Origin of the sequence: Streptomyces iconiensis, from assembly GCF_028657195.3 — a bacterium.
GTDB lineage: Bacteria > Actinomycetota > Actinomycetes > Streptomycetales > Streptomycetaceae > Streptomyces > Streptomyces iconiensis.
The window spans coordinates 113,201-169,562 of sequence record NZ_JANCPR020000018.1; the positions used below are offsets into that span (position 1 = coordinate 113,201).

The 56,362-nt window shown below is 70.1% G+C and carries 51 protein-coding genes and 3 pseudogenes (2 of these 54 cut by a window edge); 22 read left to right on the top strand and 32 right to left on the bottom strand.

The features are described 5' to 3' along the window. On the bottom strand, window positions 1-1,984 hold the 5' portion of the coding sequence (gene afsR / locus NMN56_RS19445; protein ID WP_274046192.1) for an SARP-family global regulator AfsR. Its footprint begins 962 nt before the window's first position; only the first 1,984 of its 2,946 coding nucleotides appear in the window; the start codon lies at window positions 1,982-1,984; the stop codon falls past the left edge of the window. Window positions 1,985-2,175: 191 nt separating this feature from the next. Here afsR and NMN56_RS19450 point away from each other — a divergent pair, with 191 nt between their 5' ends. Continuing rightward, a complete protein-coding gene (locus NMN56_RS19450; protein WP_274046135.1) occupies window positions 2,176-3,408 on the top strand; it encodes an amidohydrolase family protein in 1,233 nt (410 codons plus the stop codon). Between the two features lie 141 nt (window positions 3,409-3,549). Here the strand turns inward: NMN56_RS19450 and NMN56_RS19455 are convergent, their stop codons facing one another. The 6 genes from NMN56_RS19455 to NMN56_RS19480 all read right to left on the bottom strand — a co-directional run bounded on the left by NMN56_RS19455 (window position 3,550) and on the right by NMN56_RS19480 (window position 9,171). Then, window positions 3,550-4,836 (bottom strand): cytochrome P450 family protein, encoded by a 1,287-nt coding sequence (locus NMN56_RS19455; RefSeq protein WP_274046136.1) that lies wholly within the window; start codon window positions 4,834-4,836, stop codon window positions 3,550-3,552. Further along, window positions 4,770-6,077, bottom strand: a complete 1,308-nt coding sequence (locus NMN56_RS19460) for a cytochrome P450 family protein (RefSeq protein WP_274046137.1) — start codon at window positions 6,075-6,077, stop codon at window positions 4,770-4,772. The genes NMN56_RS19455 and NMN56_RS19460 overlap by 67 nt, the downstream gene beginning before the upstream one ends. A 122-nt stretch (window positions 6,078-6,199) precedes the next feature. Continuing rightward, window positions 6,200-6,772 carry a GTP-binding protein gene (locus NMN56_RS19465; protein WP_274046193.1) on the bottom strand — a complete coding sequence of 191 codons (573 nt, stop codon included), beginning with the start codon at window positions 6,770-6,772 and terminating at the stop codon, window positions 6,200-6,202. Between the two features lie 22 nt (window positions 6,773-6,794). Beyond that, window positions 6,795-7,160: a DUF742 domain-containing protein gene (locus NMN56_RS19470; RefSeq protein WP_274046138.1), complete on the bottom strand. Its 366-nt coding sequence runs from the start codon at window positions 7,158-7,160 to the stop codon at window positions 6,795-6,797. Continuing rightward, window positions 7,157-7,582: a roadblock/LC7 domain-containing protein gene (locus NMN56_RS19475; protein WP_274046139.1), complete on the bottom strand. Its 426-nt coding sequence runs from the start codon at window positions 7,580-7,582 to the stop codon at window positions 7,157-7,159. The genes NMN56_RS19470 and NMN56_RS19475 overlap by 4 nt, the downstream gene beginning before the upstream one ends. Continuing rightward, window positions 7,579-9,171 carry an ATP-binding protein gene (locus tag NMN56_RS19480; RefSeq protein ID WP_274046140.1) on the bottom strand — a complete coding sequence of 531 codons (1,593 nt, stop codon included), beginning with the start codon at window positions 9,169-9,171 and terminating at the stop codon, window positions 7,579-7,581. Before NMN56_RS19480 ends, NMN56_RS19475 begins: the two co-directional genes overlap by 4 nt. A 498-nt stretch (window positions 9,172-9,669) precedes the next feature. Between NMN56_RS19480 and NMN56_RS19485 the strand changes: the two genes are divergently transcribed. From NMN56_RS19485 to NMN56_RS19500, 4 genes are all read left to right on the top strand, one after another. Next, entirely contained in the window at window positions 9,670-10,584 is a 915-nt protein-coding gene (locus NMN56_RS19485) for a TIGR03619 family F420-dependent LLM class oxidoreductase (protein WP_274046194.1), read from the top strand. Between the two features lie 43 nt (window positions 10,585-10,627). Beyond that, window positions 10,628-11,416: an SDR family NAD(P)-dependent oxidoreductase gene (locus NMN56_RS19490; protein WP_274046141.1), complete on the top strand. Its 789-nt coding sequence runs from the start codon at window positions 10,628-10,630 to the stop codon at window positions 11,414-11,416. Between the two features lie 114 nt (window positions 11,417-11,530). Then, window positions 11,531-12,658 carry an LLM class flavin-dependent oxidoreductase gene (locus NMN56_RS19495; protein WP_274046142.1) on the top strand — a complete coding sequence of 376 codons (1,128 nt, stop codon included), beginning with the start codon at window positions 11,531-11,533 and terminating at the stop codon, window positions 12,656-12,658. Further along, entirely contained in the window at window positions 12,651-14,390 is a 1,740-nt protein-coding gene (locus tag NMN56_RS19500) for an N-acyl-D-amino-acid deacylase family protein (RefSeq protein ID WP_274046143.1), read from the top strand. Before NMN56_RS19495 ends, NMN56_RS19500 begins: the two co-directional genes overlap by 8 nt. A gap of 175 nt (window positions 14,391-14,565) precedes the next feature. Here NMN56_RS19500 and NMN56_RS19505 read toward each other — a convergent pair whose 3' ends face one another. Then, window positions 14,566-15,591: an aldo/keto reductase gene (locus tag NMN56_RS19505; RefSeq protein ID WP_274046144.1), complete on the bottom strand. Its 1,026-nt coding sequence runs from the start codon at window positions 15,589-15,591 to the stop codon at window positions 14,566-14,568. Between the two features lie 260 nt (window positions 15,592-15,851). Between NMN56_RS19505 and NMN56_RS19510 the strand changes: the two genes are divergently transcribed. Continuing rightward, complete coding sequence (locus NMN56_RS19510; RefSeq protein ID WP_274046145.1) at window positions 15,852-16,775, top strand: helix-turn-helix transcriptional regulator; 924 nt, start codon at window positions 15,852-15,854, stop codon at window positions 16,773-16,775. Between the two features lie 225 nt (window positions 16,776-17,000). Here the strand turns inward: NMN56_RS19510 and NMN56_RS19515 are convergent, their stop codons facing one another. Further along, window positions 17,001-18,425: a CehA/McbA family metallohydrolase gene (locus tag NMN56_RS19515; protein WP_347178622.1), complete on the bottom strand. Its 1,425-nt coding sequence runs from the start codon at window positions 18,423-18,425 to the stop codon at window positions 17,001-17,003. 272 nt (window positions 18,426-18,697) lie between these two features. On the opposite strand from NMN56_RS19515, the gene NMN56_RS19520 reads away from it, so the two are divergent. From NMN56_RS19520 to NMN56_RS19535, 4 genes are all read left to right on the top strand, one after another. After that, window positions 18,698-19,525 (top strand): TIGR03619 family F420-dependent LLM class oxidoreductase, encoded by an 828-nt coding sequence (locus tag NMN56_RS19520; RefSeq protein WP_274046147.1) that lies wholly within the window; start codon window positions 18,698-18,700, stop codon window positions 19,523-19,525. Between the two features lie 121 nt (window positions 19,526-19,646). After that, window positions 19,647-20,003 carry a hypothetical protein gene (locus NMN56_RS19525; protein WP_274046148.1) on the top strand — a complete coding sequence of 119 codons (357 nt, stop codon included), beginning with the start codon at window positions 19,647-19,649 and terminating at the stop codon, window positions 20,001-20,003. Continuing rightward, window positions 20,000-20,281 (top strand): hypothetical protein, encoded by a 282-nt coding sequence (locus NMN56_RS19530; RefSeq protein WP_274046149.1) that lies wholly within the window; start codon window positions 20,000-20,002, stop codon window positions 20,279-20,281. The genes NMN56_RS19525 and NMN56_RS19530 overlap by 4 nt, the downstream gene beginning before the upstream one ends. Window positions 20,282-20,452: 171 nt before the next feature. Next, window positions 20,453-23,053: a bifunctional FO biosynthesis protein CofGH gene (locus tag NMN56_RS19535; RefSeq protein ID WP_274046150.1), complete on the top strand. Its 2,601-nt coding sequence runs from the start codon at window positions 20,453-20,455 to the stop codon at window positions 23,051-23,053. Between the two features lie 159 nt (window positions 23,054-23,212). Here NMN56_RS19535 and NMN56_RS19540 read toward each other — a convergent pair whose 3' ends face one another. The 4 genes from NMN56_RS19540 to NMN56_RS19555 all read right to left on the bottom strand — a co-directional run bounded on the left by NMN56_RS19540 (window position 23,213) and on the right by NMN56_RS19555 (window position 24,955). Beyond that, window positions 23,213-23,362, bottom strand: a complete 150-nt coding sequence (locus tag NMN56_RS19540) for a hypothetical protein (protein WP_274046151.1) — start codon at window positions 23,360-23,362, stop codon at window positions 23,213-23,215. Between the two features lie 330 nt (window positions 23,363-23,692). Further along, complete coding sequence (locus NMN56_RS19545) at window positions 23,693-23,896, bottom strand: DUF397 domain-containing protein (RefSeq protein WP_274046152.1); 204 nt, start codon at window positions 23,894-23,896, stop codon at window positions 23,693-23,695. Between the two features lie 37 nt (window positions 23,897-23,933). Beyond that, window positions 23,934-24,131, bottom strand: a complete 198-nt coding sequence (locus NMN56_RS19550; RefSeq protein ID WP_274046153.1) for a DUF397 domain-containing protein — start codon at window positions 24,129-24,131, stop codon at window positions 23,934-23,936. Continuing rightward, window positions 24,128-24,955: a DUF5753 domain-containing protein gene (locus NMN56_RS19555; RefSeq protein ID WP_274046154.1), complete on the bottom strand. Its 828-nt coding sequence runs from the start codon at window positions 24,953-24,955 to the stop codon at window positions 24,128-24,130. Before NMN56_RS19555 ends, NMN56_RS19550 begins: the two co-directional genes overlap by 4 nt. Before the next feature lie 194 nt (window positions 24,956-25,149). Between NMN56_RS19555 and NMN56_RS19560 the strand changes: the two genes are divergently transcribed. Continuing rightward, window positions 25,150-25,377 (top strand): hypothetical protein, encoded by a 228-nt coding sequence (locus NMN56_RS19560; RefSeq protein ID WP_274046155.1) that lies wholly within the window; start codon window positions 25,150-25,152, stop codon window positions 25,375-25,377. A gap of 342 nt (window positions 25,378-25,719) precedes the next feature. Continuing rightward, entirely contained in the window at window positions 25,720-26,868 is a 1,149-nt protein-coding gene (locus NMN56_RS19565) for an ADP-ribosylglycohydrolase family protein (protein WP_274046156.1), read from the top strand. A 78-nt stretch (window positions 26,869-26,946) separates the two neighbouring features. Here NMN56_RS19565 and NMN56_RS19570 read toward each other — a convergent pair whose 3' ends face one another. Continuing rightward, on the bottom strand, window positions 26,947-27,741 hold the full coding sequence (locus NMN56_RS19570; protein WP_274046157.1) for an SDR family oxidoreductase: 795 nt from the start codon (window positions 27,739-27,741) through the stop codon (window positions 26,947-26,949). Window positions 27,742-27,821: 80 nt separating this feature from the next. Between NMN56_RS19570 and NMN56_RS19575 the strand changes: the two genes are divergently transcribed. Beyond that, entirely contained in the window at window positions 27,822-28,664 is an 843-nt protein-coding gene (locus NMN56_RS19575; protein ID WP_274046196.1) for a hypothetical protein, read from the top strand. Window positions 28,665-28,779: 115 nt separating this feature from the next. On the opposite strand, the gene NMN56_RS19580 is transcribed toward NMN56_RS19575, so the two are convergent. The 3 genes from NMN56_RS19580 to NMN56_RS19590 form a co-directional block, all read right to left on the bottom strand. Then, window positions 28,780-28,986 carry a DUF397 domain-containing protein gene (locus tag NMN56_RS19580; protein WP_274046158.1) on the bottom strand — a complete coding sequence of 69 codons (207 nt, stop codon included), beginning with the start codon at window positions 28,984-28,986 and terminating at the stop codon, window positions 28,780-28,782. Window positions 28,987-29,135: 149 nt separating this feature from the next. Beyond that, the gene (locus tag NMN56_RS19585; RefSeq protein WP_274046159.1) at window positions 29,136-29,996 is read right to left on the bottom strand and encodes a helix-turn-helix domain-containing protein; all 861 of its coding nucleotides are present in this window, start codon (window positions 29,994-29,996) and stop codon (window positions 29,136-29,138) included. 385 nt (window positions 29,997-30,381) lie between these two features. After that, on the bottom strand, window positions 30,382-31,161 hold the full coding sequence (locus NMN56_RS19590; RefSeq protein WP_274046160.1) for a GOLPH3/VPS74 family protein: 780 nt from the start codon (window positions 31,159-31,161) through the stop codon (window positions 30,382-30,384). A gap of 193 nt (window positions 31,162-31,354) precedes the next feature. Between NMN56_RS19590 and NMN56_RS19595 the strand changes: the two genes are divergently transcribed. Beyond that, window positions 31,355-34,273: a serine hydrolase gene (locus tag NMN56_RS19595; RefSeq protein ID WP_274046197.1), complete on the top strand. Its 2,919-nt coding sequence runs from the start codon at window positions 31,355-31,357 to the stop codon at window positions 34,271-34,273. Between the two features lie 157 nt (window positions 34,274-34,430). After that, window positions 34,431-36,344 (top strand): DUF2339 domain-containing protein, encoded by a 1,914-nt coding sequence (locus NMN56_RS19600; protein WP_274046161.1) that lies wholly within the window; start codon window positions 34,431-34,433, stop codon window positions 36,342-36,344. Window positions 36,345-36,360: 16 nt separating this feature from the next. Here NMN56_RS19600 and NMN56_RS19605 read toward each other — a convergent pair whose 3' ends face one another. Both NMN56_RS19605 and NMN56_RS19610 read right to left on the bottom strand, forming a co-directional pair. Further along, a complete protein-coding gene (locus NMN56_RS19605; RefSeq protein ID WP_274046162.1) occupies window positions 36,361-36,756 on the bottom strand; it encodes a VOC family protein in 396 nt (131 codons plus the stop codon). Window positions 36,757-36,945: 189 nt separating this feature from the next. Continuing rightward, window positions 36,946-37,572, bottom strand: coding sequence for a TetR/AcrR family transcriptional regulator (locus tag NMN56_RS19610; protein ID WP_274046163.1), 627 nt, complete (start codon window positions 37,570-37,572; stop codon window positions 36,946-36,948). A 116-nt stretch (window positions 37,573-37,688) separates the two neighbouring features. Here NMN56_RS19610 and NMN56_RS19615 point away from each other — a divergent pair, with 116 nt between their 5' ends. Next, entirely contained in the window at window positions 37,689-38,534 is an 846-nt protein-coding gene (locus NMN56_RS19615; RefSeq protein WP_274046164.1) for an NAD(P)H-binding protein, read from the top strand. Between the two features lie 225 nt (window positions 38,535-38,759). Here the strand turns inward: NMN56_RS19615 and NMN56_RS19620 are convergent, their stop codons facing one another. The 3 genes from NMN56_RS19620 to NMN56_RS19630 all read right to left on the bottom strand — a co-directional run bounded on the left by NMN56_RS19620 (window position 38,760) and on the right by NMN56_RS19630 (window position 41,592). After that, the gene (locus NMN56_RS19620) at window positions 38,760-40,025 is read right to left on the bottom strand and encodes an FAD-dependent monooxygenase (RefSeq protein ID WP_274046165.1); all 1,266 of its coding nucleotides are present in this window, start codon (window positions 40,023-40,025) and stop codon (window positions 38,760-38,762) included. A gap of 132 nt (window positions 40,026-40,157) precedes the next feature. After that, complete coding sequence (locus NMN56_RS19625; RefSeq protein ID WP_274046166.1) at window positions 40,158-40,760, bottom strand: TetR/AcrR family transcriptional regulator; 603 nt, start codon at window positions 40,758-40,760, stop codon at window positions 40,158-40,160. Between the two features lie 283 nt (window positions 40,761-41,043). Continuing rightward, window positions 41,044-41,592 (bottom strand): flavoprotein, encoded by a 549-nt coding sequence (locus tag NMN56_RS19630; protein WP_274046167.1) that lies wholly within the window; start codon window positions 41,590-41,592, stop codon window positions 41,044-41,046. Between the two features lie 220 nt (window positions 41,593-41,812). Here NMN56_RS19630 and NMN56_RS19635 point away from each other — a divergent pair, with 220 nt between their 5' ends. Together NMN56_RS19635 and NMN56_RS19640 are read left to right on the top strand one after the other, a co-directional pair. Continuing rightward, window positions 41,813-43,018 carry a helix-turn-helix domain-containing protein gene (locus NMN56_RS19635; protein ID WP_274046168.1) on the top strand — a complete coding sequence of 402 codons (1,206 nt, stop codon included), beginning with the start codon at window positions 41,813-41,815 and terminating at the stop codon, window positions 43,016-43,018. A gap of 169 nt (window positions 43,019-43,187) precedes the next feature. After that, the gene (locus NMN56_RS19640) at window positions 43,188-43,595 is read left to right on the top strand and encodes a hypothetical protein (RefSeq protein ID WP_274046169.1); all 408 of its coding nucleotides are present in this window, start codon (window positions 43,188-43,190) and stop codon (window positions 43,593-43,595) included. Window positions 43,596-43,635: 40 nt separating this feature from the next. Here the strand turns inward: NMN56_RS19640 and NMN56_RS19645 are convergent, their stop codons facing one another. Then, complete coding sequence (locus NMN56_RS19645) at window positions 43,636-45,090, bottom strand: FAD-dependent oxidoreductase (RefSeq protein ID WP_280842892.1); 1,455 nt, start codon at window positions 45,088-45,090, stop codon at window positions 43,636-43,638. 70 nt (window positions 45,091-45,160) lie between these two features. Here NMN56_RS19645 and NMN56_RS19650 point away from each other — a divergent pair, with 70 nt between their 5' ends. Together NMN56_RS19650 and NMN56_RS19655 are read left to right on the top strand one after the other, a co-directional pair. Further along, entirely contained in the window at window positions 45,161-45,757 is a 597-nt protein-coding gene (locus NMN56_RS19650) for a TetR/AcrR family transcriptional regulator (protein WP_274046171.1), read from the top strand. Window positions 45,758-45,993: 236 nt separating this feature from the next. Next, a pseudogene (locus tag NMN56_RS19655) lies at window positions 45,994-46,468 on the top strand (NUDIX hydrolase). Window positions 46,469-46,734: 266 nt separating this feature from the next. Here NMN56_RS19655 and NMN56_RS19660 read toward each other — a convergent pair. Further along, window positions 46,735-46,949: pseudogene (locus tag NMN56_RS19660) on the bottom strand (MBL fold metallo-hydrolase); the annotation flags it as partial. Between the two features lie 16 nt (window positions 46,950-46,965). Then, window positions 46,966-47,373: a RidA family protein gene (locus NMN56_RS19665; protein WP_274046172.1), complete on the bottom strand. Its 408-nt coding sequence runs from the start codon at window positions 47,371-47,373 to the stop codon at window positions 46,966-46,968. A gap of 102 nt (window positions 47,374-47,475) precedes the next feature. On the opposite strand from NMN56_RS19665, the gene NMN56_RS19670 reads away from it, so the two are divergent. Continuing rightward, entirely contained in the window at window positions 47,476-47,856 is a 381-nt protein-coding gene (locus NMN56_RS19670) for a winged helix-turn-helix transcriptional regulator (protein ID WP_274046173.1), read from the top strand. Between the two features lie 191 nt (window positions 47,857-48,047). Here NMN56_RS19670 and NMN56_RS19675 read toward each other — a convergent pair whose 3' ends face one another. After that, window positions 48,048-49,043, bottom strand: a complete 996-nt coding sequence (locus tag NMN56_RS19675; protein WP_274046198.1) for a methyltransferase — start codon at window positions 49,041-49,043, stop codon at window positions 48,048-48,050. A 104-nt stretch (window positions 49,044-49,147) separates the two neighbouring features. Further along, window positions 49,148-49,951, bottom strand: coding sequence for a helix-turn-helix domain-containing protein (locus NMN56_RS19680; RefSeq protein WP_274046174.1), 804 nt, complete (start codon window positions 49,949-49,951; stop codon window positions 49,148-49,150). 304 nt (window positions 49,952-50,255) lie between these two features. Here NMN56_RS19680 and NMN56_RS19685 point away from each other — a divergent pair, with 304 nt between their 5' ends. Next, a complete protein-coding gene (locus tag NMN56_RS19685; protein WP_274046175.1) occupies window positions 50,256-51,140 on the top strand; it encodes a glycosyltransferase family 2 protein in 885 nt (294 codons plus the stop codon). Between the two features lie 121 nt (window positions 51,141-51,261). On the opposite strand, the gene NMN56_RS19690 is transcribed toward NMN56_RS19685, so the two are convergent. From NMN56_RS19690 to NMN56_RS19705, 5 genes and pseudogenes are all read right to left on the bottom strand, one after another. Then, complete coding sequence (locus tag NMN56_RS19690; RefSeq protein ID WP_274046176.1) at window positions 51,262-52,173, bottom strand: calcium-binding protein; 912 nt, start codon at window positions 52,171-52,173, stop codon at window positions 51,262-51,264. A gap of 503 nt (window positions 52,174-52,676) precedes the next feature. Beyond that, on the bottom strand, window positions 52,677-53,075 hold the full coding sequence (locus NMN56_RS19695; RefSeq protein ID WP_274046177.1) for a hypothetical protein: 399 nt from the start codon (window positions 53,073-53,075) through the stop codon (window positions 52,677-52,679). A gap of 78 nt (window positions 53,076-53,153) precedes the next feature. Beyond that, window positions 53,154-53,414 (bottom strand): annotated as a pseudogene (locus NMN56_RS43255) (tetratricopeptide repeat protein); the annotation flags it as partial. A 408-nt stretch (window positions 53,415-53,822) separates the two neighbouring features. Then, entirely contained in the window at window positions 53,823-54,641 is an 819-nt protein-coding gene (locus tag NMN56_RS19700) for a transporter substrate-binding domain-containing protein (protein WP_274046178.1), read from the bottom strand. 559 nt (window positions 54,642-55,200) lie between these two features. Beyond that, window positions 55,201-56,362, bottom strand: partial view of a caspase, EACC1-associated type gene (locus NMN56_RS19705; protein WP_280842893.1) — the 3' portion only. Its footprint extends 293 nt past the window's final position; 1,162 of the gene's 1,455 nt are visible here — the last part of the coding sequence; the start codon falls outside the window, past its right edge — the gene reads right to left on this strand; its stop codon occupies window positions 55,201-55,203.

A 56,362-nucleotide genomic window follows, 5' to 3' on the forward strand; every position in this document is an offset into this window, starting at 1 on the left:
CCGCGTGGCTCTCGAACGTCAGCCCCGGGTGGTCGGTCGGCGTCAGGTGCTCCACCAGGCGCTCTCCCGGCTGGTCCATGGAGTGCACCGTTGCGGCCGTTGCCAGGTAGAAGTCGAGGAGGCGCGAGAGTGCCGCGTCGCGTTCGCTGGGCGGTTGTTCGTCGCGTTCGGCGCAGGCGCGTGCGAAGAGGCGTACGAGGTCGTGGAGGCGGTAGCGGCCGGGTGCGGCCGATTCCAGCAGGGAGGTGTCGACGAGGGATTCGAGCAGGTCCTCGGCGTCCTCGGCGCTCAGGTCGAGCATCGCTGCCGCGGCCCGCAGGGAGATGTCGGGGCCCTCGACCAGGCCCAGCAGGCGGAAGGCGCGGGCCTGTTGGGCGTCGAGCTGGCCGTAGCCGAGTTCGAAGGTGGCGGCGACGGCCTGGTCGCCGGCCTGCAGTTCGTCCAGCCTGCGGCGCTCGTCACCGAGCTTGCGGGCCAGTACGGAGACCGTCCAGGTGCGCCGGGCCGCCAGCCGCGCCGCCGCGATACGGATGGCGAGGGGCAGGAAGCCGCAGGCGGCGACGACGTCCATGGCGGCTTCGCGTTCGGCGGCGACGCGCTCTTCGCCGACGATGCGGGTGAAGAGGGTCATGGCCTCTTCGGGGCTCATCACGTCCAGGTCGACCAGGTGGGCGCCGGCCAGGTCGATCATGCGGGTGCGGCTGGTGACCAGGGCTGCGCAGCCGGCGGTGCCGGGCAGCAGGGGGCGTACCTGGGCGGCGTCGCGTGCGTTGTCGAGCAGGGCCAGCACGCGGCGGCCGGCCAGGAGGGAGCGGAAGAGCGCTGAGCGTTCTTCGACGCCGTCCGGAATGGCTGAATCAGGTGTTCCCAGGGCGCGCAGGAAGGACCCGAGTACGGATTCCGGGTCGGCCGGTGAGGATCCGGCGCCCTGCAGGTCGACGTAGAGCTGTCCGTCGGGGAAGCGGTCGGCCGCCGCGTGTGCCACGTGGATGGCCAGTGTCGTCTTGCCCACTCCGCCGATGCCCGCGACGGCGGAGACGGCCATGACGGTGCCGTCGGCCTGCGCGAGCTGGTCGCCCAGTTCGGCGACGAAGGAGGCCCGGCCGGTGAAGTCGGCCACGGTGGCCGGAAGTTGTGCCGGGCGGGTGACCGTCTGGACGGCCGCAGCCGAGGGCTCGTCGGCCTGGTAGGTCAGTTCGTCGTCCGCTTCCAGGATGCGCTGCTGGAGTTCGGACAGCTCCTGGCGGGGATCGACGCCCAGTTCCTCGGCGAGCAGGCGCCGGGTGTCGGCGTAGACGGCCAGCGCCTCGGCCTGCCGCCCGCTGCGGTACAGCGCGAGCATCAGCAGCTCGCGCAACCGCTCCCGCAGAGGGTGCGCAGCGGTGAGTGCCGTCAGTTCGCTGACCGCCTCCGCGTGGCAGCCGACCTGCAGGTCCAGGTCCAGGCGGTGTTCGAGGAGGCCGAGCCGCCACTCCTCCAGGCGCGTGCGCTGCGTCTCCGCGTACGGTCCCGGCACATGGGCCAGCGGCTCGCCCTCCCATTGGGCCAGCGCCGCTGTGTACTGCTCGCGCGCTGCGGCGCGGTCGCCGCCGGAGGCCGCCTTTTCGGCGTGCATGGCCAAATCGTGTGCGGTGTCCAGGTCGAGAAGGGCCTCGGGGCCCGTCCGCATCGCGTAGCCGCCGGACTCGCTCACAAGGAGTTCAGCGTGGCTGCCCAGTGCCTTGCGTATGCGGGAGGCGTAGGTACGCAGCGCCGCCTTCGCCTGCTCCGGTGGCTCCTCGCCCCAGATCGCGTCGATCAGTTCCTCGGCTGTCGCGGTGTGTCCGCTGCGTAGCAGCAGCGCTGCGAGCAGCGCTTTCTGCTGAGGTGAGCCCATGGGAAGCGGCTGTTGGCCGCGCCATGCGCGCACGGGACCGAGCACCGCGAAGCGAAGCTGGTGATCCCGGTGCTCCGTTTCGCGTTCGGTGAGGTCCTCGGCGCCCATTGGTGCCCCCTGCATTCTGCGCTCCACTGCCGCAGGGTCAGTCTGCCTTGTCCGTGGCATGTACGTCAGCTCGGGTACCGGCCTCTCTACCATCCCTTCGAAATTCCTCGCCCGTTGAGGGCGCTCCGGGGTGTTGAACGGCGTGCACGGTGCCCGCCAGATAGCTGACGGATCGTCAGATCGGCGCTACCGTGGAGCACATGGAGACCTTCCCGAAGATCATCTCGGTGGACGACCACACGGTCGAACCTCCCCACGTCTGGCGGGACAGGATCCCGTCGAAGTACCAGGACACCGCACCCCGTATCGTTCGCGCGCCACTGAAGGAAATGACCTTCGTCGGCGGCAAGTTCGCGCCGAAGATGGGCGAACCGGGCGATGACGGACCCATAGCCGACTGGTGGGTGTACGAGGACCTGCACCGCCCCCTCACCCGGCTCGACACCGCCGTCGGCTACTCCAGGGACGAGGTGAAGCTGGAGGCCATCACCTACGAGCAGATGCGCCCCGGCTCCTACAGCGTCCCCGAGCGGCTCGCTGACATGGACGTCAACCACGTCCAGTCCGCGCTCTGCTTCCCCACCTTCCCCCGCTTCTGCGGCCAGACCTTCACCGAGGCCAAGGACCGCGAGCTGGGCCTTCTCGGAGTGCGCGCCTACAACGACTGGATGGTGGAGGAGTGGTGCGGCCCCGAGGCGCACGGCCGCCTCATCCCGCTCACCCTCGTGCCCCTGTGGGACGCCGAACTGGCGGCCCAGGAGGTACGGCGCAACGCCGCACGCGGCGTACGGGCCGTCTGCTTCTCCGAGATACCCCCGCACCTGGGGCTGCCGTCCATCCACGGCGACGAGTGGGACCCCTTCCTGCGTGCCTGCGACGAGACCGGCACCGTCATCGCCATGCACATCGGCTCCTCCAGCAGGATGCCGTCCACCTCGGCCGACGCGCCGCCCGCCGTCGGCTCCACCATCACCTTCGCCAACTGCTGTTTCTCGATGGTCGACTGGCTGATGAGCGGCAAGTTCGACCGCTTCCCCAACCTGAAGATCATGTACGCCGAGGGCCAGATCGGCTGGATCCCCTACATCCTGGAGCGTGCCGACGTCGTCTGGGAGGAGAACAGGGGCTGGGGCGGCGTCGCCGACAAGGTGCTCCAGCCGCCCTCGCAGCTCTTCGCCGACCACGTGTACGGCTGCTTCTTCGACGACGCGTTCGGGCTGAAGAACGTCGACGCCATCGGCGTACCCAACGTCCTCTACGAGACCGACTACCCGCACTCCGACTCCACCTGGCCCAAGTCCAAGGAGGTCGGCGAGGCGCAGATGGGTCACCTGCCGGCCGACCTCGTCGAACGCATCGTGCGCGGCAACGCCATCGACCTGCTCGGGCTCACACCGGAAGGGCTGTGGGCGGGGGCGGCCTGAACGGACCGCGGGGCCACTCTCGCACGGAACATCCCGCACATATCCCGCACGGACGCCGGGGGGCGGGGACCGGTGAGGTCCCCGCCCCCCGGCGTCCGCCGTCGGGCCCGAACGCCGTCGGGCCCGAACGCCCGTGCCCGCTCAGCCGTGCAACAGGACCGGCACCCTGGCGTGCCCGAACGCGATGCACGAGGGCACCTGTGCGATCTCGGATTCGGGCACCGCGAGGCGCAGGTTCGGGAAGCGCGCGAAGAGCGCGGGCAGCGCCGTACGTGCCTCCATGCGCGCGAGCGGAGCGCCCATGCAGAAGTGCACGCCGTGTCCGAAGGACAGGTGCTCGCCGTGCTCGCGCAGGAGGTCGAAGCTGTCAGCCGTCGGGCCGTACTTCTCCGGGTCGCGGTTGGCCGCCGCGATCGTGGTGAGGATGGCGTCGCCCTGCCGGATCATGGTGCCGTCCGCCAGTCCGATGTCGTCAACGGCGAAGCGCAGCGGCAGGTTGGAGATGCTGGGCGCCCAGCGCAGCGTCTCCTCGATCACGTCGTCCCAGGTCGCCGTCCCCTCCCTGACCAGCTTCATCTGGTCGGGGTGTGTGAGCAGCGCGTGGACCGCGTTGCCGATCAGGTTGACGGTGGTCTCGTGCCCTGCGCCGATCATCAGCAGCAGGGTGTCCAGCAGTTCCTTCTCGTTGAGGGTGCCGCCCTCGTCGTCACGGGCGGAGACCAGCACGCTGGTCAGGTCCTCGCCGGGCTCGCGCCGCTTGGACTCGGCCAGGGCCCCGAAGGCGGCCTGCATGTCCACCGCCGTACGCGCCGCCTCCTCGGGCGTGAGGGTGGTGTCCATGATCAGGTCCATCAGCCGCTTCATCTCCGGCCGCTGGTCGTCGGGGACGCCGAACAGCTCGCAGATGACCAGCATCGGCAGCGGGTGCGAGAACGAGGAACGCAGGTCGAGCGGTGCGCCGCCGGCCGTGCCCGTGCCGGTGTCTGTGCCGGTGTCTGTGCCCGCCTCTGTGCCCGCGTCTGTGTCTGTGACGGACCGTTCCATCGCGTCGAGCAGCTCCGTCGTGATCCGTTCGACGCGCGGCAGCATCGCCGCGGTGCGACGCGCTGTGAAGGCGGGGGCCACCAGCTTCCGGAGCCGCTTGTGGTCGTCCCCGTAGGAGCTGAGCATGTTGGTGACGCCGACCCAGGTGCGTATCCAGCTCTCCTGGAACTCGCCGCGCTGCCAGGCGGGCCAGTGCCGCCGGGGGTCCTTGGAGACGCGGGGGTCGCGCAGCAGGCCCTTGAGCACCTCGAACTCGCTGATGTGCCAGGTGCGGATTCCGGCAGGCAGTTCGACGAGGGTCGCGCTGCCGCGCTCTCTCAGCTCCCGTGCCTCGCCGTGGATGTCGCGGCCGAGCGGGTCGAGGGCGACCGGCGGCTGTTCCATGGGATCTCTCCTGTTCGTCCGTGGGTGATCGGAGTGAACCGGGCGGGAAGCCTCTCCAGCGCGCGCTGGAACGGACCGTGCCGGTACGTCAGTTCGTTCGGCGACACCATGGGTTCGAGGTCGGACAGCCAGGCGGTGAGCCGTTCGATCGCGGTGGTCGCGATGAGCATCGCGGGCTGCTGAACGGGGCAGGCGTGCGGTCCGGCGGCCCAGGCGAGGTGCGCGCCCTTGCCGGAGCTGGTGACGCCCGCGCGCTCGCCGGGCCGGGTACGGCCCCCCTGGGTGCTGGCCGCGGCGTACGAGACGAGCACGAGCTGGCCCGCGCGCAGCCACACCCCGTGGAAGTAGACGTCCCGCTTGGGGTAGTGCGCGGAGTAGTTGGCCATCGGCGGGTCGTTCTGCAGCACGTCGTGCAGCGCGTCGCGGGGTGTCAGGGCGCCGCCCGAGAGGGTGCTGTAGTACCGGTCGTCGGCGAGCATGCGGTTGAGCGCGTTGCCGATGAGGTTGGCCATCGGCTCGTACCCGGCGGCCATCGTCACCACGATCTGGTGGATGACCTCCTCCTCGGTCAGCCCCTCGGGGTGATCCATGAACCAGGAGGTCAGGTCGGGGCCGCGCCGCTGCTTCTTGGTCTCCGTCAGCTCCCCGATGTAGCGCGTATAGGCCGCGTCGGCCGCCTCCGCCTCCTCCGGGGTCTTGCTGTCGAACATGCCCGCGATGCCCGCGATGAGCAGGTCGCCCTTGGCGTCGGACAGCCCGAAGACCCGGTTGAAGAGCAGCAGGGGCAGCAGCCGCGCGTACTGGCCCACCAGATCGACCTGTCCGTCCTGGCCGAAGCGCGCGATGAGGGTGTCGGCGACCTCCTTCACATGGCGGCGCAGCTCGTGCGGTTCGAGCCGCGCGAAGCTGTCGGTGATCACGCGGCGGTAGCGGTCGTGGACCTCCCCGTCGGTGAACAGCGCGTTGGGCCTGCCCCGCAGCATCGGCATCACGGCCGAGTCCTCCGGCACGCTGTCCATCCAGACGGTGGCGTCCTTGGACCATGTGACCGGGTCGTGGAGCAGGTCGAGCGCCGCGCGGTAGTCGGTCACCAGCATGGCGCCCACTCCGGGCGAGATCTCGACGGGCGCGAGGTCGCCGTACTCGCGCAGCCTCTCGTAGACCGCGTACGGGTCGGCGGCGAACTCCGCGCCGTACAGCGGGACGACGTCGTGGCCCGGCTCGACCAGCGGCGGGGGCATGGGGCCGGTCCCGGATCCGGGAACGGGCCCGGGACCGAAATCGGGGCCAGGGCCGGGGCAGGTTCCGGCGCCCGCCGGACCTGCCGGAGGTGTGGGCCCGTGTCCTGGGGCGGCGGGGGCGCTCACGCTGACTCCTGGGGCATGCGGTCGAGGACGTGGCCGACGAGGGCGATGAGCGCGTCGGCCGCCTGGTCGCGGTTGCGCGCGTCGCACAGCACGAGCGGTGTCTCCGGGTGGAGGTCGAGATGGTCGCGGAGGGTGTCGGGGTGGTGTGCGGGCGAGTCGGGGAACGAGTTGACCGCCACGGCGTACCGCAGCCCGGCCTCCTCGATCATGTCCATCACCTCGAACGAGTCGGCGAGGCGGCGGGTGTCGGCGAGCACCAGCGCGCCCAGCGCGCCCCGCGCGATGTCCTGCCACAGGGGGCGGAAGCGCCGCTGGCCCGGTGTGCCGAACATGTAGAGGACCAGATCGCCGGGGAGAGTGAGCCGCCCGAAGTCGATGGCGACGGTGGTCGTGGACTTGTCCCGGACACCGGCCAGATCGTCAACGAGCGCCCCGCTGCGGGTCATCACCTCCTCGGTGTGCAGGGGAGCGGTCTCCGACAGGGAGCGGATGAAGGTGGTCTTGCCCACCCCGAACGGCCCCGCGACCAGCAGTTTCACCAAAGTCTGGGCGTTCTCGCCCAGATACATGGAGCTGGCACCGGCGTCCGGACTAGGAGGACTTGAGAGTGCGGAGTCCATCGAGAACTTTCTCCAGAATCTGCCGCTCGGGCAGTTCGGCGTCGGGAATGGGTGCGCGGACCTGCAGATGGCCCGCGTCGACCAGTTCGGCCACCAGGACCTTGACCACGCTCACCGGGAGCCGCAGGTGTGCCGCGGCCTCGGCGAGCGAGAGCGCCCCCGGACGCAGCAGTTCCAGCAGGCGCGCTTCCTGCGGGCTGACGCCGCTGACCGGCCCCCGTGTCGCGCCGTGCAGCACGGAGAGCCGGTCGAGCGTGTTGCGGCTGGGCCTGGCACGTCCGGACGTCGCCAGATAGGCGGGGACCAGACGCCTGGTGTCGCGGGGTGCGGGTGTCATGTGGCCGCGTTGTCCCGGGGCGGGCTGCTCATGGCCTTCGCACCGAGCGAGGCCACCTGGACCTGCATGTGGTGGGTGACGATGCCCATGTTCACGTCCGGGCCCGCGAAGACGGCGAGGGTGGTGTTCTCGCCGGCGGGGATCGCGAACACCCAGCCGTGGTTGGACTCGATCACGGTCTGCCGCAGCCTGGTCTCGTACGACCCCGCGAACGCACACGTGGTGGTGCGCGCGGCGCCCTGGAGTGCGGACAGCATGGCGGCGACACCGTCCGCCGCGTCCCGTTCCAGACCTGGCGACCGCCCCTCGATGAGGCCGTCACCGGAGATGACGGCCGCGTGGATGACGTGCGGCAGGTCCAGCAACGGGGCGAGCACCCATGAGGTGTCCTCGCGGACGGATCGGTGAGCGGGGGTTGTCATGCGCGCGTATTCCCTTCAGCGGAACGGGGGTCGGCGGGGCTGGGGGGGCCCGAGGGATCTGTGGCGCCCGACTCGGAGGGCGCTTCGGCCTCGGCCGCCGCGCGCCCCGAGGCGGTGCCCTGCTGGAACGCGGCCCAGCGCTGTGCGCTCTCCTCGGGGGAAGCGGAGGCGCCCTCGGCCGCGGTCGCGTGCGGGCCTACGGCGTCGTACGGGGCCGCCGCGTCGTACGGGCCCGTCGCGTCGTACGGCTGCTGCGGGTGCCCGGCGGCAGCGGGGTCGCGCTCGGGCGCGTTCTGGGAGCGGCGCCTGCGGCGGCGCGGCAGTTCCGTGTCGTCCGCTTCCGCACCCGCGTCGGACGGCTCCGCGAAGGGATCGCCCGCGCGTGCGTCCGCCGTGCCGGGGAGGTCCTGGCGCGCGCGCAGGTCCTGGGACACGGGCGGGTGCTGGGTGGAGGCCCGGCCGGGCAGCGGGGGACGATGAGAACCCGAGGCAGCGGGCAGGGGCGCCATCGCGGACATCGGCTGTTCGGCCTCGTCGAGCAGGGTGAGCAGCGGGTCGCCGGGGATGTGCACGATGGCGCGGACACCGCCGTACGGCGAGGCTTCCACGTACGTGGTGAACCCGTACTGCCGTACGAGCTGGCCCACGACGGCGAAGCCGGTGCGCGGGGGGTCGCCCAGTTCGGTGAGGAGCAGGGTGTCGGCGCCGGCCATCAGCCGTGCCGCCTGCTGGAGTTCCTCGGTGTGCATGCCGACGCCCGCGTCGTCGATGATGACCGAAGCGCCCTTGTTGCCCTGCTGGAGGGTCACGGCGACGGGCAGTTCCGGGTGGGAGTAGTGCAGCGCGTTGGCGATCAGCTCGGTCAGCACGACGGCGACGGGCTCGACCGCGCGGGCCACGACGCCGACGGGGTCGCGGAGCTGGTTGGTGACCTGGACCCGTTCATAGCCGGTGAGGCGGGACATGGCGCCGACGACGATGTCGGCCAGGTGCGAGTTCTCGCGGGTCAGTCCGGGCCAGGCGCCGCACACGACGGCGGTGGACTGCACGCGGCGCAGGGCCTGTTCGTTGAGGAAGTCGGCGGCCAGCAGGTCCTCGGCGATGAAGGGGTCGTCGTGTTTCTCCTGCATCGTCTGGAGCAGGCTCTGGAGCTGGTAGAGCAGGGCCTGGATGGTGGTGCTGGCGCCGCGCATGGCGGCCTGCGCCGCCGCGTCCACGCGGACACGTTCCTTCACGACCGCGTCGTCCACCTGGGCCAGCACGGAGTTGAACGCCTCTTCGAGCGCCGAGCCCGCGATGGCGGGGTCCAGCGGGCCGCGAACGGGCACGTGGGAGTGGGCCAGTGAGGCCGCCAGATCGGGTACGCGTGCTCCGGCCAGGTGGCGGACCTCGGCCTCCGTGGCCTGGACGCGGGTCGTCAGCGCGGCGTGGTGGTGTGCCGCCGTGCGCAGTTCCGCCTCCAGGGCCGTCGTGCGCTGCCGCGACCGTTTCGTCTTCTGGTGCGAACGGGCGAGCGCGAGGCCAAGCACCAGGGCGGCGGCCGTCCCCACGGACAGGAGCACGGTCAGCACGACCGGTATCTCGGTCATCGATGTCCTCGAACAATTGGGTTGTCGGGCAGGGGGTTTTGCTGAGGGGCAGGTGGCCCGGCTACTTGTTCCCAGCGGTCCGATCCATGTTCCCCCAGTGTCGGGCTTCGCACATCCAGATCCGGAACACGAGTTCCTACTTTCTGTTCGCAACGACCTTTTCCATGACCATTCCGTGGCGCGGGCGTGGGGGTCCGGTGATGACGGGGCGCCATTCCCTCACAAGCGGCCCCGCGCGGTGCGCGACCCCGGTTCCGGGCGATCCCGGACTCCCGCCGCGCGCGGTCCACGACTCCCGCCGCGCGCGATCCCCGGCCCCTGTACGCGCGATGCGCGCCGCCCGTGCCGCGCCCCTTGTCTGATGGGCCGTCAGATAGCAGCATGGCGGCCCGTAGCGGGCGGGCCGCGCGGTTCACAGGGCGCGCACAGGCCCGCTCGCCGGAGTCGAGGAGGGCACACCCCGTGGGGAACTTCCCGTCGGACCGGCTCGCGTACGGCATGCAGCTTCCGGTCCAGTCGCAGAGCGCCATCTACGCGGAGCCGTGGGAGGCCGAAGCGGGCGCAGAGGAGCTGCTCGCCGTCGCCCGCGCGGCCGACGAGGGAGGCTTCGCCTACCTCGCCTGCTGCGAACACGTCGCCATACCGAGGCGGTTGGCCAAGGCGATGAGCACCGTCTGGTACGACCCGGTGGCCACGCTCGGCTTCCTCGCCGCCGCGACCTCGCGCGTGCGGTTGCTCAGCCATGTCGCCGTCGTCGGACTGCGGCATCCGCTGGCCAGCGCCAAGCAGTACGCCACCCTCGACCACCTGTCCGGGGGCCGCCTGATCCTCGGTGTGGGCGCGGGGCACGTACGCGAGGAGTTCGAGGTGCTCGGCGCGGACTTCGAGGGGCGCGGCGCTGTCCTGGACGAGACCGTGGAGGCGCTGAAGGCCGCGCTGGGGGAGGAGGAGTACCCGGTGTTCGAGGGTGAGCGCTTCTCGTTCTCCGGTCTCGGCCAGCGGCCCCGGCCCGCGCAGTCACCGCGACCGCCCCTGTGGGTGGGGGGCTCGTCGGCCCCCGCTGTGCGCCGTGCGGCGCTCAGGGGTGACGGCTGGCTTCCGCAGGGCGACCCGCGTGACGGGCTGCCCGCGCAGATCGAGCGGATCGGGCGGCTGCGCGAGGAGGCGGGTCTGGCCGGGGAACCGTTCACGGTGGGCGCCATCACCGAACCCCTGTACGTCGGCGAACCCGCCTGGGACGTGGGCCACCGCACGCTCACCGGGACTCCGGAGGCCCTCGCGAAGTCGCTGCGGGCCTACGCGGGGATGGGCGTCCACCAGATCCAGATCCGCTTCAGGTCCCGCTCGGTCACCGAACTCCTGGACCAGATCGCGGCGTTCGCCAGGGACGTGGCGCCGCGGCTGAACCCCTGACCGGAGCGTGTCGTACCGGAACCGCCGAAGGAGAGGGACGGGCATGGGCAAGCTCGACGGACGGGTCGTACTCGTGAGCGGCGCCGCACGGGGACAAGGCGCGGAGGAGGCACGCCTCTTCGTTGCTGAGGGTGCGCACGTGGTGCTGGGAGATGTGCTCGACGAGCAGGGCGCGGCCGTGGCGAAGGAACTGGGCGACGCCGCGGCGTACGTCCATCTCGACGTACGCGAGGAGAGCGGCTGGGCCCGGGCCGTCGAGGCGGCGAAGAGCCGGTTCGGCAAGCTGGACGGGCTGGTCAACAACGCCGGGATACTGCGGTTCAACGAGCTGGTGACCACACCGGTGGAGGAGTTCCGCGAGGTGGTCGCGGTCAATCAGACCGGCTGCTTCCTGGGCATGAAGGCCGCGGCGCCGGAGATCGAGACGGCCGGCGGCGGCACGATCGTCAACACGGCCTCGTACGCGGCGCTGACGGGCATGGCGTTCCTGACCGCGTACGCCGCGACCAAGGCGGCGATCGTGGGGATGACGCGCGTCGCGTCGATGGAGCTGGCGGGGAAGGGGATACGGGTCAACGCGATGTGCCCCGGCGCGATCGACACCCCCATGACGAACCCAGCGAAGGCGGCGGAGAACGGGCTGAGCGTGGACGACGGTTCGGCCGAGGCGCTGGACGCGTTCTACGCGAAGCTCGTACCGCAGGGGCGGGTCGGCAGGGCCGACGAGGTCGCGAAGCTGGCGCTGTTCCTGAGCTGCGAGGACTCCTCGTATGTGACGGGCCAGCCGTTCGTGGTCGACGGCGGCTGGCTGGCGGGGGTCTCGGTTCTCTGAAGGACGCGTCAAAGGGTGACGGGGCGTCAGGTATTGACGGTCCCCGGCGCCGGTGCCAGAGTCGTCGTATCAGATCTGACGGTGCGTCAGAAACGTGTGAAGGAGTGAACCGCCTTGGAATTCGGGCTCTTTGTTCAGGGATACGTGCCCGCCGCGCGGGCCAAGGCCGAACCGCAGGCCGAGCACAACGCACTGCTTGAGGAGACCGAGTACGTCATCCAGGCGGACAAGTCGGGCTTCAAATACGCCTGGGCCTCCGAGCACCACTTCCTGGAGGAGTACAGCCACCTCTCGGCGAACGATGTCTTCCTCGGCTACCTCGCGCACGCGACCGAGCGCATCCACCTGGGCTCCGGGATCTTCAACCCGCTGCCGCAGGTCAACCACCCTGTAAAGGTCGCGGAGAAGGTCGCCATGCTCGACCATCTCTCCGGCGGGCGGTTCGAGTTCGGCTCGGGGCGGGGGGCAGGGTCCCACGAGATCCTGGGGTTCCTGCCGGGCATCACCGACATGAACCACACGAAGGAGATCTGGGAGGAGACCATCGGGGAGTTCCCCAAGATGTGGCTCCAGGAGGAGTACGAGGGCTTCCAGGGCAAGCACTGGTCGCTCCCGCCCCGCAAGATCCTGCCGAAGCCGTACCGCGGCTCGCACCCGGGCATGTGGTACGCGGCGGGCTCGCCCTCCTCGTACGCGATGGCGGCGAAGAAGGGCCTCGGGGTGCTCGGCTTCAGCGTGCAGAAGATCTCCGACATGGAGTGGGTCCTTGAGTCCTACAAGGGCGCCGTCAAGGACGCCGAACCCATCGGCGCCTTCGTCAACGACAACGTCATGGTCACCTCCACCGCGATCTGCGCCGAGACCTCGGAGAAGGCCCGGCAGATCGCCGTCAACGGCGGCCTCAACTACCTCCAGTCGCTCCTCTTCCGCTACCACGACACCTTCCCGCGCCCCGAGGGCATCCCCGAGTGGCCGGAGCTGATCCCGGAGTACACCGAGGAGATCGTGGACCTGCTCATCTCCGAGGAGCTGATGATCTGCGGCAACCCCGACGAGGTGCTCCAGCAGTGCAAGCGCTGGGAGCAGGCAGGCGCCGACCAGCTCTCCTTCGGCCTGCCCATCGGCATCCCGTACGAGGACACGCTGAACACGATCAAGCTGATCGGTGAGCACGTCATTCCGCAGATCGACACCGACCCCGTACACCGCACCACGCGCTTCCGGGAGGCCGCACGTGCTTGACCACGCGATACGGGGCGCGACCGTCGTGGACGGCACGGGCGCGCCCTCGTTCCGCGCTGACATCGGTATCAGGAACGGACGGATCGCCGTCATCGCCGAACCGGGACAGCTGCGCGAGGAGGCCCGTACCAGCCAGGACGCCACGGGCCTCGTGCTCGCACCCGGCTTCGTCGACCCGCACACGCACTACGACGCACAGCTGTTCTGGGACCCGTACGCGACGCCGTCGATGAACCACGGCGTCACCACCGTCGCCGGCGGCAACTGCGGCTTCACGCTGGCGCCGCTCAACCCCGAAAGGCCGCAGGACGCCGACTACACGCGGCGGATGATGTCGCGCGTCGAGGGCATGTCCCTGATCGCGCTGGAGGAGGGCGCGCCCTGGAACTGGTCCTCGTTCGGCGAGTACCTCGACGCGCTGGAGGGCCGTACGGCCGTCAACGCGGGCTTCATGGTGGGCCACTGCGCGCTGCGCCGGCACGTCATGGGGCCCGACGCGATCGGCGGGCAGCCCACCGAGCAGCAGATGGCGGCCATGCTGCGGCTCTTCCACGACGCCATGGAGGCCGGCGCCTGGGGCCTGTCCACCACACAGTCCTCCACCCACTCCGACGGCGACGGGAAACCCGTCGCTTCCCGGCACGCCAAGCCGGAGGAGCTGCTCGCGCTCTCCCGCGCCGTCGCCGAACACGAGGGCACCCAGATCGAGGCGATCGTCGCCGGCTGCCTCGACCAGTTCTCCGACGACGAGATCGACCTGTTCGCACGGATGTCGGCCGAGGCGGGCAGGCCCCTCAACTGGAACGTGCTCACCATCGACGCCTCCGTACCCGAAAGGGTGCCGCGCCAGCTCGTCGCCAGCGAGCGCGCACGCGAGGCGGGCGGGCGCGTCGTCGCGCTCACCATGCCGATCCTGACGCCCATGAACATGTCGCTGGGCACCTTCTGCGCCCTCAACCTCATCCCCGGCTGGGGCGACATCCTCGGCCTGCCCATCCCCGAGCGCATCGAGAAGCTGCGCGACGCCGATGTGCGGGCCGAGATGCTGCGCCACGCGGACAGCAAGGAGGCGGGCGTCTTCCGGCGCCTGGCGAAGTTCGACCGGTACGTCATCGGGGACACCTACTCCCCGGAGAACGAGGGCCTCACGGGCAGGGTCGTACGTGACATCGCCGCCGAGCGCGGTCAGGACGCCTTCCAGTGCATCGTCGAGATCTGCTCCAACGACACGATGCGCACGGTCCTGTGGCCCATGCCGACGGACAACGACCCTGACTCCTGGGAGCTGCGCCGCAGCACCTGGGAGCACGAGGACGTGATGCTCGGCGGCTCCGACGCCGGGGCGCACCTGGACCGGATGTGCGGTGCTCCGTACACCACCAGGTTCCTGGGCGACTGCCTGCGCGGCAGGAAGCTGGTGGGCCTGGAGCAGGCGGTCAAGATGCTCACCGATGACCCCGCGCGCCTGTTCGGACTGCGCGAGCGGGGGCGCGTGGCCGAGGGCTGGCACGCCGACCTCGTGCTCTTCGACCCCGAACGCATCGACGCGGGACAGGCCACCCTCGTCCACGACCTGCCGGGCGAGAGCCCGCGCCTGGACTCCGAGGCCGTCGGGGTCGTCGGCGTCTGGGTCAACGGTGTCGAGACCATCCGCGACGACAAGGTGACGGGCGCCGTCCCTGGCACGGTCCTGCGCTCGGGCCGCGACACCGAGACGGTCAGCACCCGCTGACCTGGCCGGCACCCGCTGGCCTGGGAAGCACCCGCCGAACCCCCGGGGGCGTGGGGGAGGGGCACACCTTTCCCCCACGCACGCCCCTTCCCCACGCCCTTGGCGGCCCGCACGCCGGTCCGTACCGGCACCGGCCCCGGCGTCAGCACCACCGGCGTCAGCACCAGTACCGGCGTCAGCGCCTGCGCAGGGACGGGTCGGTCAGGGCAGGGGCCGTGTAGTAGAAGTCGTCGCGGTTCAGGTCCTTACCCGGCGGCACGATCTCGTCGATCCGGTCGAGCACATCGGCGCTCAGCTTCACCTCGGCGCCCGAAAGCAGCCCCTCCAGCTGCTCCATCGTGCGGGGGCCCAGTAGCACCGAGGTCACAGCGGGGTGCGCCCGTACGAACGCCGTCGCGAGGTGGCGCAGCGGCATCCCCGCCTCCTCCGCGAGCTGGCTCAGCTTCTCGACGGCCACCAGCTTGCGCGCGTTGCCGGGCAGCGCCGGGTCGAACTTGTGGCGCTCGATCGCCGTACGTCCGCCGCTCAGATCGATGTCGGCCGCCGAGCGGATACGGCCCGACAGCCACCCGGCTGACAGCGGCCCCCACACCAGCACGCCCAGCCCGTAGCGCTGCGCCGTGGGCAGCAGGGACGCCTCGACGCCGCGCGCCAGGATCGAGTACGGCGGCTGCTCCGTACGGGGGCGTACGTGTCCGCGCCGCTCCGCCGTCCACTGCGCCTCGACCTGGAGTTCGGCCGGGAACGTGGAGGTGCCGATCGCCCGCACCTTGCCCGCGCGGACGAAGTCCGAGAGCGCGGAGAGCGTCTCGTCGATGTCCGTGTGCGCATCCGGCCTGTGCAACTGGTAGAGATCCACGTGATCGGTGTCCAGCCGTCGCAGGCTGTCGTCGAGCGCGCGGGTGAGCCAGCGGCGGCTGTTGCCCCGCATGTTCCGGTCCTCGCCCATGGGCATGTGCCCCTTGGTCGCGAGGACCACGTCGTCGCGGCGGCCCTTGAGCGCCCGCCCGACGATCTCCTCGTTGAGCCCGGCGCCCGCGTACACGTCGGCGGTGTCCACGAGGTTGATGCCCGCGTCCAGCGCGCGGTGGATGATACGGACGCAGTCGTCGTGGTCGGTGTTGGTCTGGCCGAGCATCATCGCGCCGAGCGCGTGCTCGCTCACCGAGATGCCCGTGCCTCCGAGGAACCTGTACTCCATGCTGCCTTTTCCTCTGCTTCCTGTTCTTCCGGTACGTCTGCCCGTGCGCTGCGACTGCTTGTGCCGACCGGCTGTCCGCTGCCTGTGCCGATCGGCTGCTTGTACCCCCGCTCCTGCCGTGCCGGGTGCTTGCTGGAGCACTCTGTGCTCCGGTCGGCGCCGGCACCAGATCAGGTCCAACCTGGGTCCGGCAGTACCACCCAGTGCCCGCCCGTACCCGCGGCCTCCCGTTCCGGCCCGCCGGTACGGATACTGGGTGGATGACGACGGGCAGCCGGGAGGCGACAACGAGCAGCCGGAGCGCCGCGGAGGAGAGCGCGCACAGTGCCGTGAAGGAGAGCATGGGGATCGGCTCCTTCCTCAGGACCCGCAGGGCGGACCTGGCCCCGGAGACGCTCGGGCTCGCGCCCACGCTCAACCGCAGGCGCGTCCCTGGCCTGCGCCGGGAGGAGGTGGCCCAGCTCGCGGGGATCAGCGTCGACTACTACATACGGATCGAGCAGGGCAGAGCCGTGGGCATCTCCGAACCCGTGCTCGACGCTCTCGCGCGCGCCCTGCGCCTGACCGACGACGAGCGCACCTACCTCGGCAACCTCGCCGATCCCAGCTTCCCCGCCGGAACGCTGTCGCCCCCCGTCGTACGGCCGCAGATGCAGTGGGTGCTCGACGCGATGGACCCTGTGACGCCCGCCTACATCGTCGGGCCCGGGCTGGACTACCTCGCCTGGAACAGGGTGGGAGCCCGCTTCGCCTACGACCTGGACGCGCTCGCGCCGGAGCGGCGCAACGCGGCACTCCTGGTCTTCCTGCACCCCGACAGCCGCGCCCTCCACCCCGAGTGGGACGCCGTGGCAGCCGAGACCGTCGCGGCCCTGCGCGCGGAGACAGGGCGCCACCCCTGCCACCCGAGGGTCAAGGCCGTCACGGCGGAACTCCTCAACCGCAGCGCCGAGTTCAGCGCGCTGTGGGAGGCACAGCAGGTACGCGAGACCATGTCGGGGACCAAGCGTGTCCGGCACCCCGGGGTCGGTGACATCGAAGTGGCGTACGAGACGTTCGCGCTCACCACGGACGAGAGCCAGATGCTGTGCGTGTACACCGTCGAACCTGACTCGCCCTCCCAGGCCGCACTCTCCCGCCTGGCCGCTCCGGACCGCACACACGGTGTGGCGGAAAGCGCGTAACGGGCAGCAGCTAACGAGCAGCAAGTAGCAGGCGACAAGCAGCGAGCGACAAGTAGTACGCCGCGAGCAGCCCGGAGCGGGCAGTCAGCAGTACCCGCGAGCGGTCCGGAACGAGCAGCAAGTAGTACGCCGCGAGCGGTCCGCAACAAGTAGCGAGCAGCCGCGACAAGCAGCAAGTAGTACGCCGAAAGCACCCAGCAGTGCCCCGCAAGCAGCCAGTAGCGCTCAGCCCGCCCCGCCGCCCAGCCACACCGGGTTCGTCATGGCGGCCATGGCGCCCGGGAGCGCGGCGCCCTCCTTGGCGGGGTGGCGCAGTTCGGCCCGTACGTAGGTGGCCAGTGACGGGGTGGTGCGCCAGGTGAGCGAGGGCGCGGGCCCCGTACGCATCTCGCCCTCATCGGTGAGCAGGCGCAGCGTCGCGCCCTCAGGGGCGCCCTCGGCCTTCACCGTGACGTCGACCTGGGTACCGGCGCGTGCGCGCAAGGTCTCGCCCATGCCCGCGTACCCGCCCGTCGGCGTGGTCGCGGTCAGCTCCAGGGAGACGCGGAAGGACTCGGCGAGGTACGAGCGGCCCGTGCGCAGCGCCGCCAGGAGCGGGCGGCGCGCGAGGTCGTCGGCGTACACCACGGTCTGCGGGAGGCCCACCACCTGCGGCTCGCGGTGCGCGTCGCTGTTGCCCATGGCTGGCAGCCAGGAGTCCGTGCTGACCAGCATGTTGTCCCAGGCGGCGAGGGCGAGTTCGTCGTCGGCCGTCCACGGCCCGTTCCAGACCTCGACCGCGTCGGCGTGCTCGTAGCCGAACTTCCACTGACAGCCCACGAACGGGCAGTTCGGGTGCGCGGGCACCACGAGGCCACCGGCGCGGCGTACGGCCCGCGCGAAGCGCGCGTACGCGTCGTCCCGGGCGCGGTAGCGCCAGTCCAGGAACACGCCGGGGTCGGTACCGAGCGCCACGTAGTGACCGTTGCGGGTGGTGATCTCCTCACCGCACAGGATCAGCAGGTCGTCACCCCACAGCCCCTCCCACGCGCTGTGCCCCGAGGTGGTGTTGTGCTCGGTGGTGGTGACGAAGTCCAGCCCGGCAGCGCGGGCCGCCGCCGCTGCCTCGGCGGGAGTGCGGGCACCGTCGGAGTGCACCGTGTGCAGGTGGCAGTCACCCCGGTACCAGGCACGCCCCCTGCCACCGGCCCGCTCCGGCGGGTACACGCGCCTCGGCGTCTTCCCCGTAGGGCCGTGCCGCAGCGTGACGGTCACCTCGTAGTCCATGCCTTGCGGTGCCACCGTGTACGGGCCCAGTACGACGTGCCATGTGCCCTCCCTTACGGGCCCCGCCAGATAGCCGGGGGTCGCCTTCTGGGCGCTGAGCGCGAAGGAGTTCCGGAACCCGCCGGACCAGCCCCGGAAGCCCTTGCCCCCGAGCGCGGTGCCCCGCTCGTCGAAGATGCCGATGTCCAGCGCGTTGCCTGGCGTGCCCTTCGGTACCTCGGGCTTGTCGTAGCGGTAGGAGACCGCGATCTCGTGCACCCCGGCCGGCACCTCGACCGGCAGGTACACGAAGTCCGGTGCCCCCGTGGGCAGATGGCCCCGCAGCGTCCGCGTGGCCTCCTCGCCGTCGGCGGCCCGCGCGAAGCTCATGGAGGCCGGCGTCAGCGCGGTGGCCGCACCGGCCCCCACCGACAACCGCAGCACCTCACGCCGCTGCGGCCCACGGGGCTCATGTGACTCACGGGATGCATGGGTCTCACGGGGTCCCTGGTCTCCGTCGCCGTGCGGTCCCCCGCGTCTCCCGCTACCGTCTGCCCCCGGTGTCCCGGCCGTTCCCTGTGTGGCGTCCATGCCGAAGGTTGTACGCGCGCCCGGTGCCCGGCGAAAGTACCGCGGAGGTCATGGAGTTCACGTACGGGTGAGGGCACAGTGTCGGGATGCGGATCTCGACGACCATCCTTCTCACCGACGAGACGATCCGGCCCGCGAGGCTGGCCCGCGAGCTGGAACAGCGCGGCTTCGGCGGGCTGTACCTGCCCGAGCACACCCACATCCCCGTCAGCCGCGACACCCCGGCGCCCATGGGCGGCCCGCTGCCGCGCGCCTACGGGCGGACCCTCGACCCCTTCGTCGCGCTCTCGGCCGCCGCGACGGTCACCGAGCGGCTGGCGCTCGGCACCAGCGTCAGCCTCGTCGCGCAGCACGACGCCATCGCGCTCGCCAAGCAGGTCGCGACGCTCGACTGGATGTCGGACGGCCGCTTCACGCTGGGTATCGGCTTCGGCTGGAACGTCGAGGAAGCGGCCGATCACGGCGTCCGGTGGAGCACCCGCCGGGAACTCGTCCGCGACCGCATGGCCCTCATGCGTGCCCTGTGGGCGCCCGAACCCACGGCCCACGACGGAGAGTTCGGCTCCGTGCGCGCCTCCTCCGCACACCCCAAGCCGGCCCGCCCCGGCGGCCCCCGCGTTCTCGTCGGCGGAGCGGCAGGACCCAAGCTGTTCGCGCACATCGCCCAGTACGCCGACGGCTGGCTCCCCGTCGGCGGCCGGGGCCTCTCCGCGAACCTCTCGACCCTCCACGACACCTGGGCCGAAGCCGGCCGCGACGGCACCCCGGAACTCGTCCCCAGCTTCGTCCTGCCCACCCCCGGCAAGCTCGCCCACTACCGCGAACTCGGCGCCACCGAAGTCGTCCTCCAGCTCCCCCCGGGAACCGAGAACGACGTCCTGCGCGCCCTGGACGACTACGCACAGTATCTGTGAGCCGACCGGGAGAGATCTGTGAGCCGACCGGGAGAAGCCCTGAGCGGGCTTCTCCCGTCAGTGGTCTCCGTGACTCTGGCGGTCGCTGAGGGGTGTGGAGCGTGAGAAGGAAAGGGCCCGGATGAGCATGCGACCGGGGGAGCCGGACGGCCCCCTCGTGCCCATGCCCGCGGTGACGCGAGAGGCATTGCGGGAGGCAGTACGCCACATCAGACCGCTGAACGTGACCCAGTTCGACCGTGAGCTGGGCGAGGCGTTCGATCAGTCCGTGCGGACAGGTTCTACGGGCTGGATGCGAGGCTTCCTCGTGAAGTGGGCCACTTTCGTGGCCATCGAGCGATGGCCCGAGCGCGCGGCTGCCCTGCGCGCGGCGGAAACCGTCGCGGAAAGCCCCCACGCCACCGACCAGAGCCTGCGCGAGGCCCAAACGGAAATCGCCCAGCTGCTCCACGAGGCCCAGCAGGAGATCGTTCAGTGAGTGCTGGCTCCCAGGACGGCGAGGGCCGGCAGTGGGAGTGGGGCGCCGACGAGGACTTCGTCGTCGGTGGGCTGCCGCCCGAGGCGATGGGCGGGATTCGAGCGGTCCTGCGCGGGCTCGTAGACCTGGCGGAGTTGCGTATGGACGCGGGCCACGACTACGACGAGCAGAACCCCCGCGAGCTGCGCACGTTCGCCACGGAGCGACTCGTGCTCTGGTACCAGAAGTTCGAGCACCGCAAAAGGATCTATGTGGTCCGCGTCAACTGGCTCGGCTGACGGCCGCGTTCGCGGGGTGGCAGCGGCGGCGGGTTCGCCTGCCCGTCCGGAGCCCGCGTGACCCGCTGAGGGCCCGCCGCGGACATTCCCGCGAACCGCTGTGGCCACTCCCACAAAATCGGGGAGGCGCGTAGGCGGGGCGGGGCCGACGAGGGGAAATACCCTCAGGGGATGACCTCACACGGACAGGCGCCGACGGCGAACGCGATGCGGCGCGCGCTCAAGAGGGCCCGCGACGGCGTGGCCCTCGACAGCACGGAAGCCGCCGTCCTCCTTCAGGCGAGGGGCGAGGACCTGGCGGACCTCACCACCTCGGCGGCCCGCGTCAGAGACGCGGGCCTCGACGCGGTGGGACGCGCCGGGGTGATCACCTACTCCCGCAAGGTCTTCATCCCTCTCACCCGCCTCTGTCGCGACAAGTGCCACTACTGCACCTTCGTCACCGTGCCGGGGAAGCTCAGGGCCGAGGGACACGGGATGTTCCTCTCTCCTGACGAGGTGCTCGACATCGCGCGGCGTGGCGCGGAAATGGGGTGCAAGGAAGCCCTGTTCACGCTCGGCGACCGCCCCGAGGACCGCTGGCCCGAGGCCCGCGAGTGGCTGGAGTCGCACGGCTACGACGACACGCTCGCGTACGTACGCGCGATGGCGATCCGCGTACTGGAGGAGACCGGTCTCCTCCCGCATCTGAACCCCGGCGTGATGTCGTGGACCGACTTCCAGCGCCTCAAGCCCGTATCGCCTTCCATGGGCATGATGCTGGAGACGACGGCGACCCGCCTGTGGTCGGAGAAGGGCGGCCCGCACTACGGTTCGCCCGACAAGGAGCCGGCCGTACGGCTGCGTGTGCTGGAGGACGCGGGGCGCTCCAACGTGCCGTTCACGACCGGCATCCTGATCGGCATCGGGGAGTCGTACGAGGAGCGCGCCGAGTCCGTGTTCGCGCTGCGGCGTACGCAGCGCGCGTACCACGGCATCCAGGAAGTCATCGTGCAGAACTTCCGCGCGAAGCCGGACACGGCGATGCGCGGCATGCCGGACGCCGAACTGGAGGAGCTGGCAGCCGCGATCGCGGTGACCCGGCACATCCTGGGCCCCTCGGCGCGCGTGCAGGCCCCGCCGAACCTGGTCGACTCCGAGTACGCGCGCATGATCGGTGCGGGCATCGACGACTGGGGCGGCGTCTCGCCCCTGACCCCCGACCATGTCAACCCCGAGCGCCCCTGGCCGCACATCGACGACCTCGCGGCCAGGACCCGCGAAGCGGGCTTCGAACTGCGGGAACGCCTCACCGTCTACCCCGAGTTCATCCAGCGCGGCGAGCCCTGGATCGACCCCCGCGTGCTGCCGCACGTGCGCGCGCTGGCCGATACGGAGACGGGGCTCGCACGCGAGGACGCGGTCGTGGAGGGCCGTCCGTGGCAGGAGCCCGACGAGGGCTTCGCCGGCCTGGCGTCCTCCGGCCGCACCGACCTGCACCGCACCATCGACACCGAGGGCCGCACGTCCGACCGGCGCGACGACTTCGACGAGGTGTACGGCGACTGGGCGGAGCTGCGCGAACGCGCGGCCCCCGGGATGGCGCCGCAGCGCGCCGAGAGCGACGTACGGGAGGCGCTGAACCAGGCAGCCGACGACCCGACCAAACTCAGCGACGACCAGGCCCTCGCCCTCCTGCACGCGGACGGGCCCGCGCTGGACGCGCTGTGCCGTACGGCCGACGACGTACGGCGCGAAGCGGTCGGTGACGACGTCACGTACATCGTCACCCGCAACATCAACTTCACCAACGTCTGCTACACCGGCTGCCGTTTCTGCGCCTTCGCGCAGCGCCGCACCGACGCCGACGCGTACACCCTCTCCCTCGAACAGGTCGCCGACCGCGCCCAGCAGGCATGGGAGGTCGGCGCCGTCGAGGTGTGCATGCAGGGCGGTATCCACCCCGACCTGCCCGGTACCGCGTACTTCGACATCGCCCGCGCGGTCAAGGAACGCGTACCCGGCATGCACGTGCACGCCTTCTCGCCCATGGAGGTCGTCAACGGTGCATCGCGCACCGGCATGTCCATCCGCGAGTGGCTGACGGCGGCGAAGGAGGCCGGGCTCGACTCGATCCCCGGCACGGCGGCCGAGATCCTCGACGACGAGGTCCGCTGGATCCTCACCAAGGGCAAGCTGCCCACGGCCAACTGGGTCGAGGTCATCAAGACCGCACAGGAGCTGGGCCTCGGCACGACCTCCACGATGATGTACGGCCACGTCGACCAGCCCCGTCACTGGCTCGGCCACCTGCGCCTGCTCGCCGACATCCAGAAGTCGGCGCTGGACAAGGGGCTTCGCGGCTTCACGGAGTTCGTGACGCTCCCGTTCATCCACACCAACGCGCCCGTCTACCTCGCGGGCATCGCCCGCCCGGGCCCCACCACCCGCGACAACCGCGCGGTGACGGCCATGGCGAGACTCCTGCTCCACCCCTACGTGCCCAACATCCAGACGAGCTGGGTGAAACTCGGCACGGAGGGCGCCGCGGAAATGCTCCGCTCCGGCGCCAACGATCTGGGCGGCACGCTCATGGAAGAGACCATCTCCCGCATGGCGGGCTCCTCCTACGGCTCCTACCGCTCCATCAAGGACCTCACCGCCATCGCCGACCTGGCCGGCCGCCCCTCACGCCCCCGCACCACGCCCTACGGCGAGGTCCCCGCCGAACGCGTCCGCGCCGCCGGCGCCTCCGACGGCCACCTCCCGGAACTGCTACCGGTCCTGGACTGACCCGCCCAAGGCTCACGCCCGGACAGCGACGGGCTCCCGGCGATCACCGGGAGCCCGCTGCCGTACGGCCTACGCCTCTCACCCTGCGTATCCGCCGGCGCAGTTGCTGCGCTCGCCGCTGGTCAAACGGCAGTTCCCGTTGTCGGGGCCGCGACCCCGTCAGCTCTCGTCCACATGTCTGCGCCACTCTCGGGCACCGGAATCCCAGTAGACGAGGACGGTACGCCCGTGGGGGTCGCGGGCCGCCAGGGCCTCCAGGTCGGTGGCGGCCAGCTTTGCCAGCGCCTCGTCCGTCGGGTCACCACGCATCTCCAGCCAGGTGTTGGCGGCGCTGTCCCCAGCTTCGTACCCGCCCGTTGGCCCGGCGCACGGGGGTCAGAGGTGGTGGACTTCCCCGGTCTCGATGAGCTGCCGTTCCCGCTCCGCCGCTCTGCCCCGTAGATCCTTGCCCCGAGCGCGGGCAGCCACCTTTCGACGCTCCAGCCCTTCACTCAACGAGCCCGTAGAAGCCCTCAAAGTCCTGCCGCCACAGTAGGAGCCACAACCCCACTCCCACAGCCCACCGTCACCCTCTGCGCAGAATCCGCACGCGCCGAGGGGCTCCCGGCGGACACCAGGAGCCCCTCGTCGCCTGCGGGTTCAGATGACGCGGTCACGGACGGCACCGACGAACGCGGCGAACGCCGCCGTGCTGACGGTGAGTACGGGTCCGTCCGGGTTCTTGGAGTCGCGTACGGGGACGACGCCGTGCGACACGGCGAGGTCCGCGGCAGCCTCGATGCACGCACCGCCATTGCTGCTGTAACTGGATTTGCGCCACACGGCGCGGGTGTACTCGCTCATGTGCACGCCTCCTTACGTGTCTTTGCCGATGACGGGGTCAGATGGCGCCGTCACGGATGGCGCCGACGAATGCGGCGAACGCCTCGGTTCCGATGGTGATTACGGGCCCGCCGGGGTTCTTGGAGTCGCGTACGGGGATGTTGGCGAATCCGTCGGCGACTTCGAGGCACTCGCCCTGGTTCGAGCCGCTGTAGCTGGACTTGCGCCACATGTGGCCGGGGTACTGCTCGCTCATGTGTATTCCTTCATGATCGATTCGATAGCCACCGCGCTGTCGTCGGGGCCCAACGCCGTTGCGGTGAGCAGATCATAGGCACTCCGAGCCTCCGCGACATGGGCCTCCTCGCAGGTCACGTACCCGGTGGGAAAGCCGTCCACATGCACGACGTCGGGCTGGTCGGCGAAGGACAGCACACCGTAGGGACTTGTTCCCGCGTGGTAGACGCTGTGTCCCGCAGGCACGATCTGCACCACATGCGGAGGGGTCGTCGCCATGGTCAGCAGACGACCGAGCTGCTCATGCATGACCTCGGCGTTCCCTGCGGTACGGCGCAGCGCGCTCTCATCGAGTGTCACCCACACCTGTGGCGGCTCGTCCCGGTCCAGGATGTGCTGGCGACTCATGCGCAGGGCGACGGCCGTTTCCAGCTTCGGCGGTCGACCTGTCGCCAGCACCGCACGCGCGTACGCCTCCGTCTGGACAAGCCCAGGCACCAGGTGCGGGTTGAACAGCCTGATGCGGGTGGCTTTCGCTTCCAACTCGACGTAACCACGGAACCAGGGCGGGTACGCCTCCCGCGTGATGAAGCGCCACAGCCTCACGAATCGCCCATGCGCGTCGGGGAACCGCCTGTCGCATGCTTCCGCGAACTGTCGACTTGCGAGGCGGTCCCCGGCCAGGATCTTGGACACCAACGTCTTGTGGCAGTGGGCTACCGCAGCCAACTCGCTCGCGCGGGTGTCGGTCCTCTTCAGCTCAAGCAGAACTTCGTTGCCGAAGTGCGCCAATGCTGAGGCGGTGGGGTCGCTCAGGTCTACGCCGTCCGTCTCTGCGGCCATGAGGGCTCCCTTTTCCTTGATCACGCAAGTTGACAGTCCCGTCTGTCATCTGGTCCCCCCTGGTACGGGGAGTGTGCGTGACCTCACGATCGGTGAGCACGACGTTACTCCGACTCGCGAGGCGGCAAGCCGTGAATCACAATCCCAATTCGCCCGACTACAGGCTCGGTTCACCCGCCACACAAGCTGGTGACGTGAACCGAAACCGGGCGGCCACCGAACTCGCCCTCTCCGCCGTCGTCGCGGAACTCCGCAAAGGGCTACGGGCGCACGACATCCGGGCCCGGGACGTGGTGAGCCGGACCGCGCATCAGGGGAGGAGCGGCGTCGACGTGCGGGGCATGTCGCTCGGGGACGCGGCCGTGCTGGCGGTGGTTCTCAACGAGTCGGCGCCCGGCGCGAAGCCGGCGTCCGATGGGTAGCCGTATGACGCTCCGGGTAGGCAGGATCGGCCCGGACGGAACAGCTCAGTTCGGGCCGAAAAGGGTGATCAGCGCGGGGGCGAACGATCCGCGACCGCCCGACGCGAACCCGTGCGCCTACCCACCTTGCCGGTGCCCGGTGCACCGGCAAGAACCGCAGGAGCCGCGCGAGCCGCGTGCGGGACATGACGCGGTACGGGAACCACGGGAACGTACGGACGACGGCCTCGCTGATCATCTGGGCACCACGGACAGTCCACACGGACACCACATCTGACCGATCCCCGTCTATTAGAGTGCGGGGCCGGGACCGTGGGGGAGCAGTCAGGAGGGGCGGATTACGTGGCAGCTTCGGGTGGCTCGGAGAGCGGTGGCGGGGCTTCCGCAGGGACGGCCATATGGGGCAGGGCCGAACAGCAGGACTTCCGCAGCCGTGTGCGCGGCTGCCTGCTGGGCGGCGCGGTCGGTGACGCGCTGGGTGCCGGCGTGGAGTTCGACTCCCTCGCGGAGATCAGGACCAAGCACGGCCAGCAGGGCGTGACGGACTACGTTCCCGCATACGGTCGCAGGGGCGCCATCACGGACGACACGCAGATGACCCTCTTCACGGTCGACGGCCTGATCCGCGCGCATGTGCGCCGTGACACCGGCGCCTGGCATCCGCCGACGGACGTGCACGCCGCCTACCGCCGCTGGTCGGCGACCCAGCGCGACTGGGGCCCCGACGAGCGGCGCGACGAGGACGGCTGGCTCGCCCGCGAGGAGTGGCTGTACGCGCGCCGCGCTCCCGGCAACGCCTGCCTGAGCGGGCTGGCCGACGACCGTATGGGCACGCTGGAGAAGCCCAAGAACCCGGAGTCGAAGGGCTGCGGGACCGTGATGCGCTCGGCGCCTTTCGGGCTACTGGTGGGCTGGGAGCCCCAGTTGGTCTTCCAGCTCGCCGTCGAGTGCGCGGCGCAGACGCACGGGCACCCCACCGGCTACCTCGCCGCCGGCGCCTTCGCCGCGATCGTGCACGCGCTCGCACGCGGCGAGGCACTGGACACGGCCGTGCAGCGCGCTCTGGTCCAGCTCGCCGCACGTCCGGGCCACGAGGAGACGACCGAGGCGCTCAAGCAGGCACTCGGCGCCGTACGCCAGGGCATGCCGTCCCCTGACAGGGTCGAGGCTCTCGGCGAGGGCTGGACGGCGGAGGAGGCGCTGTCCATCGGCGTGTACTGCGCGCTGGTCGCCGAGGACGTACGGCACGGACTGCTGCTGGCCGTGAACCACGGCGGTGACAGCGACTCGACGGGCTCCGTCTGCGGAAACCTCCTCGGCGCCATACACGGCGAGACCGCGCTGCCGCCGGGCTGGGTCGCCGAGATCGAGGGCCGCGCCTCGATCCTCGAACTCGCCGACGACTTCGCCATGGAGATGACCCAGGGCCCCGCACTGCACGGCCCGGCCGCTGCCTCCCCGGCCTGGCTCTCCCGCTACCCGCGCGCGTAGCGCCCGCGCCCGCGCCCTGACGACTCGAAGGTACGGGGCACGAGGTACGAGGCACCTGGCGCGGAGCGCATCCGCGCATCAGCGCATGATCTCCCCGGCGTTGACCAGGAGGCACTGGCCCGTGATGCCGCGTGCCCTGCCGGAGGCGAAGAAGACGGCGGTGTCCGCGACATCGCCGTCCGTCGCCATCTCGGGCAGGGCCATCTTCTCCTCCAGGCGCCCCCGTACCGCGTCCTCCTCCACACCCTCGGACTCGGCGGCCCACCGCACGTACCCCTCGACCATCGGGCCCCACATCCAGCCCGGCTGCACGGTGTTGACCCGTATCCGGTGCGGTCCCAGTTCGCGCGCGAGCGAGTACATGGTGGACACGAGCGCGCCCTTGGAAGCGGCGTAGGCGGCCTGCCGTACCTGTGAGGGCGCGGCGACGGAGGACTGCGTTCCGATCATCACGACCGAGCCGCCCCCGCGCCCGCCGGCCTCCTTCAGCGCGGGCAGACAGGCGCGGGTCATGCGCAGGGTGCCCAGCAGATTGATGTCGAGGACCCGTTCCCACTCCCCGAAGTCGGCGTCCTCCAGACCGCCCATGAGGGTGTCCAGCGCGGCCACGTGCACCACCGCGTCGATCCCCCCGAACCGCTCGCACGCCAGCGCGGCCAGCGCCTCGCACTGTGCCTCATCCGCGATGTCGGTCACCCTGTGCGCCGTACGGTCACCGTCCGGGTCGATCTCCGCTGCGCACTTCGCGAGGTTCGCCTCCGTACGGGCGCCGAGCGCCACGTTCGCGCCCTCCCGTACGCACGCCGCCGCGACCTGGTGTCCCAGACCCGCGCCGACCCCCGACACCACCACCGTCTTGCCCCTCAGCAACATGGCGTCTCGCCTCTCGATATCTGACGCTAAGTCAGATACACCGTAGGGGGACGGAGATGAGAGAGGAAGGGGAGGCAGCGATGCAGGAGGACACCCGCAGCGAGACCTACGCCGAACTCGCGGCGCTCGGCCCGTACGGAGTGCGCCCGGGCCACGCGCTGATCACGATGGTCGAGCCGCATCCGGGCCACGAGTACGCCTACAACCGCTGGTACGAGGACGACCACTACATCGCGGGCGCCATGGCGATGCCATGGATCTACGCGGGCCGCCGCTGGGTCGCCACCCGCGACCTCCAACTCCTGCGCTATCCCGAGGAGTCGGCCGTCGCGCAGCCCGTCACGGCCGGCTGCTATCTGTCCACGTACTGGATCACCGAGGGGCGTTACGCCGACCACATGAAGTGGACCGTCGGCATCAACAAGCGCCTCAACCGGGACGGACGCGTCCACCAGGAACGCACCCACGTCTTCACGAGCTTCCAGGACCACGAGACCACGGTCTACCGCGACGGTGCGGCCGGCCCCCGCGACTTCCACGCGCTCGACCATCCCTACGAGGGCCTGGTCCTGCAGGTCATCGACTCCGAGGGCCCCGAGCAGCGGGACGAGCTCCTGGAGTGGCTGCGCACCAGCCACCTCCCGGCGCGTCTCAAGGACTCGCCCGCCGCACTCGTCACCGTCTTCCGCCCCACCCCGCTGCCCGGCGACCGCATGACGTACGTGAAGCAGGTGGAGGGCGTCGACACCCGCCTCACGCTTCTCTGGTTCCTCCAGCAGGACCCCCGCGAGTGCTGGGACCCCTGCTTCACGGGGCTCACCGAGGCCATCGGCCAATCCGGGCTGGGCACGCTCCAGTTGGTCGCACCCTTCGTGCCGACCGTTCCGGGAACGGACACCTATGTGGACCGGCTGCGGTCCTGACACACACGCGGGGAGGCGGTGCGGCGTCCGTTCCCGGAACATGACCGAGCCCCCTCGGCCGGGACGGCGAACCTGTCGAGAGGGCTCCGGTCGGTCGTCGTACGAGCGGCGTGGCTCAGGAGTTCCGGAGAGCCTCGCCGTTCAGCGCGTCCACAAAGCCGGTCCACGCGGCGGGCGCGAAGCCCAGCCGCGGACCCGCGACGGCTTTCGAGTCGCGCACCGAGATCACCTGCGGCGTCGCCGACCTCACCTCAACACATGCTCCGTTCGCCGAATAGCTCGATTTGGTCCATGTCTTGGTCGAACCTTTTGCGATAGCCATGTCTGCTCCGGTCTGCTCCGGTCGATTTGCGGTGCGTCGGTGACGCTACGCCGCGTTCTTCCGTCATGGAGTGGACGTTCACTCGACCGGATGGCATATTCCAGGCAGCTCTTCACACTGCGCGAGGCCCGGGTGTAGCCTCCCCGGCTTCAGCCACGGGCAAATTCCTTCGTCACGTTCTCGATGAACTCCCGTGTCTGGTCCGGGTTCAGGGCACCGGCCCGCAGATGCTCGTACATCACGCTGTAGCTCTGCACGTCGTGCGGCTTCTCCAGATAGAGGTCGCTCGTCACGCCTTCCAGATACACGACGGAGGAGTCCGAGGCGTCCGGGAACTCAAGAATGGCGTACTGCCCGTTGACCCCCGGATGCGCGCCCAGCGCGAACGGCATCACCTGGATCGTCAGATGGGGCAGCTGCGAGAGCGCGATCAGATGCTCCAACTGCTCGACCATGACTTGCCGTCCACCGATCGCCCTGCGCAGCGCCGCCTCGTCCAGCACCGCCCACATCCGCAGCGGATGGCGGGGGTCCGACACCCGCTCCTGCCGGCGCATCCGCACCTGCACCCGCTTCTCGATCTCCGGCGCCGACGCCTCGGGAAGGGCGCCCATGCACACGGCCTCCGCGTACGAACGGGTCTGGAGCAGCCCGGGAACCACCTGCGGCTCATAGACACGCAGTGAGGCCGCGTCGGTCTCCAGCCCGATGTAGACGCTGTACGGGATGTCACCGAACGCGTGCCACCAGCCCTGCTGGCGCGACTCCTTGGCCATCTGCATGAGGGAGTCGACTATCCGGCGGTCCTCCACCTCGTAGACGCCGCACAGATCGCGCACGTCCCGCTGGCTGATGCTGCGCCGCCCGTTCTCCAGCCGGCTGATCTTCGACTGGGACACCAGGAGCCGGTCGGCGACCTCCTCCGCCGTCATGCCGCGCTGCTCGCGAAGACGGCGCAATTCCTGACCCAGTCGGCGACGCCGGACTGTGGGATTGACGTTCGACGCCACGGGACCGCACCTCCGTGTAAGTACGACTACTTGAAGCAGGTTGCCACCAACATGTGCACCGGCGCTGCCAAATGGCAACAGAGAGTGCGGGTCTGAGTACAGCAATCGCCGGAGTTCGCGTACAGCGGTCCGGAAAACAGCGCACGCGCGGGGTGGCAATCCGGCCGTCGTTCTGGCGGTCGGACTACCACCCCGCGCGTCTTCGCGGCTCCGTAATGTCTCTACGGTTCTGGTTTTCCCGCTGGTGCTTTCCGTGTGTTCCAGGTGCTGTTGATGGAGTTGACGGTGTTGGTGTCGGTGACATCGGTGCGGTGGTTGCCGGCAGTGCCGAAACCGCCCTCTCCGCCGCGCGCGGCCTGTGGGCCGACGCCGGAGACGCAAAGGGTCAGCGTGCTCCCACCCGGGCCATCGCACCCGCCACCTGACGCGGCTGTTCGGGAACGTGCCGGGCCGTGGCAGCCGCTGGGACTGCCGCCGTCCGCGGTGCCGGGTGTCCTGCCGGGCCACCCGTTCCGCCGCCCTGTGCACGCCGCGGCTGCTGCGCGACGCCGTTCTGCACGTCCATCACCGCGTGTGCGACGAGTCCGCCCATCGGGTCGTGCCTGATCAGGTCCCGGAGCCGGGAGCGGCATGACCGTCCCTCGTTGCCGGGATACAGGTGCTTGCCGAGGCCGACCGCATGGGCCAGCGCGGCGAGCGCCGCTGTCCGCGGGTCCGGTGGGACCCCTGTGCGGATGGCGGAATCCAGCCGGGTCCTGATCTCCCGGCTGATCGCTGTCTCCGTCGCCTGGTAGCGCGTCGTCGGCAGCACCCCGCACATCTGGCCGGAAACGGCATGCACCATGCCGCACCGCTCCAGGTGTGTGAGATAGGTTTGGCGAAGCCCCAGCCGGGGCCCGCCGATCCAGTGGACAGCGCGCACGGGGCTGCCGCGCCTGCGCAGCAACTCCAGTGCGGAGTCCAGGGTCGGATCTCCGGTCGGCCGTGGCAGCACCACGGCGATACGATCCCCATCAGGGGCTATCCGTCCTGCCAGAGCCAGCTCTACTAGCTGGGCCCCGGCCAGGCCGAGGTCAAGCGACTGTGGCTGCGCCGTGGTACCCGTGGCCGGGTCCAGGGCGAGCAACAGAAGCTCCTCCGGAATTGTTCTGCGGCTCCTGCCCATCCATGCCTCCCCGCGTGGATGAATGACAGGGTGACCCCTCTCACAATGGTCTGTCGAGAGTGCGCGGACCTTATGGACGGGAACCAGTAGGTATGTCGTTCTCGTCTGCCGAGTGGGGAGGCCAAAGAGTCGACCCTGACGAGCGCTGCCGCATCAGGTGGCAGCCGCGGTGCACAGGACACTGTTAACTGGTATGGCGAGCGGCGAGCAGCAGCATCAGGAGGCATTGGTGGCGGGCGAATCCCCCGACAGGTCGGAGCGGGAGAGGTCGTCGGGGGAGACGACGGAGGGCGGCGGCGTGGTTGCCCGTCCTGACGAGACGGCCGAAAACGAACGGCTGAAGGGTGCGGGCACCAGCGTCCCCGCCCCCGCATCCCCCGCAGGCGACGAGACCAGCACCGGAACGGGTGACGAGACGGACGACAGGGCCGAAGGCCAGGAAGCGTCCTCGTCCCCTGACGACACCGGGCGCGAGAGCACCGGCACGTCCGGGACCACGAACACGGACGAGACGGCGGACACGGACGAGACGGCGGACACCGGAAAGACACCGGCCGCCGGCGGGAGCCCGGATACGGGCGTGAGCACGGAAGCGGGCGGCGGCGAGGGCGGCACGGACGAGAAGGACGTACGTCTCAAGTCCGCTGTCGCCGCGTGGGTCGCGACCGAGGGCGACGGCGAGGCAGCGCCAGCGGGCGGCCCCGCCGAGGACGAGGACGCCGCCGGTACGGGGTCCAGGAGCGGCACCAAGGGCGCGGAGAGCGCCGGTGACGGCGCCGGGCAGGCCGGGGCGGGGGAGGCCGGGAGCGGCGCCTCTGCGAGCGATCTGCCGGTGCGCCGCCCGCAGCCGGCCAAGCAGTCGAAGCCGGCGAAGCAGGCGGCGCGGCCGAAGCGTGAGCAGGCGAGCCGGGCCGGCAGTGACGGTACGGCGGACAAGGCGCCCGGGGGCGACCCGCCGACGGCGATGTTCGGGATCCTGCGCCCCGACGACGTGCGTACCGCCGAGGACAGTGACGAGGCGGCTGCCGAACGCGCCGAGCGGCTGACCGCGGCCTTCTTCGGCTCCTCCAAGGGTGAGCAGAAGAGCGGCGAGGACGCCGAGGACGCCGAAGGCGGCGAAGACACGGGCTCCGGCGGTACGCCGGCCCCCGAGGCGAAGGCGGGCACGGCCGAGGAGTCGGGTGCCAAGCCGGGCACGGCGGGCGAGCGGCCCGTCGACCAGCCCACCGCGACGTTCCGCACGAAGGGCGCCAAGGACACCAAGGGAGCCGGGGGCGTCGGGAGCGGGAGCAAGGACGCAAAGGGCGACAAGGCGGCAAACGGCTCCAAGGGGGCCGTCGACCAGCCCACCGCCGTTTTCCGCACCCCGGACGTCGCCAAGAGCGATCAGGCCGCCAAGGACGCCAAGGACGGACAGGACGAGAAGAGCGGGAAGGGCGAGAAGCCGCAGGGGGCGCAGAAGCCCGGGAAGGGCGACAAGCCGGACAGCGGCGCCACGTCGTCCCGGTCCGGCACGAAGCCCGGCATCACGTCCGGTGCGAAGTCCGAGGGCGCGTCCCAGGCCGCGTCCGAGGGCAAGGCCAAGGCCGACCCGCGTACGCGTGGCGAGGAGGAGTCCGAGGCGGAGCGGACCAGCCAGTTCATTCCGCTGAAGTCCACGGACGAGCCCCGTACGCCCGCCAGGGCGCTGCCTCCGCAGGCGCCCAAGGCTCCGCCGGCGCCGCCCATGCCGCCGAAGGCGCCCCAGGCCGGTGCTGCGGCCGGTGCCATGCCGCCGGCAGCGGAGGCCGAGGGGCACGCGGCGCCGGAGATGACCCGGCAGCAGCCGATGCCCGATCCGCCGCCGCTCGACCTGCTGGCGCAGCTCACCAACACCCCGCCCCCGGCCGAGACGCCGCTGCGCACCATCAGGCGGCGCATCAAGGTCTGGACGCCACTGGTGCTGCTGCTCGCCGTGGTGTTCGTCGTCGTCCAGGCCGTGCGCCCGCTTCCGGCGCCCGAGCTGGCGATGACGGCGTCGAGCACGTACGCGTTCAAGGGCGCTGAGCCGTCCGTGCCGTGGCCGTCCGAGGGCCAAGCCGTGCTGGAGGTGGACGGGCTGGGCTCGCTCGGCTCGTACGGCAAGCAGAAGCCGGTGCCGATCGCGAGCGTCGCGAAGGTGATGACCGCATACGTCATCCTCCGCGACCACCCGGTCAAGAAGGGCAGCAAGGGCGCGAAGATCCCGGTCGATCAGAAGGCCGAGGACGAGGCAGGACTCAGCGCGCAGAACGAGTCGACCGTCAAGGTCAAGGCGGGCCAGAAAATCACCCAGCGCGAGGCGATGGACGCGATAATGATCGCGTCCGCGAACAACGTGGCGCGACTGCTGGCACGTTGGGACGCGGGGTCGGAGAAGGCGTTCGTCAAGAAGATGAACGACGCGGCCAAGGACCTCGGCATGACCAACTCCAAGTACACCGACCCCAGCGGGCTGAAGGCCGAGACCGTGAGCACGGCGGCCGATCAGGTCAAGCTGGGCAAGAAGGTCATGGAGCTGCCGCTGTTCCGCGAGGTCGTGCGGCAGCCGCAGTACGAGGACGGCAACGGCAAGACCCAGCCCAACTGGAACAAGCTCGTCCCGCTCGACGGTGTCGTCGGCATCAAGACCGGTACGACGACAAAGGCGGGCGGCAACCTGCTGTTCGCGGCCGAGAAGAAGATCGGCGGCACCAAGCAGCTGATCGTCGGGGCTGTTCTGGGGCAGTACAAGCCGTCGATCCTGGACACCGTTCTCGCCGAGAGCAAGAAGCTGATCGATTCGGCGCAGGACGCCATGGCGACGCGCAAGGTAGTCAAGAAGGGCGATGTCGTCGGCTACGTCGACGACCAGCTCGGCGGCAAGACCCCCGTCGTGGCGACCAAGGACGTCACGGCCGTCGGCTGGCCGGGCCTGAAGGTCAAGCTCGGTCTCACCGACAAGGGCACGTCCATTCCGCACGACGCGAAGCCCGGTACCAAGGTCGGCACCCTGACCGCGGGAGACGGGCCGGGACAGGTGAAGGTCCCGGTGACCCTTCAGAAGTCCATGACGGAGCCGGGCTTCGGCTCCAAGCTGACGCGCGTGGGCTGACGGACGGCACTCTCCGCCGCGACGGCAACCACCTCGTCGCGGCGGAGAAACCGGCGCCATTCCGGCGCCACCGGTGCCCACGGCTCGTACGGCGGGGCCGGTCGGGTAACGTCTGGCGGATCTGAGCCGAGCTGTACGGGGACGGGGAGAGAGCGCAGTGGCCACTGTGCACCCACCGCAGACGCCGGCGTCGTATGTCGATGCCGACGCCAGTGCGGGTGACATAACGGGGACATCGGGCGGGCCGGAAGCACCGGCAGCCGACGGGTCCCTCCCCGGACCGCGCCCGGAAACGGACGGCCGGACCGCCGGGGCCCGCTGGGCCCGGCACAAGCGCACCCTTCTCGTCGCGGTCGCCGCCATGGTGGCCGCGACGGTGTTGCATCTGGTGTGGCTCCGCTTCTTCGCGAGCAGCGGCGGCGACCTCGCGGCGCAGGACGCCTGGGCCGAGTTCGCGGGCCAGCACCCGGGTTCGGCGTACAACCTCGCCTGGTACGGGGGGCTGCACCCCGTCTCCTACAGCGTCATCTCGCCGTACCTCATGGCGGTCATCGGGGTGCGCACGACGCTGATCCTCTCCGGCGTGCTGTCGTCAGGGCTGCTCGCGCTGCTGCTCGTGCGGATGGTGCCCAAGCCGCTGGTGCCCGCGCTGTGGGGCGCGTTCGCGTTCGCGTGCAACGCCGCCTCGGGCCGGGTCACGTTCGCGCTGGGCATGCTGTTCGGGCTCGGGGCCGTCACCGCCGTATGGATGTGGCCGGCGCGCTGGCGGGGCCGTGGCGCGGGGCGCGGACCGCGGTACGTACGTGCGGCGCTCGTGATAGCGCTGTCCGCGCTGGCGACATCGGCAAGCCCCGTGGCGGGACTGTTCCTTGAGGTCGTCGCCGCCTCGCTGTTCCTGGCACGACGGCACGCCGCCGGCTTTGCGCTGGCGGTGCCGCCGCCCGTCGTCGTGGCGTGCGCCGCGCTGCTCTTCCCCTTCCAGGGCAACATGCCGATGCCGTTCGTCTCGGTGGCGTTCCCGCTGCTCGGCGCCGTGGCCGTCGCGCTGCTCGTGCCCAAGTCGTGGGTCGCCGTACGCGTCGGCGCCGCCGTCTACGCGCTGGGGATCGTGCTCACCTGGACGATCCCCTCCCAGGTGGGCTCGAACGTGGAGCGGCTCGGGCTGCTGTTCGGCGGGGTGGCGCTGCTCGCCGCAGCTCCGGTCGTGGTGGGGAACGGGCGGCGTGCCTGGCGCTCCCGCAAGGGGGCCGCGATGATCGTCGCGTTGATCCTGACCTGCGGCTGGCAGATCGCCAAGCCCACCTGGGACATCGTGCACACGACCCCCGAGACGGCCTGGGCCCGCGAGATGGCGCCGCTGGTCGAGCAGTTGAAGAGGCTGGACGCCGACCGCGCCCGGGTCGAGGTCGTGCCCGTCAACAGTCACCGGGAGGCGTCGGCGCTCGCGCCCTACGTCAACCTCGCGCGGGGCTGGAACCGTCAGGCCGACCTGGAACGCAACCCGCTCTTCTACGAGAAGAAACTGACCCCCGAGCGCTACCACGCGTGGCTGCGTCGCTGGGCCGTGCACTATGTCGTGCTGCCGGCCGACCCTCCTGACCTGGCGGGTGGCGTCGCCGAGGCGCGTCTCGTACGCGACGGGCAGCCGTATCTGGACGAGATCTGGTCCAACGACAGCTGGCGCGTCTTCCGCGTCGCCGACCCCGTCCAGATGGCCGAGCCGCCCGCCACGGTCAAGCGCGCGGACGCCGAAGGCGTCACCGTGCGCGTACGGGAGCCTGGCCCCGTGCTCGTACGGGTGCCGTGGTCTCCGTGGCTCGGCCTGGTGGACAAGAAGGGCGAGCGGATCGAGCCGCCCGACCACGAGGACGAGAACCGCAACGGCTGCCTGAGCGAGGCGACCCCCAGCTTCGGCGGCCCGCCGCCCGAGGGCAAGGAGGAGCCGGTGCTGGACACCTGGACCGTCCTGGACGCGCCGCGCGCCGGCACGTACCGCATCGCGGCGCCCTACAAGCTCCCGCGCGGAACGCCGTGCCCCGACGGGCAGGAGAGCCGGGACACGGCCGACTGAGAGGCGTGCGCGCCCGCTACGGCTGACGTCCGTCCGCGCCGTAGTGGCGAGTGATGATCTCCAGCACATGGCCGTCGGGGTCCAGCCAGTAGACGCCACGACCGCCGTCGTTGTGGTTGATCTCGCCGACGCGTTCACGGTAGGGGTCCGCGTAGTAGGTGATGCCCGCGGCCTTGATGCGGCCGAAGACGGCGTCGAACTCCTCCTCGGACACCAGGAACGCGTAGTGCTGCGACACGACCGGCTCGTCCCCGGCGTCCGCGTAGTCCAGCGCGACGTCGTTCCCCATGACCACGGGGAGGAACGGGCCGAACTGAGGCTGCACCTCCAGGCCCAGCAGGTCCGCAAGGAAGTGGGCCGAGTGCTTCTTGTCGCTCGCGTGCACGATGGTGTGGTTGAGCTGGACCGACATGACCGTGTCTCCTCTGGCTCGTCGCCGCCGCCCTTTCCGGGCCGTTCACCCTTTCCAACTCCCTTGAGCGGCCGGGAATTTCGCCGGACCGGTCGGTCCTTGGGCGTAGGTCCCCGGTCGGGGACGGGGAAGAGGGGTGCGGGCACATGCCGAGGGCTCACGCTGCCCACCGCGCGCCGGCCCGGCAGGTCAGGCCAGTCGGCGGACCACGCGGCGCAGTTGCTCGGCGTAGTGCTCCTGGAACTCGGCCGACTCCGGGTCGAGACCGAAGATCGCACGGACGGTGTGCGGCATGACGACGGGGCCGACGACCGCGCCGGTGAGCAGGAGCAGCATGGCCGCGGGGTCGAGGTCGTCGCCGATCTCGCCTGCCGACTGGCGGCGCCGGAGGTCCGAGAGGTCTTCGCGTTCCTGTTCCGGCGCGGTGCCCGTCAGTCCCGCCCAGACGTTCAGCCGGGGGCCGCGCGGATCGTCGAGCGCGGCGCGCAGGTAGCGGACCATCAGCTCGTCGAGCGGCACCTCGGGGTCGTTGAAGGCTTTTTCGCGCTCCAGCCACTGCCGGCTGAGCGCGTTCCACAGGCCCTCCTTGCCGCCGAAGTAGTACGCGATCAGTTGCTTGTTCAGGCCGGCCCTGTCCGCGATGTCCTGGACGCGCGCTCCCGCGAACCCCTTAGCGGCGAACTCGTCGTTGGCCGCCTCCAGCAGCAGGCGGCGGGAGCGCTCGGCGTCGAGCTTGCGCGTCCCGGGTGCGGGGGCGCGGCGCGGGGTGCGCGCCGCGTCGGCTGGTTCGGGCCGGGGAGCGGGGGAGTCGGTCACGGGGGCCAGCGTAACCGGGTGCGGACCGGTTCATCCATCTTTCTGTTTGACAAGTTCAACCGTTTGGTTGAACTATCGGCAGGGACAGAGAAAGACACGTACAGAGGGGGATTCGCATGATTCTGGTGACCGGAGCGACCGGGAACGTAGGGCGCCCGCTGGTCGCTGAGCTGGCCGCTTCCGATGTCAAGGTCAGGGCTCTGACCAGGGACCCGTCGACCGCGCTGCTGCCCGCAGGTGTCGAGGCGGCCCGCACGGACGAACTGGGCGCGGCACTCGAAGGAGTGGAGGCGGTGTTCCTGAACCCGGCCGTCTTCTGGGACGGCCCCGCCGAACTGCTGCGGCTCGCCGCCGAACGGGGCGTGCGCCGGGTGGTCACGATGTCCTCGTCCTCCGTCGTACGGGCCGACGTGGCCTCCGACAGCCCCATCGTGATCCACCACCGCGAGCTGGAGGCCGAGGTGGAGACCGCCTGCACGGAGAGCGGCATGCGCTGGACGCATCTGCGCCCCGACGTCTTCGCGACCAACACCCTCGGCTGGGCGCCCCAGGTCCGCGAGAGCGGCGTCGTGCGCACCGCCTACGCGCAGGCGCACTCCGCGCCCGTGCACGAGGCCGACATCGCCGCCGTCGCCGCGCTGGCCCTCACGGAGGCGGCCGGGCTCGACGGCGCGGGGCCGGTGCTGACGGGGCCCGAGTCCGTCACCCAGGCCGAGCAGGCCCGCCTCATCGGCGAGGCCGTGGGCAAGCCGGTCTCCTTCGAGGAGATCTCACGCGAGGAAGCACAGGCCGCGCTCGTCGCCCAGGGAGCGCCGGGCGGCGTCGCCGACACCCTGCTCGACATGGCCGCACAGGGCGTCGGCACGCCTGCCGAGGTCTCTCCCGCCGTGGAACGCCTCACCGGCCGCCCTGCCCCCTCGTATGCCGCCTGGGCCCGCGACCACGCGGACGACTTCCGCTGACGGGCGACCTGAGCGAGACGGGTACGTGCTCGGGGGCATGTGTGCGGGGGTGGGGGGTGCGGGGGCACGTGCCTCAGGGAACGTACGCGGGGGAACGTGACCGGGGGAACGTGAGTCGTACGCCGTCGCTGTGGCATCGCAGCGGCGGCGTACGGCTGTTCCTCGATGAATGCCTTACCGGAAGGTGAAGGCTCTACAGGGAGAAGGCTCTACCGGAAGGTCTCCCTACCGGGAGACGGATCGCCCCTGTGCACGGGGCGTGCGGGATGCGTCGCCCGCCGCGCGGAGTTCGGCCAGTTCCGTCGGTTTGCCCGTCACCGCACCCGCCACCAGGCGGTCCACACCGGGCACCCGCGCGGCACGCATCGCGGCCCTCCGTGCCCACAGGCGGGTACGGCTCTCCGGCAGGAACCAGCGCGTTCCCTGGCGTGCCACTTGCTGCTTCTCCTCCACGACCGGCCGCCACACCTGCTCGTAGCGCGCGAGCGCGCCGTCCAGGCCGTGTTCCTCCGCTGCTGCTCCCTGCGCCACTTGCCCTTCCATGGTGCCTATTTGGTCGGCGAGTACGTAGGCGCCCGCGATGCCGAGCGAGGCGCCCTGGCCGGCCAGGAGCGAGACCGCGTAACAGGCGTCGCCCAGGAGCACGGTCCTGCCCCGGCTCCAGCGGGGCAGCCGGGTCTGTGCGACCTGGTCGTAGTAGATCTCGGAGTGCGGCGGGCACGCGGCGAGCGCACTCGGGGCCACCCAGCCCAGGGAGCCGTACTCCTCCCGTACGGCGGCCCGCGCGTCTTCGGGAAGTGGCGCTCCATGGGTGCGTGTGCGGTGCACGGCGAACGCGGCGACCCGGCCGTCGCGCAGCCCGTAGAAGCCCATTTGCCGCCCCACGGTGTCCGTGAGACAGAAGCGGCCCGCGACCGCTTCGCGCACCACAGGGTCGTCGAAGACGAACGCGGCGGTATGGAAGCCCAATTGGCGCACGTAGTGACTCTCCTCGCCGAAGACGAGTGCGCGCACGGTGGAGTGGATGCCGTCTGCGCCCACCAGGAGGTCGGCCGCTACGGTGCTGCCGTCGGTGAGCGCGACGCGTACGCCGTCCGGCTCGTCCTCGACGGCGGCGACACTCGTGCCGTAACGGATGGCAACGCTCTCGGGAAGGTGCTCGCGCAGGGCGAGTTCGATGTCGGGCCGCATGATGCTCAGCAACTTGCCGCCGAGGAGCCCCGCGAACTGCCCGTAGTCGATACTGGCCCGCTGCCGTCCGTCGGTGTCCACGAACGAGGCGCCGCTGAGCGTGTAGCCCAGTTCCCTGAAGCGGGGCAGGACGCCCATCGCCTCGGCCGCCTCGTAGCCGGCACCGAAGAAGTCGATCATGTACCCCTGTGGACGCGGTCCCGGCGCCTTCTCCACCATGTCGACGTCCCAGCCCAGCCTCCCCAACTGGTGTGCCAGCGCGAGCCCTGCGATACCCGCTCCACAGATCACGGCCTTCATATGGGTCACCTCCTGTGCGTGTCGGTCCCTCTCGCCGCCGGCCTGGCGGTCGGTCCGGCCGTCGGCCCGTCGGCCCGTCGGTCCGGCCGTCGGCCTCTGTCGTCGGCGCCTGTCGTCGGCCCCGGGGCCGCTCTAGGAGCCGCCCTCGGCGTCCCCCGTGCTGTCCGTACGGGAGAGCAGCCGCCGTAGCACCGGGGCAGTGCCCGCCGAGGTGAGACCCGGGTGGACGGGGCGGTGCAGCATCAGCCCGTCCAGTGCGGCCAGCAGCACGGCCGCGGTCTCCTCCGGGTCGGCCACCACCCCGTCCCGGCGCAGCCGCCCCGCGACGCTGTCCCTGATCCGCGCCAGGACCACCTCCAGGTCCCGCCGCAGTGCCTCGTCCCGGCTGGCCGCCAAGTAGGTCTCCGTGAACAGCAGCGAGGTCGTGTCACGCCCCGTGTAGGCGTCCAGCGCACCGAGTGCGCCGTCGAGTGCCTCCTGCACCGTCGGCGCCGTCTCCAGGAGCCCCGTCAACTCGTCCACGAGGCCCTTCACGGCACCGAGCGCGGCCTCGGCGAGCAGGGCCTTGAGTGAGGCGAAGTGGTAGTGCACAAGGCCGGGTCCGACCTCGGCGCGCTCGGCGAGCGCCCGGGTGCTGACGGCCGACCAGCCGCGCTCGGCGATCAGTTCGGCGCCGGCGCGCAGCAGCCGGTGACGCACCTCGCGCCCCCTGTCCGCCGCTGTAAGGGCTGCCATGTGACGTCTCCCGTGTCTCGTCGGGCCTGGGGCACCTGTCCTGATGCCTGTCCTGTATGTGCGCCTTGGTGCCTGGTTGTTCGGGTGTCTGCCTTGGGCGCCCGTCTTGGGCAACTGCTCAATCCATCTGCCCAAAGGGTAACCCATCGCGATCCGCGCGGTCTCCATCGCGATCCGCGCGGTCTCCAACGTGTTCCGCGCGGTCTTCAATGGGTGGCGTGGCACAGGGGAAAGCGCGTGCGAGGGCGGCTCAGGGAGACTGTGGTCCGGCCCCCCGGTGTCGCTAGGCGGAGCTGTCCGCCGCCCGGCTCGCCTCGGCCAGGGCGAGGGGCCAGGGGAAGTCCTCGGGGCGGCCTTCGCCGGGTGCGTTGGGTACGAAGCCGCCCTCTCCGTAGAGCACTCGTACGCCGGCGCCGCGCAGGGTTTCGAGGGAGCGGGAGAACTGCGGGTGGCGTGCGTAGGCGGCGTTTACGCAGGGCATCGCCACCAAGGGCACGCCTTTTCCGATCGCCTCGGCCGCGAAGCCGACGACGAACTTGTCGGTGAGTCCGAGGGCCCACTGGTTGACCGTGTTGAACGTCGCGGGCGCGACCAGTGCGACCGTGGCCGGGGGCCATACGTCGGGCCGGCCCGGCAACTTGTAGTGCGAGCGCACCGGGTGGCCCGACTGCCGCTCCAGATCGGGGAGTTCGCCTTCCAGCCAGTGGGCCGCCGTGGGGGTCAGCCCCAGGCACACGTCCCAGCCCGCGCGCTGGGCGTCCCGTACGACGGCGCCCGCCTGGAGGACGGGAGGCGCCGCCGAACCGAGCAGGTACAGCACAGGTGAGGACATGCGCGCATCCCACCACAAGCGCCTGAGCGCAAGCCGGACAGACACGAACGGGTGGCGCCCTGTGCGGAACATGTTCCGTCCTGTGGGCCGCGCGTACGGTTCCGAGCGTCGAGTGACCTTGGGTGACCTGACCTGCCGTGGGGACAGGGAGCGACCGTGCGGGCGGGGACAGCGGGCGACCGCGGGCGGGGACAGCGTGCAACACGGAACGGAGGCCCACATGCACGGGCTGAAAGAGGAACACGCGGGCGTCCGTATCGCCCGGCAACGCAAGCTCGCGGGGCTGACGCAGCGGGGCATGGCGGCCAGAATCCCCTACTCCTACAGCCTGTTGCGCCAGGTCGAGGAGGGACGCAAGAACGCGTCGCCCGACCTGGTGTCGGCCGTTGCACGCCTGCTGCGCATCGACGTCACCGTACTGACCGGGCAGCCGTACGTCACCGAGCTGCAGCAGGACAGGCTCGCGGCGCTCATCCGCCCCATCCGTGAATCCCTCGACCTGTACGACCTGTACGCGCCGGAGGACGCCGCGTACTCCGGCCCCGCCGCCCCGCGCACCGACGGCGAACTCGCCGAGGACGCCGACAACTTGTGCCGCATGGTGCGTGCGACCCAGCTCAGCAAGGCGGCGAACGCGTTGCCCGGGCTGATCGGCGAGGTCACCCGCGCGGTGCACCATGCCCCCACGACGGCCCTGTGGCAGACGCTCGGTTCGGCGTACCGCACCGCGCACGACCTGGCCACGAAGCTCGGCTTCTACGACCTGGCCACCATCGCACTCGACCGCATGGGCTGGGCGGCCGAACGCGGTTCCGACCCGCTACTGGCAGCCGTACGCCAGTACATGCGCGCGCTGGCCTACTTCCGTGAGGGCGAGCACCGCATCGGCCTGCGGCTGATCGGCGCGGGCCGTACGGCGCTCGCGCAGGCCGATCCCGGCCATCCGCGCACCCTGGTCGTGTCGGGGCAGCTGCACCTGGGCGCGAGCGTCATCTCGGCCCGCGCGCACGATGCCGAGGCGGTCACCACGCACCTGCGCGAGGCAACGGCCCACGCCGCACGCACCGGTGAGGCGGCCCACGTCCACTGGCTCTCCTTCGGCCCCGCGAACGTCGCGGTCCATGAGGTGTCGGCGCAGGTGGAGATGCACCGCTACGGCAAGGCGCTGGAGCGGGCCCGCGACGTACGGCTGCCGCACGGCTGGCCCATGTCACGCCGAGCCCACTTCTGCATCGACCGGGCACGCGCCGAGATGGAGACGGGGCGCAGCGACGCGGCGCTGGAGTGCCTGATGACGGCGCGCAAACTGGCGCCGCAGCAGACCCGCTACCACCCCGGCGCCCGCGAGACCATCAACGGTCTCGTGCACCAGCGGCGCCGCACCCCCGACTCCCTCGACAACATGGCGGCATGGCTCGGCCTGTGAACCGGGCGCGTGTGCAGGTGTGTTGAGCAGGAATTGAGTACTACTGGTGCGCCGACGGGGCAGGCGGCCTACTGGCGCCTGAGTGTCACTCGGTGGTGACACTTAGCAGCCTCCGGTATCCGCATCCTGGTCATCCATCAGGACGCTGAAGACACGGGGAGCAGAAGCCGTGACCGTGAGATGGCCCCTTCCTACGGGCCTCGACGCCGTGCTGTTGCCGGCGGGGGAGTGGTGGGACGCGGTACGCGTACCCGTGTTCCTGGGCGAGGGCGTGCTGGCCCGCCTGGGCCCCGCGTCGGGGGCCGTCATCCGGGACCCGTACGGAAGCAGGCTGTACTGGCTGATCGAGCCCCGCACGGCCCGCGAGTGGACGTTCTGCGAGTTCGCGTCGGTCCAGGTGCTCGGCACCGCCAGCTGGGTCACCGTTCCCCCTGGCACCCGCCGCAGCCCTCCGGGCCCGCACTGGGCGGTGCCCTGCACCCCCACCACCTTCCTCACCCCCACCTCACGCCTCCACGCGGCCCTCCACACCACGATCAGCCACGCCCTCGGCCCCCGGCAGGGAACGGCCACGTAGGGAACGGCGACATAGGGAACGCGACTTGGGGAACGGCGACCTAGAGTGCGTGGCCGGCCTCCGGGGCGTTCCTGTAGTGGTGTGAATCGTGGTGGCGGCGCGCGTTCTCATGGTGACGCGAACCGACGTAGCCGTCCGGGCGGACGAGGACGGTGGTGCCGTCCGAAGCGTCGTAGGCGGAGAAGGCGTGCCCATCCGTGTCGATGACGTACGGGTGAGGCGCCGACTGACCGGGACGCAGCACCGCGTAGGTGTGCGGTGCGTCCGGAGCGGGCGTGCCGAACACGAGACGGGTCGCGTGGGGGCCGCGGTAGAGGTCGAAGAGCCGGAGCGCCTTGCCGTCGGCGTCCTTCACCGGTGCGTCAGGTGCGCGGTCCCCCGCGACGAGCCGCCCCTGGGACGTTCGGTAACTCACGTCCAGTTGCCGGGTGTTCTCGCCGCGCTCGTGCGCGTCCTCGGTGCCTTCCTTGTGCCGTCGCAGGAGTTCTTGGCTGATGCCGAGCACCCTGTCCGCGACCGCGCGCCGTTCGCTCTCGTAGCTGTCGAGCAGTTCCGGCGAGCCGTCGGCCAGCTTCCAGCCGAGGTTGTAGGCGTCCTGCACCCCGGTGTTGAGCCCCTGCCCACCGGTCGGCGGATGCACGTGTGCGGCGTCGCCCGCGAGGAACACCCGGCCGACGCGGAAGCGCGCGGCCAGCCGGACGTTCGGCCGCCATACCGTCGACCACGCCATCCTCCCCAGCCGCACGGGCGCACGGACCGCGTCGAGCTTGCCCTGCAAGGTCTCCAGTGACGCCTCGTCGTCCCGCGGGGACAGGGGAGCCCCGAACTGGAACAGTCCGCCCGTGTTCGGGAGAGGGGTGAGCTGTACGCCGGCCATCGGTGCTGCGGCACTGGCGAACCAGTAGCCGTACCGGTGGTCGAGCCCGTCGGCCGCCACATCTCCGAGCAGCATCCGGAGCGTGTCGTCCGTCGTGCCCTCGAACGCGATGTCCAGCCCTTTGCGCACGGTGCTGCGCCCACCGTCGGCGCCCACCATGTAGGACGCGTGTACGGTCTCGCCGGTGGACAGGCGCGCGGTGACGCCGTCCGCGTCATGGTCGAAGGCGACCAGTTCGGTGCCCGATTCCACGCGCACGCCGAACCCCGCGAGCCGGTCCCTGAGTATGGCCTCGGTCTGCGACTGGCCGAGGGTCCACGCGTTCGGATACGGCACATCCGGCGTCGGCGCACAGGGCTCGGCCATCCGCCGCTCCTCCGCGAACCTCCCGTCGAGATGTACGCGTATCACCGGCAGCGAGGCGCCCTGCTGGAGCACCGGTTCGAGAACGCCGAGGTCCTCGAAGACTTCGAGCGTGCGCGGCTGCAAGCCGTCGCCTCGCGAACCGGCGAAGAACCGGGGTGCCTTGTCGATGATGCGTACGTCACCACCGCGGCGTGCGAGGTCGATGGCCAGGGTCAGACCCGTAGGACCCGCGCCTACGACGATCACATCCATGTCTGAATCTCCATTCACTGAATTAAGATTCATGTTGCTGGCTTGGTACCGTTCGCGTCAAGGAGGTGCCGTGAAGCGCAAGGACAGGGCGGCGGAGACCGAGGCCGCGCTGAAGGCGGCGGCGAAGCGGGTGTTCGCCGAGCGCGGCTACTTGAACAGCAAGATCATCGACATCACCACGGAAGCCGGCCGCGCGGCAGGGTCCTTCTACAACCACTTCGCCGGCAAGGAAGAGCTGCTCGAAGCGCTCCTCGCCGATTTGTCGGAGCAGACCGACGACGCGGCGTCCGCGGCCGACCATCTGTCGGACTTCACCGACCCGGAAGCGGTGCGCTGGCACATCGCCTTCTACGTCCGCTTCTACAGGGAGAACGCCGCGACGATGCGCGCTCTGCAGCAGGCCGCACTGGTCAGCGAGAGCTTCGCCCACACCCTTGCCCGGTTCACCGACGAGGAAATGGCCGACATCCTGGACCACGTCAGGTACCTCACCGCCGCCGGATTCCGGCTGCCCGCCTCACCCGAGGTCACCCTCCGCCTGATGTTCCAACTGTGCGACGCCTTCCTGCAGTCCTGGCAGCAGGCGTTGCCGGACCTCGGCGAGGAAGAGGTGATCGAGGCCATGACACGCTTCGTCTACCGCGGGCTCACGGGACGCGACTACTAGGCCGCTCTTCCGCGTGCCGCGCGACCAGTGGTTCGCGGATGACGACATCCGCGCGGCAGGGAGCCGACCCACCGGAGGAGGCGGGCGCCTCAAGCGGGGAAGCGGGGCGCCCCAGGTGCGGCCCGCATGGGTCGTTCTCCGGCCGGTGTGAGGGCAGCGGCTCGGCCGGCAACGTGAGCGATGTGATGTACGGGTCCTGGGCGTGGGGACAGCGTCCAATGGGAGGTGTGTCGGGGATGAGTTTCCGGCTCGCGGCATACGCCGTGTGCGTCGAGGGCGGACGGGCGCTGCTCGCCTGTCACGTACCACCGGAGGGCGAGAACAACTGGACGCTTCCGGGCGGCAGGGTCGAGCACGGAGAGGACCCGTTCGATGCCGTGGTCCGGGAGGTCGCTGAGGAGACCGGTTGCGACGCGGTGGTCGAACGGCTGCTGGGCGTGGACTCACGGGTCGTCCCCGCAGCCGAACGCACCATTCCTGGTGGACCAGAACACCAAAATGTCGGCATCTTCTACCAGGTCCGCATCACAGGCGGCCAGCTCCGGCCTGAGCCGAACGGCGACATCGCCCGAGTCGGTCTGGACCCCGATCCCCGAGGTCGCCGGGCTGCGCCGGTCATCACTGGTCGACATCGGCCTCGCGCTGGCGCAGACCCTTCCGGCAACCGGCCATGTCGCTCCCGTTCCGGTAGGCGGCCTGATCCAGCACTGAGGCGGCCACCGGCAGCCGCCTGGTCCGCCCGCTCGACCGCTCGCTGTCTGCGCCGGGTGAACGGCCGGGCGAGCGCTACCAGTCCGTCCTTTTCCGGGGCCGTTCCGCGCCCGTTCCGCGCCCGTTCCGCGCCCGTTCCGCGCCCGTTCCGCGCCCGTTCCGCGCTCGCAAGGAAGGGGCCGGTTTTCTGTGCCCGCAAGTAGAGGGGCGGTCCGGCCCGCGTGTCCGGTAGCGCGCGTCGGCCGGCCAGCGGGTCGGCGGTCGGCTCAGGCGGGTCGGCCCCGGTCCAGGCGGTCGGCCAGGCCCGCGGCGGTGAAGGCGGCTTCCCACTCGTCGCGGCCCTCGGGGAAGTGGGCCCAGCTGTCGTAGTGGGCCGGAACTATGCGGCGGGCGCCGAGAATGCGGGTGGCCTCGGCGGCCTGGGCGCGCTGTCCAGCACGAGCAGCGCGCCGTCGAAGAGGGCGGGGAAGCGAGGGGCTCCGGGACCCAGCCCTTGCTCACTCGATGATCGCGGTGGCCTCGACCTCTACCAGGTGCTCGGGTACGTCCAGCGCGGCGACGCCCACCAGTGTGGCGGGCGGGACCGGGGTGGACCCCAGTTCCGCTGCTGCCCGGGAGAGACCCTCCGAGAAAAGGGGCATCTTGTCGGGCGTCCAGTCGACTACATAGACGGTCAGTTTCGCCACGTCGTCGAAGGAACCGCCGGCTCCGGCAAGCGCTCTGCCGACGTTGAGGTAGCACTGTTCGACCTGCGCTGCGAGGTCGCCTTCGCCGACCGTGGCCCCGTCGGCGTCCCAGGAGACCTGTCCGGCGACGAAGACCAGCTTCGTCCCTGTAGCGATCGACACCTGCCTGTAGGCACCGATTTCCGGCAACCCACTGGGGTTCACCAAAGTGATGGCCATGCTGCCGCCTCCTTGCCGCTGACTCTCTTGTGGTTACTCGGGCACCGTAGGAGAGTGGCGGCTGACAAGGAAGGACGCACTTTTCAGTGACTGGGGGACCTTATGGTGACCAAGCAGTTCAGCGGCTCGCCCGACGAAGCGGACCTGATGCGCGCCGACTCCCTGGCGCGGGAGATCTTCTCGGACATCGCCAACAAGTGGGCGCTTCTGATCATCAACGTTCTCGATGAACGCACCCTGCGCTTCAGCGAGTTGCGCAACGAGGTCGAGGGCATCAGCCACAAGATGCTCACCCAGAACCTGCGCATGATGGAGCGCAACGGTCTCGTCGAACGGCATGTGCACCCCACCGTGCCGCCGCGGGTCGAGTACACCCTCACCGCGCCCGGCCAGGCACTCCGCGCGACGGTCGACGGCATGTGTGCCTGGACCCACCAGCACCTCACCCACATAGAGACCTCCCGCCACCGCTTCGACGCCTGACGGGGCCCTTGGCCCGATGCCTGGCGGCCCCCGCCCCGACGCCTGAGAGGGCCCGTCCAGCGCCTGGTGGGTCGGTCCGGCGTCTGAGGGGCCCGTCCAGCGCCTGAGCGGGCCGGTGCGGCGACTGGGGCGGTTTCGGCGCCTGACGGGTCCCGGCCTCCGCGTGCGTGGGCCTTCGGAACCTCTGGCCGTTACGCGGCGGTTGCCTCGATGAGGCAGAACGGTTCGGCCTGCGGCAGCGCGGTCACCGAGACGAGGGACAGTCCGGCCGCACGGAGCACCTCCTCGAACTCGGCCCGGGTCCGTTCCCTGCCGCCTACGTTCACCAGCATGTTGAGGTCACCGAGGTACGTGAGTCCCGCGGTCGTGGTGTCGACGACCTCGGGCAGAACGGGTTCCACGATCAGTACGCGCCCTGTGGGCGGCAGCACCTCGCGGCAGTGGGTCAGGATCGTGACCACCTGTTCGTCCGTCCAGTCGTGCACGACGCTCTTCAGCAGATAGAGATCGGCGCCTCCGGGGACCGAGCGGAAGAAGTCCCCTGCCACCAGCGAGCACCGCGTTGTGAGCCCCTGCCGCTCCAGCGTCGCCGGTGCCTGCGCCAGGCCCTCCTCGGTGTCGTAGACGACGCCCTTGAGGGCCGGATGCGCGCTGAGCACACCGCTGAGCAAGGTGCCGTTGCCGCCACCGACGTCGGTGACCGTGGTGAAGCGGCCGAAGTCGAAGGCGTGCGGCAGCGCAGCTGCCGTGTCCACGGTGGCCTGGCTCATGGCCGCGTTGAACACCGTGGAAAGGTCGGGGAGTTCCTTGAGGTGACTGAAGAAGTCCTTCCCGAAGACCGTGTCGAACACGATGTCGCCGGTACGGACGCTGTCGTCCAGGTGTTCCCAGGCCCGCAGGGCCATCGGCTCGGTGAACAGCCGGACGAGCGAGGTGAGCGCGTCGGGCCGTCCGGAATCCAGCAGGGCGCCGGCGGGAGTCACCGAGAAGGACCCTGCGGTGTGCTCGCGCAGCAGGCCGAGGCTCGTCAGGGCACGGAGCAGCCTGGTCATCGCCTGGGGGAGCGCACCGGCTTCCGCCGCCACGTCGGCCGCCGTCCGCTCCCCTTCGCCGATCAGCTCCATCACGCGCAACCGGATGGCCGCGCGAAGAGTCTGTGCGGCCAGGCCCCCGAACGTGAGCTGCATGACAAGGTCCTGTGCGTCCTGTGCGTCCTGGGCGCCCTGCGGGTCCCGGGTGTCCCTGCCGCCTTGAGTGCTCTCTTTGGTGTCGGTCGTCATGTGGCTGTGCGTCATGGCTGTTGTCGCTTCCCCTCGGTCGTGTCGGTCAGTGCTCCCGGCGTGCAGCCGGCGAACGCCAGTACGTCGCGGTGCAGATGGGGCTGGTCCACGTAGCCGCAGGCCGTGGCCACCTCGGCCGGGTCGTCGCCTGCGCGCAGGCTTCTGACGGCGTGATCGAAGCGGACCAGCATCGCCGCCCGCTTCGGGGTGAGGCCGAGTTGGGCGCTGAACCTGGACCACAGCCGTTTACGGCTCCACCCGCAGTACGCGGCGAGGTCGCCGACCCGTACCCGGCCGTGCTGGACGACGATGTGCTCCCACCCGGCGGCCACCTCCGGATCGACCGCCTGTGCTCTCGCACGGCGGTGCCCCAGGAACTCGTCCACCAGCGCGAACCGCTGTGGCCACGTCGTGGCATCGGCCAACTGTTCCCGTAGCCGACCTGCCTGCCGCCCCCATATGGCGTCCAAATCCGTGACAACGCCGTCCAGCTCGGCCGGCGCGATGCCCAGCAGAGACGACGCGACGACCGGTGACAGCTGCACCTCGACGCACTCGACGCGCGCCCCGCGAATGCGCGTGGGTCCCGGGAACGGGGTGGCGACAAGGCTCGCGAGCGTCTGCCGGCCCGTAGTGCCGTCGACCACCAACGCGTCGTCCCCGAACCCCACCACGACGGTCACGACCGGCTGCGGCAGCACCCGCATGTCGAGCCCGGCCCCCAAACGGTCGCGGAACGCCGCTACTTGCATGCCATCGGCCCGTACGCCGCCCACAGGAACGGACACCTCCCAGCCGACTGCCGTCTCATCCACTGGGGCCCTCCCGGACGTCATATGGTGCAGTGCTCGCTGCGCGTGCCGACAAGTAGTGCGCCGCGGCGCGTGCCCTCGCTCGCGTGTCCTCACTATCGGGGTGCCGGCGGCGTGCGTCTTGGACAAATGTTCCGGAGCGAACTGGACGCCTGAGCGAGCCGGGCACCTGAGCGAGCCGCGCTGCGGCACCCGCGCTGCGGTTTCGGCTCACCAGGGGCGAAGGTCTACGCTCGCGGGCACCGCCGCCGAACGAGTAGCGAGTACCGAGTACCGGGTAACGAGTACCGAGTAGGGAGTGGCCGCGATGTCCGATCCGCAGGTGGGCGTGATCGTGGTGACGATGGGCGACCGGCCCGACGAGGTCGAGGCGCTGCTGACGTCGGTGGCCAAGCAGAACGCGCCACCGGAGCGGATCGTGATCGTCGGCAACGGCACGCCGCTGCCCGACTTCCCCGCTCTGCCCGGCGAGGTCACGTACCTGGAACTGGAGGAGAACCTCGGCTGCCCCGGCGGGCGCAACGCCGGAATCGCGAAGCTGCGCGCCTTCGGCGACACCGATGTCGTGGTCGAACTCGATGACGACGGACTGCTCGTCCAGAACGACGTGTTCGACCGGGTACGCCGCCTGTTCGCCTCCGACGCCCGGCTCGGCATCGTCGGCTTCCGTGTCGCCGACGAGGACGGTGAGACGCTGCCACGGCACGTCCCGCGGCCCGGAGGCCGGGAGCCGATGCGGAGGGGCCCTGTGACCGGATTCCTCGGCGGCGGCCACGCGTTGTCGATGCGCATGCTGGACGAGGTCGGCGACTGGCCGGCGGACTTCTTCTTCACGCACGAGGAGACCGACCTCGCGTGGCGGGCACTGGACGCGGGCTGGGAGATCCTCTACGAGCCCGCGCTGCTGCTCCAGCACCCCCGGACCTCCCCGGCCCGGCATGCCGTCTACTACCGCTTCACCGCCCGTAACCGCGTCTGGCTGGCCCGTCGCCGCCTGCCGCCGCCGCTGGTCCCCGTGCACCTGGGCATCTGGACGCTGATCACCCTGCTGCGCACACGGTCACTGGGCGGCCTGCGCGCCTGGGCGGCCGGTTTCCTTGAGGGCTGGCGCACCCCGTGCGGTGAGCGGCGGCCCATGCGCTGGCGCACGGTGGGGCACATGGCCAGGCTCGGCCGCCCGCCCGTCATCTGACCCCGTCGGCCCAGGAACCGGGGCGCCGCGCGGGCGACCACGCAACGCCCCGGTCCGTCACGCAACGCCCCGGTCCGTCACGCAACGCAACGCCCCGGCCCGGCCCGTGCGGTGCGGCGTATCAGTCCTGGTGGACGACGTTCTTGCCGGGACCGCCGGAGAGGGTGTCCTTGCCCGGCCCGCCGTACAGCGCGTCGTCGCCGCTGTTCCCGTAGATCGTGTCGTCTCCAGCGTTGCCGCGCAGGATGTCGTTGCCCTTGTCGCCGTACATGAAGTCGTTGCCGGCCCCGCCGTTGACCGTGTCGTTGCCGTCTCCGCCGGACAGATGTTGCCTGTCGGCGCCGCCGTTGATCACGTCGTCGCCCGCGCCACCGTCGACGGCGCTGTCATGGCCGTCCGAGTGGATCGTGTCGTTGTCGTCGCCACCTTGCGCGATGCTGCCCTCGGCCGCACGGAGCGTGTCCTCGCCGTCGCCACCGCGCACCACGCCGACCGGGCCCACCATGAGGTCGTCGTCACCGGCCCCGCCATTGACGCTGTTGCCGTCGACGCGGCCCGTCCCCCTGTGCGTGTCCTGGCCGTCGCCCAGGTCGATCGAGGCGAAGTAATACGCCTGGTCGGTGGAGTTGTCGTACGCGACGTCGTCGTCGCCGTCACCGAGCGCCAACTTCAAGGTGGCGTACGGGTCCTGGCTCTCCAGGGTGGCGACCGTGCAGGAAACCTTCGTACGGTCCGCGCTGTCGGGGTACGAGCAGCCTTCCCCCGTACGGATCGGAACGGCGTCGTCGATCACATAGGTGACCTCGTCCGGCCCTTTGGGCATCGACGCGGTGACGGTCACCTTGTTGGTCTGCCCGGAGCCTGCCGTGTAGAGGATCCCGTGGTCGCTCGGGCTGAACGCGGCGGTCGCCGACGACGGCGCCGCACCTGCCGTCCCAGCGAGGAGGAACGGAGCGGCCAGCCCCGTACCGAGAGCCAGCGTCAGCGCCGACGCGGAACGGAAAGCCTGGCGTCTGGGAAGGGGAAAGCGCATTGCATAACCTCCATGAGGCGGATCCTTCTGACAAATATGTGTGACTCCCATCTTTTGCGTGTGGTTGCATTCAGGTTCGCGGAAAAATATGTCCTCCCACTCCCGGCGAAGACAACAGAAACGCCTCTGACCAGCGGAGTTCGACCGACGATCCGCAGTACTTCGCTACCCCGTAAGGCGTGATTCAGCGAGAATTCACGGAGGCGGGTCAAGCATTCCTCGCAGGACTCGGTGAACCACCGCCCTCCAACCGGCCAGATTTCGGCGGCTGTTCGCCGGGAATCGGTTGGACTCACGTCCACGGTTCCGCTCTGCTCGGGAAGACACACAGGACACACGAGGCTTCCGGCCGCCAAGACAGAGGCCCGCAGCTCGGGAGCGGAAGCGCCCCCCCGGGAGTTCCGCAGCCAGCGCCGGCAGCCGTGGATGACACGCACGCCGTACGGTCCTGGACGGTCGTTCCACCGGGGCACCGGTCGCCCGTCAGCGGCCCAGTGACTACCTCATTCTTTCTCCGGCCCCGGCACAGGCTTAAAAGGAGGAGTCCCAGCAAGACCCCGTATTGCGCTGCGGACTGTACGGTCACTCTTCGGCGACCAGAGAAAAATCGCTTTCAAGTAAAACCGCAACGCCTCGCGTTTCCATCCCTTGTTGTGGGCCGCTCCGCCCAGCGCGAGCGCTGCGGATGACCTGACTCCTCTCGTTCCCGCGCCGAGGGCGTACCGTCGCAGTTCTTCTGCGGCCTGCTGCCGTTCAGGGAAGACGCTTTCGATGATTGCTACAGTCAGGGCGACCTCCGGAGCAACCTTCGGATGGCCGACCCGCACGATGACACTGCCGATGTCGCGCGCCTTTTCATATTCGCGGACCGCGAGATGTTCCTTCATCAGGTCTTCAGCCACCCGGGACGGGAAAGCAGGGTCTTCCCGTACGGCACCCGCCACTCCCGCCGGGTCGCCACCCTGGTATTTGTTCTGCGCCTCTCTCAGCGCCTGCTCCGCGCGGTCGTACTGCCCCCTGCGTAAGTAGCAGTAGCCGAGACTTACGAGGAGTGATCCCGTTTCCCTCTCGGAAACCGTATGCCGCAGAGCCTTTCTGTACCCCCGAACCGCCGCAGTGTAATCACCTCGCCGATACGCGAGATGAGCCATTCTCCGAGCGCGTTCGATCTCTGCACGCGGGTGCCGGGCAGCGTCTTGCGAGTGTTTTTCCCCACCGTCACGATGTTCACATGCCACCATGTCGAGCCCCCCCCGGGTCGGAAATCATGGCGGTTCATGATAACCGAGCCATCCTTCGAAGAAGGGGACGATCAAGGATCGAAAAAAGCGATCACCAGTCACCCCTGTGACTGGTGATGCCCGCACTGGTAACGCTCACCCTTACCAGGTCAACGGAACGAGGTCCAGGCGTCCCGAAGCTACGCGCCTGAAGCAGGCGATAGGCGATTGTCGGCATACGCACGTACGGGGCGCAGTGATCCAACGAGCGAGTTCCCCGAAGCACCTGGCGGTCGACAATCCGAGAACGGCCCGTTCCTCTGACCTCATCGAGGAAACCGGAAGGCCGGCATCCCAGGCGGAGGCCGTTTCGACAATGTCGCGGGCCGAACCCTGAACGCGGGAAACAGCGGAGCGGACTCGTGGTCGTCAGCCGACCCAGTCCGCGGCGTAACCGTCGTAGGTCCCGTCATGGACGGCCAGATGGACCCACTGGTCGACGTACTCCTTGAACTCCTCGTCGCCACGAGGCAGGAGGTACGCCTTCTCACCGAAGGCGAAGGGCCTGTCGGGGTTGATCGCGCAGAGTTCCGGTTCGAGCTTGGCCTGGTACTCGGTCTCGCTGCTGTCCGTGATCATCACGTCGGCGCGGCCCGCGACGATCTCGTCGAAGACCGTGGTGTTGTCGGTGTGGGTGATGACGGTGGCCTCATGGATGTTGGTTTTGACGAATGCCTCATTGGTGCCGCCCGGATTGACAATCACCCGCACACCCGGCCGGTCGATCCCCTTCATGGACTGGTACTTGCTCTTGTTCTCGCAGCGGGCGATCGCGGCCTTGCCGTCGACGAGATAGGGCGTGCCGAAGTACACGTCCTGAGCCCTGGCCAGGGTCACCGAGACGCCTCCCATACCGATATCGCACTTGCCCGCGGTCAGGTCACCCATGAGTTCGGCCCAAGTGGTCGCCACGAACCGGGGCTTCACCCCCAGGCTGGTCGCCAGGTTCTTCGCCATGTCGATGTCGATACCGGTGTACGACTTCGTGGCGGGGTCCAGGTAGCTGAACGGCCGGTAGTCACCGGTGGTGCACACGCGCAGCACTCCGCTCTCGGGCACCTTGTCCAGGAGGGTGGTGGAGCGGTGCCGGCCGGACGGGCCCGGGGCGGTGCCGGCCTGGGTTGCGCAGGCCGTTCCGCCGATGGCGGCGGCGAGCACGAGAGCGGTCAAGGTGCTTCTGCGGCGCATGGCTTCACGTTTCGGCCGGAGGGCAGGGCGGACGCGTTCCTGCAACGAGTCGTACCGAGGAGGCGTGACGGGCGGACGGAGCCCGCATCGCCATAAGCGGAACGCGCCTCCCACCAGCACACCCCGCTACTGACGCGCCCGACCGCGGCCGGACCACGCTTGCCGGGCATTCCGCGACACTTCTCATGACGCCCATGACACCTATGACGCCCATGGAACCCATGTCGCTGTGCATCTGCTGTAAACGGCAGAAGCCCTCCCGCTTACTGCGCGGAAGGGCCCCTGGCCGGGCGTTTCTCTGTGCCCCCGGCAGGATTCGAACCTGCGACACCCGCTTTAGGAGTCTCCCCTGATCAAGGCCGTGACCTGTGCCATCGTGGATGTCGGTACGCATGGCCTGGGAAGACTCTCCGCCGCAGTTCTCACGTATTCGCGCGGCTTCTCGTCCTCATGTGCGCTGAATTCGTTCCGTCTTCAGGTGAGGGGCGTCTGGCGCTCGACTCACCGTCAGCCGCCGCAGCTGGCAGCACGGCAAAATCTGCGGCTGTTCGTTTCCGGATCAGTCCTCGGTGGGTGCGACAGCATGACGCCACACGGTGATGTCCACGGTGACGTAGTCGCTGGAGTCTGAGGAGGGCGCTGCGCCCCGGTAGGTGACCAGGGCGAGATGGCCCAGCTTGGAGCGGACACAGATGTGGACTCCCGGAGACAGGGAGGACTTGGGAATGTTCCGCGTGTAGCGGGTCTCGGTGCGGCACGTGTCCAAGGAACCCTTTTCGCCCTCGTTCAGCAGCACCAATCGGGCGTCGGTCTGCGGGTCGGTGCCCAGCCCTTCGTCATTGAAGCCTTTGCCGAAATACGTGAGGTCGGGATGCTTGTTTCCCACCCGGCGCACCGGCTGTACGGGCTGGGCGTTGAGGAAAATGCCGTAGTCGTTGGTGATGTCCACACCTTCGGAGGTGCGCGGCTCGGGGGCGTCGGAGGAGGACGTTGCGGAGGGGGAGCCGGAAGGCGGCGCCGAGGGCGACTGTCGGCCCTTCGCTTGCGAGTCGCCGCTGCCGCCTTTGTGGCCCCGGAGACCATCAGCGAACAGGAACGCCGCACCGACCCCTGCCCCGAGCAACACCAGAACCGCCACCGCAACGATCCAGGGGCGGATCTGCTGCCCGGACTTGAGCGGGTTCCTGGAGGGCGAAGGCGATGAGGGCGGGGACGAGGCACTCTTCCGGGCCGGCGGCTGATGTGGCGCCCCCTGTCGGCTCGTAAGAGCTGAGGCCGCATTGTGGACCAAACAGATCTGCGCCCCCCTATTCCGGTTGTTCTGCTGTGGCGCGGGCAGAGACTTGGCCTTCAGACCGTCGGCGACCGTGCGATACAGCGTGTCCGTGTTGAGTAGGGGGCCCGCACTCGGCACGCCATGGCGCAGTACGTGCAGCAGTTCTGCTGTGAACGCCGTGTATTTTTCGCCTGGCGGCGCGAGCGCTCGCACGTTCTCACCCGTCGCAGTGATGACGACGCTGCCCTCGACGCCCACCTCGTTCACAAGAGCCTCTCCGATAGTTCCCATCCCGCCGGCCAGTGCGCGCCCGCTGTAGCAGCAGTCGAGGATGAGTACCTTCTTCGGCGCCTTGCTGCTCCGCATCTCCCGCCGGATGTCTTCGAAACGCAGGGCGTCGTTGACCGATTGGGAGGTGACCTTGGATTTCGGCAGGGCCAGGAAC

Bases quoted from the DNA above. Each gene is read 5' to 3' on its own strand.
- NMN56_RS19455 (WP_274046136.1), bottom strand. From the start codon at position 4,836: ATGGAACAGCCGCCGGTCGCCCTCGACCCGCTCGGCCGCGACATCCAC.
- NMN56_RS19460 (WP_274046137.1), bottom strand. From the start codon at position 6,077: ATGCCCCCGCCGCTGGTCGAGCCGGGCCACGACGTCGTCCCGCTGTAC.
- NMN56_RS19465 (WP_274046193.1), bottom strand. From the start codon at position 6,772: ATGTATCTGGGCGAGAACGCCCAGACTTTGGTGAAACTGCTGGTCGCG.
- NMN56_RS19470 (WP_274046138.1), bottom strand. From the start codon at position 7,160: ATGACACCCGCACCCCGCGACACCAGGCGTCTGGTCCCCGCCTATCTG.
- NMN56_RS19475 (WP_274046139.1), bottom strand. From the start codon at position 7,582: ATGACAACCCCCGCTCACCGATCCGTCCGCGAGGACACCTCATGGGTG.
- NMN56_RS19480 (WP_274046140.1), bottom strand. From the start codon at position 9,171: ATGACCGAGATACCGGTCGTGCTGACCGTGCTCCTGTCCGTGGGGACG.
- NMN56_RS19485 (WP_274046194.1), top strand. From the start codon at position 9,670: ATGCAGCTTCCGGTCCAGTCGCAGAGCGCCATCTACGCGGAGCCGTGG.
- NMN56_RS19490 (WP_274046141.1), top strand. From the start codon at position 10,628: ATGGGCAAGCTCGACGGACGGGTCGTACTCGTGAGCGGCGCCGCACGG.
- NMN56_RS19505 (WP_274046144.1), bottom strand. From the start codon at position 15,591: ATGGAGTACAGGTTCCTCGGAGGCACGGGCATCTCGGTGAGCGAGCAC.
- NMN56_RS19510 (WP_274046145.1), top strand. From the start codon at position 15,852: ATGACGACGGGCAGCCGGGAGGCGACAACGAGCAGCCGGAGCGCCGCG.
- NMN56_RS19520 (WP_274046147.1), top strand. From the start codon at position 18,698: ATGCGGATCTCGACGACCATCCTTCTCACCGACGAGACGATCCGGCCC.
- NMN56_RS19525 (WP_274046148.1), top strand. From the start codon at position 19,647: ATGAGCATGCGACCGGGGGAGCCGGACGGCCCCCTCGTGCCCATGCCC.
- NMN56_RS19535 (WP_274046150.1), top strand. From the start codon at position 20,453: ATGACCTCACACGGACAGGCGCCGACGGCGAACGCGATGCGGCGCGCG.
- NMN56_RS19540 (WP_274046151.1), bottom strand. From the start codon at position 23,362: ATGCGTGGTGACCCGACGGACGAGGCGCTGGCAAAGCTGGCCGCCACC.
- NMN56_RS19545 (WP_274046152.1), bottom strand. From the start codon at position 23,896: ATGAGCGAGTACACCCGCGCCGTGTGGCGCAAATCCAGTTACAGCAGC.
- NMN56_RS19550 (WP_274046153.1), bottom strand. From the start codon at position 24,131: ATGAGCGAGCAGTACCCCGGCCACATGTGGCGCAAGTCCAGCTACAGC.
- NMN56_RS19555 (WP_274046154.1), bottom strand. From the start codon at position 24,955: ATGGCCGCAGAGACGGACGGCGTAGACCTGAGCGACCCCACCGCCTCA.
- NMN56_RS19570 (WP_274046157.1), bottom strand. From the start codon at position 27,741: ATGTTGCTGAGGGGCAAGACGGTGGTGGTGTCGGGGGTCGGCGCGGGT.
- NMN56_RS19575 (WP_274046196.1), top strand. From the start codon at position 27,822: ATGCAGGAGGACACCCGCAGCGAGACCTACGCCGAACTCGCGGCGCTC.
- NMN56_RS19580 (WP_274046158.1), bottom strand. From the start codon at position 28,986: ATGGCTATCGCAAAAGGTTCGACCAAGACATGGACCAAATCGAGCTAT.
- NMN56_RS19590 (WP_274046160.1), bottom strand. From the start codon at position 31,161: ATGGGCAGGAGCCGCAGAACAATTCCGGAGGAGCTTCTGTTGCTCGCC.
- NMN56_RS19595 (WP_274046197.1), top strand. From the start codon at position 31,355: ATGGCGAGCGGCGAGCAGCAGCATCAGGAGGCATTGGTGGCGGGCGAA.
- NMN56_RS19605 (WP_274046162.1), bottom strand. From the start codon at position 36,756: ATGTCGGTCCAGCTCAACCACACCATCGTGCACGCGAGCGACAAGAAG.
- NMN56_RS19615 (WP_274046164.1), top strand. From the start codon at position 37,689: ATGATTCTGGTGACCGGAGCGACCGGGAACGTAGGGCGCCCGCTGGTC.
- NMN56_RS19620 (WP_274046165.1), bottom strand. From the start codon at position 40,025: ATGAAGGCCGTGATCTGTGGAGCGGGTATCGCAGGGCTCGCGCTGGCA.
- NMN56_RS19625 (WP_274046166.1), bottom strand. From the start codon at position 40,760: ATGGCAGCCCTTACAGCGGCGGACAGGGGGCGCGAGGTGCGTCACCGG.
- NMN56_RS19630 (WP_274046167.1), bottom strand. From the start codon at position 41,592: ATGTCCTCACCTGTGCTGTACCTGCTCGGTTCGGCGGCGCCTCCCGTC.
- NMN56_RS19635 (WP_274046168.1), top strand. From the start codon at position 41,813: ATGCACGGGCTGAAAGAGGAACACGCGGGCGTCCGTATCGCCCGGCAA.
- NMN56_RS19645 (WP_280842892.1), bottom strand. From the start codon at position 45,090: ATGGATGTGATCGTCGTAGGCGCGGGTCCTACGGGTCTGACCCTGGCC.
- NMN56_RS19665 (WP_274046172.1), bottom strand. From the start codon at position 47,373: ATGGCCATCACTTTGGTGAACCCCAGTGGGTTGCCGGAAATCGGTGCC.
- NMN56_RS19670 (WP_274046173.1), top strand. From the start codon at position 47,476: ATGGTGACCAAGCAGTTCAGCGGCTCGCCCGACGAAGCGGACCTGATG.
- NMN56_RS19675 (WP_274046198.1), bottom strand. From the start codon at position 49,043: ATGCAGCTCACGTTCGGGGGCCTGGCCGCACAGACTCTTCGCGCGGCC.
- NMN56_RS19685 (WP_274046175.1), top strand. From the start codon at position 50,256: ATGTCCGATCCGCAGGTGGGCGTGATCGTGGTGACGATGGGCGACCGG.
- NMN56_RS19690 (WP_274046176.1), bottom strand. From the start codon at position 52,173: ATGCGCTTTCCCCTTCCCAGACGCCAGGCTTTCCGTTCCGCGTCGGCG.
- NMN56_RS19700 (WP_274046178.1), bottom strand. From the start codon at position 54,641: ATGCGCCGCAGAAGCACCTTGACCGCTCTCGTGCTCGCCGCCGCCATC.